Annotated in this window: 50 protein-coding genes and 1 tRNA gene; 38 read left to right on the top strand and 13 right to left on the bottom strand. The window is 43.5% G+C overall.

Going from position 1 to position 57,671, the window contains the following annotated elements:
* The first annotated feature begins 104 nt into the window (after positions 1–104).
* The 19 genes from cydA to ACED42_RS12435 all read left to right on the top strand — a co-directional run bounded on the left by cydA (position 105) and on the right by ACED42_RS12435 (position 19,783).
* A complete protein-coding gene (gene cydA, locus ACED42_RS12525) occupies positions 105–1,691 on the top strand; it encodes a cytochrome ubiquinol oxidase subunit I (RefSeq protein ID WP_009846373.1) in 1,587 nt (528 codons plus the stop codon).
* A 13-nt stretch (positions 1,692–1,704) separates the two neighbouring features.
* Positions 1,705–2,841 (top strand): cytochrome d ubiquinol oxidase subunit II, encoded by a 1,137-nt coding sequence (cydB, locus tag ACED42_RS12520; RefSeq protein ID WP_009846374.1) that lies wholly within the window; start codon positions 1,705–1,707, stop codon positions 2,839–2,841.
* Between the two features lie 31 nt (positions 2,842–2,872).
* A complete protein-coding gene (gene cydX / locus ACED42_RS12515) occupies positions 2,873–2,980 on the top strand; it encodes a cytochrome bd-I oxidase subunit CydX (RefSeq protein WP_000270284.1) in 108 nt (35 codons plus the stop codon).
* A complete protein-coding gene (gene ybgE / locus ACED42_RS12510) occupies positions 2,973–3,275 on the top strand; it encodes a cyd operon protein YbgE (RefSeq protein WP_009846375.1) in 303 nt (100 codons plus the stop codon). Before cydX ends, ybgE begins: the two co-directional genes overlap by 8 nt.
* Positions 3,276–3,447: 172 nt before the next feature.
* Positions 3,448–3,885 carry a tol-pal system-associated acyl-CoA thioesterase gene (gene ybgC, locus ACED42_RS12505; protein WP_017104273.1) on the top strand — a complete coding sequence of 146 codons (438 nt, stop codon included), beginning with the start codon at positions 3,448–3,450 and terminating at the stop codon, positions 3,883–3,885.
* The gene (gene tolQ / locus ACED42_RS12500) at positions 3,875–4,558 is read left to right on the top strand and encodes a protein TolQ (protein WP_009846377.1); all 684 of its coding nucleotides are present in this window, start codon (positions 3,875–3,877) and stop codon (positions 4,556–4,558) included. Before ybgC ends, tolQ begins: the two co-directional genes overlap by 11 nt.
* A 3-nt stretch (positions 4,559–4,561) precedes the next feature.
* Positions 4,562–5,005, top strand: a complete 444-nt coding sequence (gene tolR, locus ACED42_RS12495) for a protein TolR (protein WP_004736481.1) — start codon at positions 4,562–4,564, stop codon at positions 5,003–5,005.
* Positions 5,006–5,018: 13 nt separating this feature from the next.
* Positions 5,019–6,086: a cell envelope integrity protein TolA gene (tolA, locus tag ACED42_RS12490; protein WP_371702752.1), complete on the top strand. Its 1,068-nt coding sequence runs from the start codon at positions 5,019–5,021 to the stop codon at positions 6,084–6,086.
* 17 nt (positions 6,087–6,103) lie between these two features.
* Positions 6,104–7,459 (top strand): Tol-Pal system beta propeller repeat protein TolB, encoded by a 1,356-nt coding sequence (tolB, locus tag ACED42_RS12485; RefSeq protein ID WP_371694393.1) that lies wholly within the window; start codon positions 6,104–6,106, stop codon positions 7,457–7,459.
* Positions 7,460–7,570: 111 nt separating this feature from the next.
* Positions 7,571–8,113 (top strand): peptidoglycan-associated lipoprotein Pal, encoded by a 543-nt coding sequence (gene pal / locus ACED42_RS12480; protein WP_009846381.1) that lies wholly within the window; start codon positions 7,571–7,573, stop codon positions 8,111–8,113.
* A 33-nt stretch (positions 8,114–8,146) separates the two neighbouring features.
* Entirely contained in the window at positions 8,147–8,929 is a 783-nt protein-coding gene (gene ybgF / locus ACED42_RS12475; RefSeq protein ID WP_009846383.1) for a tol-pal system protein YbgF, read from the top strand.
* Between the two features lie 209 nt (positions 8,930–9,138).
* The gene (gene nadA / locus ACED42_RS12470) at positions 9,139–10,200 is read left to right on the top strand and encodes a quinolinate synthase NadA (RefSeq protein WP_009846384.1); all 1,062 of its coding nucleotides are present in this window, start codon (positions 9,139–9,141) and stop codon (positions 10,198–10,200) included.
* A 905-nt stretch (positions 10,201–11,105) separates the two neighbouring features.
* A complete protein-coding gene (locus ACED42_RS12465; protein WP_371702751.1) occupies positions 11,106–13,166 on the top strand; it encodes a TonB-dependent receptor in 2,061 nt (686 codons plus the stop codon).
* Between the two features lie 168 nt (positions 13,167–13,334).
* Positions 13,335–14,150 carry a siderophore-interacting protein gene (locus ACED42_RS12460; protein ID WP_012603634.1) on the top strand — a complete coding sequence of 272 codons (816 nt, stop codon included), beginning with the start codon at positions 13,335–13,337 and terminating at the stop codon, positions 14,148–14,150.
* A gap of 117 nt (positions 14,151–14,267) precedes the next feature.
* Positions 14,268–15,251: a Fe2+-enterobactin ABC transporter substrate-binding protein gene (gene fepB / locus ACED42_RS12455; RefSeq protein ID WP_017104269.1), complete on the top strand. Its 984-nt coding sequence runs from the start codon at positions 14,268–14,270 to the stop codon at positions 15,249–15,251.
* A gap of 39 nt (positions 15,252–15,290) precedes the next feature.
* The gene (locus ACED42_RS12450) at positions 15,291–16,337 is read left to right on the top strand and encodes a FecCD family ABC transporter permease (protein WP_371702748.1); all 1,047 of its coding nucleotides are present in this window, start codon (positions 15,291–15,293) and stop codon (positions 16,335–16,337) included.
* The gene (locus ACED42_RS12445; protein WP_102502583.1) at positions 16,334–17,395 is read left to right on the top strand and encodes an iron chelate uptake ABC transporter family permease subunit; all 1,062 of its coding nucleotides are present in this window, start codon (positions 16,334–16,336) and stop codon (positions 17,393–17,395) included. The genes ACED42_RS12450 and ACED42_RS12445 overlap by 4 nt, the downstream gene beginning before the upstream one ends.
* 354 nt (positions 17,396–17,749) lie before the next feature.
* A complete protein-coding gene (locus ACED42_RS12440; protein ID WP_135383939.1) occupies positions 17,750–18,562 on the top strand; it encodes an ABC transporter ATP-binding protein in 813 nt (270 codons plus the stop codon).
* A 189-nt stretch (positions 18,563–18,751) separates the two neighbouring features.
* The gene (locus tag ACED42_RS12435) at positions 18,752–19,783 is read left to right on the top strand and encodes a potassium channel family protein (RefSeq protein ID WP_009846405.1); all 1,032 of its coding nucleotides are present in this window, start codon (positions 18,752–18,754) and stop codon (positions 19,781–19,783) included.
* Positions 19,784–19,901: 118 nt separating this feature from the next.
* Here ACED42_RS12435 and ACED42_RS12430 read toward each other — a convergent pair whose 3' ends face one another.
* Positions 19,902–20,471, bottom strand: a complete 570-nt coding sequence (locus ACED42_RS12430; RefSeq protein ID WP_009846406.1) for a UPF0149 family protein — start codon at positions 20,469–20,471, stop codon at positions 19,902–19,904.
* A gap of 170 nt (positions 20,472–20,641) precedes the next feature.
* On the opposite strand from ACED42_RS12430, the gene ACED42_RS12425 reads away from it, so the two are divergent.
* From ACED42_RS12425 to ACED42_RS12405, 5 genes are all read left to right on the top strand, one after another.
* A complete protein-coding gene (locus ACED42_RS12425; RefSeq protein WP_371702746.1) occupies positions 20,642–23,098 on the top strand; it encodes an ATP-binding protein in 2,457 nt (818 codons plus the stop codon).
* Positions 23,099–23,346: 248 nt separating this feature from the next.
* The gene (locus ACED42_RS12420; RefSeq protein ID WP_009846408.1) at positions 23,347–23,796 is read left to right on the top strand and encodes an L-alanine exporter AlaE; all 450 of its coding nucleotides are present in this window, start codon (positions 23,347–23,349) and stop codon (positions 23,794–23,796) included.
* Positions 23,797–23,976: 180 nt separating this feature from the next.
* Positions 23,977–24,067 (top strand) — tRNA-Ser (locus ACED42_RS12415).
* Positions 24,068–24,681: 614 nt separating this feature from the next.
* Positions 24,682–25,608 (top strand): LysR family transcriptional regulator, encoded by a 927-nt coding sequence (locus tag ACED42_RS12410; protein ID WP_009846409.1) that lies wholly within the window; start codon positions 24,682–24,684, stop codon positions 25,606–25,608.
* Between the two features lie 225 nt (positions 25,609–25,833).
* Positions 25,834–27,087 carry a D-amino acid dehydrogenase gene (locus ACED42_RS12405; protein WP_371702743.1) on the top strand — a complete coding sequence of 418 codons (1,254 nt, stop codon included), beginning with the start codon at positions 25,834–25,836 and terminating at the stop codon, positions 27,085–27,087.
* A 76-nt stretch (positions 27,088–27,163) separates the two neighbouring features.
* Here the strand turns inward: ACED42_RS12405 and ACED42_RS12400 are convergent, their stop codons facing one another.
* The 4 genes from ACED42_RS12400 to ACED42_RS12385 form a co-directional block, all read right to left on the bottom strand.
* Positions 27,164–27,901, bottom strand: a complete 738-nt coding sequence (locus tag ACED42_RS12400) for a dienelactone hydrolase family protein (protein ID WP_371702741.1) — start codon at positions 27,899–27,901, stop codon at positions 27,164–27,166.
* 117 nt (positions 27,902–28,018) lie between these two features.
* Positions 28,019–28,948 (bottom strand): 1-aminocyclopropane-1-carboxylate deaminase/D-cysteine desulfhydrase, encoded by a 930-nt coding sequence (locus ACED42_RS12395; RefSeq protein WP_371702739.1) that lies wholly within the window; start codon positions 28,946–28,948, stop codon positions 28,019–28,021.
* A gap of 127 nt (positions 28,949–29,075) precedes the next feature.
* Positions 29,076–30,374, bottom strand: coding sequence for a sensor histidine kinase (locus ACED42_RS12390; RefSeq protein WP_371702737.1), 1,299 nt, complete (start codon positions 30,372–30,374; stop codon positions 29,076–29,078).
* Positions 30,371–31,048, bottom strand: a complete 678-nt coding sequence (locus ACED42_RS12385; protein ID WP_009846415.1) for a response regulator transcription factor — start codon at positions 31,046–31,048, stop codon at positions 30,371–30,373. Before ACED42_RS12385 ends, ACED42_RS12390 begins: the two co-directional genes overlap by 4 nt.
* 125 nt (positions 31,049–31,173) lie before the next feature.
* Between ACED42_RS12385 and ACED42_RS12380 the strand changes: the two genes are divergently transcribed.
* Genes ACED42_RS12380 through ACED42_RS12370 form a run of 3 tightly spaced genes read left to right on the top strand, consistent with a single transcriptional unit; the run spans position 31,174 to position 34,128 of the window.
* On the top strand, positions 31,174–32,193 hold the full coding sequence (locus ACED42_RS12380; protein WP_371702735.1) for a glycosyltransferase family 2 protein: 1,020 nt from the start codon (positions 31,174–31,176) through the stop codon (positions 32,191–32,193).
* Positions 32,190–33,677, top strand: a complete 1,488-nt coding sequence (locus ACED42_RS12375; protein WP_371702733.1) for an ArnT family glycosyltransferase — start codon at positions 32,190–32,192, stop codon at positions 33,675–33,677. The genes ACED42_RS12380 and ACED42_RS12375 overlap by 4 nt, the downstream gene beginning before the upstream one ends.
* Complete coding sequence (locus ACED42_RS12370) at positions 33,664–34,128, top strand: GtrA family protein (RefSeq protein WP_012603650.1); 465 nt, start codon at positions 33,664–33,666, stop codon at positions 34,126–34,128. The genes ACED42_RS12375 and ACED42_RS12370 overlap by 14 nt, the downstream gene beginning before the upstream one ends.
* Positions 34,129–34,254: 126 nt before the next feature.
* On the opposite strand, the gene ACED42_RS12365 is transcribed toward ACED42_RS12370, so the two are convergent.
* Entirely contained in the window at positions 34,255–36,567 is a 2,313-nt protein-coding gene (locus tag ACED42_RS12365; RefSeq protein ID WP_371702759.1) for a YgiQ family radical SAM protein, read from the bottom strand.
* A 330-nt stretch (positions 36,568–36,897) separates the two neighbouring features.
* On the opposite strand from ACED42_RS12365, the gene ACED42_RS12360 reads away from it, so the two are divergent.
* Positions 36,898–37,578 carry a hypothetical protein gene (locus tag ACED42_RS12360; RefSeq protein ID WP_009846420.1) on the top strand — a complete coding sequence of 227 codons (681 nt, stop codon included), beginning with the start codon at positions 36,898–36,900 and terminating at the stop codon, positions 37,576–37,578.
* Between the two features lie 121 nt (positions 37,579–37,699).
* Positions 37,700–37,900 carry a DUF4250 domain-containing protein gene (locus tag ACED42_RS12355; RefSeq protein ID WP_009846421.1) on the top strand — a complete coding sequence of 67 codons (201 nt, stop codon included), beginning with the start codon at positions 37,700–37,702 and terminating at the stop codon, positions 37,898–37,900.
* Between the two features lie 156 nt (positions 37,901–38,056).
* Here ACED42_RS12355 and ACED42_RS12350 read toward each other — a convergent pair whose 3' ends face one another.
* A complete protein-coding gene (locus ACED42_RS12350) occupies positions 38,057–38,968 on the bottom strand; it encodes a LysR substrate-binding domain-containing protein (protein WP_086049155.1) in 912 nt (303 codons plus the stop codon).
* Between the two features lie 278 nt (positions 38,969–39,246).
* On the opposite strand from ACED42_RS12350, the gene metE reads away from it, so the two are divergent.
* Positions 39,247–41,595, top strand: coding sequence for a 5-methyltetrahydropteroyltriglutamate--homocysteine S-methyltransferase (gene metE / locus ACED42_RS12345; RefSeq protein ID WP_371702731.1), 2,349 nt, complete (start codon positions 39,247–39,249; stop codon positions 41,593–41,595).
* Between the two features lie 101 nt (positions 41,596–41,696).
* Here the strand turns inward: metE and ACED42_RS12340 are convergent, their stop codons facing one another.
* From ACED42_RS12340 to ACED42_RS12315, 6 genes are all read right to left on the bottom strand, one after another.
* Complete coding sequence (locus ACED42_RS12340) at positions 41,697–42,095, bottom strand: GspS/AspS pilotin family protein (RefSeq protein WP_029223165.1); 399 nt, start codon at positions 42,093–42,095, stop codon at positions 41,697–41,699.
* Position 42,096: 1 nt separating this feature from the next.
* Positions 42,097–42,393, bottom strand: a complete 297-nt coding sequence (locus tag ACED42_RS12335; RefSeq protein ID WP_012603655.1) for a YciI family protein — start codon at positions 42,391–42,393, stop codon at positions 42,097–42,099.
* Between the two features lie 209 nt (positions 42,394–42,602).
* Positions 42,603–43,001 (bottom strand): acyl-CoA thioester hydrolase YciA, encoded by a 399-nt coding sequence (gene yciA / locus ACED42_RS12330; RefSeq protein ID WP_017098521.1) that lies wholly within the window; start codon positions 42,999–43,001, stop codon positions 42,603–42,605.
* 195 nt (positions 43,002–43,196) lie between these two features.
* On the bottom strand, positions 43,197–43,817 hold the full coding sequence (locus tag ACED42_RS12325; RefSeq protein WP_009846427.1) for a septation protein A: 621 nt from the start codon (positions 43,815–43,817) through the stop codon (positions 43,197–43,199).
* A 133-nt stretch (positions 43,818–43,950) separates the two neighbouring features.
* On the bottom strand, positions 43,951–44,199 hold the full coding sequence (locus ACED42_RS12320; protein ID WP_032555183.1) for a hypothetical protein: 249 nt from the start codon (positions 44,197–44,199) through the stop codon (positions 43,951–43,953).
* A gap of 285 nt (positions 44,200–44,484) precedes the next feature.
* Positions 44,485–45,372 (bottom strand): LysR substrate-binding domain-containing protein, encoded by an 888-nt coding sequence (locus ACED42_RS12315; protein WP_009846429.1) that lies wholly within the window; start codon positions 45,370–45,372, stop codon positions 44,485–44,487.
* Between the two features lie 181 nt (positions 45,373–45,553).
* Between ACED42_RS12315 and hisC the strand changes: the two genes are divergently transcribed.
* From hisC to ACED42_RS12275, 8 genes are all read left to right on the top strand, one after another.
* The gene (hisC, locus tag ACED42_RS12310; protein WP_371702729.1) at positions 45,554–46,705 is read left to right on the top strand and encodes a histidinol-phosphate transaminase; all 1,152 of its coding nucleotides are present in this window, start codon (positions 45,554–45,556) and stop codon (positions 46,703–46,705) included.
* A gap of 10 nt (positions 46,706–46,715) precedes the next feature.
* Entirely contained in the window at positions 46,716–47,489 is a 774-nt protein-coding gene (locus ACED42_RS12305) for an ABC transporter substrate-binding protein (protein ID WP_012603661.1), read from the top strand.
* A 372-nt stretch (positions 47,490–47,861) separates the two neighbouring features.
* Positions 47,862–52,004 (top strand): ATP-binding protein, encoded by a 4,143-nt coding sequence (locus tag ACED42_RS12300; protein ID WP_371702726.1) that lies wholly within the window; start codon positions 47,862–47,864, stop codon positions 52,002–52,004.
* Positions 52,001–53,206, top strand: a complete 1,206-nt coding sequence (locus ACED42_RS12295) for an EAL domain-containing protein (protein ID WP_012603664.1) — start codon at positions 52,001–52,003, stop codon at positions 53,204–53,206. Before ACED42_RS12300 ends, ACED42_RS12295 begins: the two co-directional genes overlap by 4 nt.
* Before the next feature lie 103 nt (positions 53,207–53,309).
* Complete coding sequence (locus ACED42_RS12290) at positions 53,310–54,929, top strand: methyl-accepting chemotaxis protein (RefSeq protein ID WP_009846436.1); 1,620 nt, start codon at positions 53,310–53,312, stop codon at positions 54,927–54,929.
* A gap of 12 nt (positions 54,930–54,941) precedes the next feature.
* Positions 54,942–56,207, top strand: a complete 1,266-nt coding sequence (locus ACED42_RS12285; protein ID WP_371702723.1) for a hypothetical protein — start codon at positions 54,942–54,944, stop codon at positions 56,205–56,207.
* An 11-nt stretch (positions 56,208–56,218) separates the two neighbouring features.
* Positions 56,219–56,614, top strand: coding sequence for a phosphate ABC transporter substrate-binding protein (locus ACED42_RS12280; protein WP_009846438.1), 396 nt, complete (start codon positions 56,219–56,221; stop codon positions 56,612–56,614).
* Positions 56,615–56,933: 319 nt separating this feature from the next.
* Positions 56,934–57,515 (top strand): TetR/AcrR family transcriptional regulator, encoded by a 582-nt coding sequence (locus ACED42_RS12275; RefSeq protein ID WP_009846439.1) that lies wholly within the window; start codon positions 56,934–56,936, stop codon positions 57,513–57,515.
* Positions 57,516–57,671 lie beyond the last annotated feature (156 nt).

Here is a 57,671-nt window from a genome sequence, read left to right as displayed (position 1 = left end):
CTACAAATTTCAATTTGTAATAACAATCTCACGAATTGTTTTAACACGGATTTTTGCGGTGAATAATCACACAAGTGTCATTCAGCCGACACAAAGGAGTTACCATGATTGATGTTGTTGATCTGTCGCGATTGCAATTTGCATTTACAGCGATGTATCACTTCCTATTTGTTCCACTGACTTTAGGTATGGCATTTCTACTTGCCATTATGGAGTCAGTTTATGTAATGACTGGCAAGCAAATTTACAAGGACATGACTAAGTTCTGGGGTAAATTGTTTGGTATTAACTTTGCTCTTGGTGTAGCGACAGGCTTAACCATGGAGTTCCAGTTCGGTACTAACTGGTCTTACTATTCTCACTATGTTGGCGACATCTTTGGTGCTCCGCTGGCTATCGAAGCGCTTGTTGCATTCTTCCTAGAGTCTACTTTTGTTGGTCTTTTCTTCTTCGGTTGGGACAGATTGTCGAAGCGTCAGCACTTAGCGGTAACGTGGTTAGTAGCTCTTGGCTCTAACTTCTCAGCGCTTTGGATCTTGGTAGCTAACGGCTGGATGCAAAACCCAGTGGGTGCAGAATTTAACTTTGAAACTATGCGTATGGAAATGGTGAGCTTCGCTGAAGTTGTACTAAACCCAGTAGCACAGGTTAAATTCGTACACACAGTAGCGTCTGGTTACACAACGGGTGCAATGTTCATCCTTGGTATCAGCTCATACTACATTCTTAAAGGTCGTGACCTTGCCTTTGCTCGTCGCTCTTTTGCGATTGCAGCATCTTTCGGTATGGCGGCAATCTTGTCAGTAATCGTGCTAGGTGATGAATCTGGTTACGAGCTTGGTGAAGTTCAAAAAGTGAAGCTAGCAGCTATTGAAGCTGAATGGCACACTGAAGAAGCACCGGCCGCGTTCACTGTATTTGGTGTTCCAAACCAAGAAACCATGCACACAGACTACGCAATTAAGATCCCTTACGTTATGGGTATTATTGCAACACGTTCTTTTGATACAGAAGTAACAGGACTACGTGACTTGCGCGACGATCACGTTGATCGTATTCGTACCGGTATGTATGCGTATGAGTTGCTTGAAAAGCTACGTGGTGGTGACCGTTCAGAAGAGAACAAAGCGGCATTTGATGAAGTAAAAGGTGACCTAGGTTACGGTCTGCTTCTTAAGCGCTACACAGACGATGTTGTTGATGCAACAGAAGACCAAATCCAAATGGCTGCGGATGATTCTATCCCAACAGTTTGGCCTCTATTCTGGTCGTTCCGTCTGATGGTTGCTTGTGGCTTCATCATGCTGTTTGTATTCGGTGCGGCGTTTGTTCAAACGTGTCGTCAGAAGATCGAACAGAAACCATGGGTACTTAAAGCGGCGCTATTCTCAATTCCACTACCTTGGATTGCGATTGAAGCAGGTTGGTTTGTTGCTGAATTTGGTCGTCAACCATGGGCGGTGGGTGAAATCCTGCCGGTTAACGTTGCTGCATCAGCACTGACTATTGAACAGCTTTGGACTTCTCTATTTGCAATTCTTGCACTGTACACAGTGTTCTTAATTGCTGAAGTTTACCTAATGCTGAAATTCGCACGTAAAGGTCCAAGTAGCTTAAAGACAGGCCGTTACCACTTTGAACAAAACGATAACTCTGTTGAAGACAAAGTTAGCCGTTCAGTCGAAGTATAAGTGAGGGAATATTATGTTTGATTACGAAAGCTTACGACTTATTTGGTGGGTATTGATCGGTGTTCTACTGGTTGGTTTCGCCGTAACTGACGGCTTTGATATGGGTGTTGCTGCTCTGTCTCCTGTTATCGGTAAGAGCGACACTGAACGTCGTATTATGCTAAACACGATTGCCCCTCACTGGGATGGCAACCAAGTATGGCTAATTACGGCGGGTGGTGCATTGTTCGCTGCATGGCCATTGGTTTACGCAACGTCGTTTTCTGGTTTCTACTTTGCAATGTACGTTACGCTAGCAGCACTTTGGCTACGTCCACTTGCTCTTGATTACCGTTCAAAGATTGAAGAGCCAAAATGGCGTAAGGCATGGGACTACGCACTTTGCTTTAGTGGCACAGTTCCGCCAATCATCTTTGGTGTAGCATTTGGTAACTTACTGCAAGGTGTTCCATTCGAACTGAACTACCTGATGATGTCTAAGTATCATGGTACGTTTTTCGCTCTGCTAAACCCGTTTGCATTACTATGTGGCGTGTTGGCTCTGATGTTGTTCGTGATGCAAGGTGCAACATGGCTTCAAATGAAGACAACAGAAGAACTGCACAGCCGCGCACGTAACGTTGCTCAGATCACTGGCCTAATTGCTATTGCTCTGTTCGTTATCGGTGGTTTCTGGGTTCAATCTATCGAAGGCTATGTAATTACAAGCACGATAGACACGTTTGCTGATTCAAACCCACTAAATAAAGAAGTATCACTTCAAGTTGGTGCTTGGATGACAAACTTCGAAACGTATCCAGCAATGTGGGCTGCGCCGATTCTTGGTGTAGTAATGCCACTACTTGCTGTGATTGCATCTCGCTTTGAGCGTGGTGGTTTCGCATTCTTGTTCTCAAGCCTATCTAACGCTGGTGTTATTCTAACGGCTGGTTTTGCAATGTTCCCATTCGTAATGCCATCAAGCCTGAACCCTAACCATAGTTTGACTATGTGGGATTCAACAGCAAGTGAGCTAACGCTTGGTCTTATGACTGGAGTTGCGGCGGTAATGGTTCCTGTGATTCTTGGCTACACAACGTGGACATACTACAAAATGTTCGGTCGTCTAGATAAGAAACACATCGAAGATAACGACGTTTCAGCTTACTAAGCTAGAAGTTAAATAACTTAGGAGAAATTTTATGTGGTATTTCGCATGGATTTTGGGTGTACTTCTAGCATGTGCATTCGGCATCATCAATGCTCTATGGTTAGAGCATTCAGAAATGATGGATAAAGACAGTGAGTAATCTCGCAGAGCAAATCGCTAAACTGCATCAACCAATGGATAAGACTCTGTTAAGAGCTTTATCTCTAGTATTGGGGTTCATGCATGTAGGTTTAGTGATGTGGGAACCTGAAGCGTATGCGACAAGCATCGGTGGCTTTAACGCGATCATCGGGCCAATGTTCATTTGGGCAGCATGTTCAAGCATGGTTTACGGTATCGGATTTAAGCCGAGAGCTTGGATGTGGCAACTACTGTTCAGCCCATACGTTTCACTCACAATTTTGCTCTACCTAACGGTGCTGCGCCTTTTATAAAAGGCAAAGGATTTAGGTTCATAACGACGTGAACCTTTATACTTGTTGGGTTTTTAGCCAAAAAGAGGTCATCTTATACAGATGGCCTTTTTTTTCGTCTCTTAAATCAAAAAATTCACAGCGATATACTATTAATGATAAGGAGTTAGGTTATAGTGAGATCTTTATCGTTTTGAATTGTGGTATCAAATTGCAGGGATTATCTAAGCCATTTACGTGGCCAGTGACAGTGTATTACGAAGACACCGATGCAGGTGGTGTTGTATACCATTCAAACTATCTTAAGTTTTTCGAACGCGCTCGAACTGAGATGTTGCGCTCAATTGGCGTCTCTCAGCAAGTCTTGTTAGAACAAAATATCGGTTTTGTAGTCCGACATATGGACATCGATTTTATTCAAGGTGCGCGCCTTGATGATTCTTTACAAGTCATTACAAATATTTACGAGTTGAAGCGAGCTACCTTAGTCTTCTGTCAAGAGATCGTAAATCCTGATGGCAAAGCATTGTGTAAAGCAATGGTTAAGGTAGCATGTATCGACAATCAAAAAATGAAACCCAAAGCAATGCCAACATTTATTCTCACGGAGCTAACGAATAGTGACTGCTGAAATCTCAATCTTAGGCCTAATTTTAGAAGCTAGCTTACTAGTTAAGATGGTCATGCTAATTCTCATGGGCATGTCTGTTGTTTCTTGGGCGATGATCATCAAACGAAGCAAAGTATTATCTCAAGCTACTAAACAAACTGACGTGTTTGAAGATAAGTTCTGGTCTGGTGTTGATCTCGCTAAATTGTATCAGGAGAGTAATAAGCGCAAAGACGAACTCTCTGGTACTGAAGAGATTTTCTACGCCGGCTTCACAGAGTTTGCTCGCCTTCGAAAATCAAATGCAGCGTCTCCAGACTTCATAATGGAAGGCACAGGTCGTGCAATGCGTGTTGCGGTTGCCCGCGAAGTTGATGAACTGGAAACTAACTTACCTTTTTTGGCGACTGTCGGTTCTATCAGCCCATACATCGGCCTATTTGGTACGGTTTGGGGCATCATGCACTCATTCATCGCATTAGGTGAAGTGAAGCAAGCGACATTAGCAATGGTTGCTCCTGGTATTGCAGAAGCACTGATCGCGACAGCAATGGGTCTATTCGCTGCGATTCCAGCAGTAATGGCGTACAACCGCTTCAGCAGCCGAGTAGGCAAGCTAGAGCACAACTACGCGACTTTCTCTGAAGAGTTTCACAGTATTCTTCACCGTCAAGCGATGGCTGGCAGGGAATAATAGATGGCCGGATACCAACCTAAAAAACGCAAAATGACAGCAGAGATTAACGTTGTACCTTACATCGACGTTATGCTTGTTTTGCTGATCATTTTTATGGTGACTTCGCCATTCGTTACTCAAGGCGTAGATGTTGAATTGCCTAAGGCTTCAACGGCTCAGTCTGCACAAGATCTATTGGGTGACGACAATGCGAGCTTTATTATCGTTGAAGTGAACAAAGACGGTGAGCTTGGTTTGAGTGTGAACAACGAAGAAGTACAGCGTGGTTTATCGATGGAAGACATTATCGTCCGAGTGAAAGCTGAGCTGTCTCTTAAGCCAAACTCTCCAGTGGCTGTTGGTGGTGATGCCGCAACGCCTTACGCTGAAGTGGTTTTATTACTTGATGAATTAAGCCGTGCAGGTGTGCCAAAGGTTGGCCTATTAACGGATATAAGGGAATAGCTCCGTAGCATTCATGAAAGCGAATAATAAGAAATCCAATAATTTTAGATCACCGCTTCTTATCTCTCTTGGGCTGCACGTCATCTTATTCGTTGCGCTTATTTGGGGGGCGGATTTCACGATGTCGGAACCAAAGCCTACAGGGCAGATGGTTCAAGCCGTGGTGATTGATCCTCAGTTGGTTCGCCAGCAAGCTCAACAGATTCGTCAACAAAGAGAAGCGGCGAGCAAAAAAGAGCAAGAGCGTTTAGATAAACTAAGACGTGAAAGCGAACGACTTGAAAAAAATCGTAAAGCTGAAGAAGAGAACATTCGAAAGCTGAAAGAAAAGCAAGCCAAAGAAGCCAAAGCGGCTCGCGACGCGGAAAAGCGTCGAGTTGAAAATGAAAAGCAACGTAAAGTTGAAGAGGCTCGCTTAAAACAAGAGAAAAAGAAAGCCGCTAAAGCAGAAGCTGATCGTAAGTTGAAAGAAGCCGCGGTTGTGAAAGCAGAAAAAGAACGCAAGGCAAAAGAAGCGGCCATTGCTAAAGCTGAACAAGAACGCGTGGCGAAAGAAAAAGCCGCGAAAGAGGCCGCTGAAAAAGCTCGTAAAGAAAAAGAAGCCGCTGAGCGTGCTGAGAAACAACGTATAGCGAAAGAAAAAGAAGCGGCAGCCGCAGCAGAAAAAGCCCGTAAAGCGAAAGAAGCTGCAGCAAGAGCGGAGAAAGAGCGTAAACAGCAAGAAGCGGCATTGAACGATATCTTTGCTGGACTGGAGACTGAACAAAGCAATAACAACACTGCTTTGAACCAGCATTTAGAAGATGAAAAGGCTCGATATATATCAATTTATCAACAAACAGTACAACGAAACCTCTTGATGGAAGACTCCTTCCGTGGTCAAGAGTGTGTTCTTAACATTCAATTGACACCAACTGGTGGTAATAAAGCTGTAGTGAGAAGGGTTTCGGTAGTTAGCGGAAATCGCCAGCTTTGCTCAGCAGCACAGGCTGCTACAGTTAAAGCGAGAGAGTTCGATTTTCCACAAGACTCATCATTACAACAAATATTCCGAGATTTTGACTTTCGGTTCATCCCATAATGAGAAATGGATAACTTATGCTTAAAGGTAACTTTTTCAAGAGCCTGTTTGTTATGGCATGTATTTTTTCTAGCTCTGCTTTTGCAAAATTAGAAATTGTTATTACAGACGGTATTAACTCTGCACGACCTATCGCTATTGTCCCTTTCCGTTGGGAAGGCGCAGGACCATTGCCGCACGATGTATCAGCGGTTATCGCTTCTGACTTGCAACGCAGTGGTAAATTCAGCCCAGTTGCGACAAGTAAAATGCCTCAAACGCCTTACAGCGAAACCGAGGTGAATTTTGATGCTTGGACTAACCTAGGTGTTGATTCACTGCTAACCGGTAGCATCACTAAAAATGCCGAAGGGCAGTATGTGGTGAACTACCAACTGATCGACATTGTCCGTGGTCAACTGACTAAAGGGCAAAGCCGTGCACTCAGCGATGAAGGCCAATTAGTACTTTCTAAAGATCATGTGCTGTTCAACAAGAAAGCGACAGTGCCTGGTAAACGCTTGAGAGAGTACGCACACCGAATCTCTGATTTAGTGTATGAAGAGCTAACGGGTGAGAAAGGGGCGTTTCTAACGCGTATTTCTTACGTAGTTGTGAACGACAAAGACAAATACCCGTACCAGCTTCGTGTTGCTGACTACGATGGCTTTAACGAGCGTTTGGTGCTTCGTTCTAAGCAACCTCTTATGTCACCAGCATGGTCGCCAGACGGTAAGAAGCTTGCGTATGTGAGTTTCCAAAATGGCCAAGCTGAAATATTCATAATGAATATTTACACGGGTGAGCGCGAGAAAGTGACGTCATACCCTCGTCATAATGGTGCGCCAAGATTCTCGCCAGATGGTAAAACATTGGCGTTGGTATTGTCGAAAACAGGCAGTCTTCAGGTGTACACACTCGACCTTGCTAGCCGTAAGCTGACTCAAATTACCCGCGGTCGTTCTAACAATACTGAACCATTCTGGCACCCAGATGGCAAGTCTCTAATTTTCACATCTGATCGTGGTGGTAAACCACAGATTTATAATGTAAATTTGTCAAATAATTCGACATCTCGTATTACTTGGCAAGGTAGCCAAAACTTAGGTGGCCAGATCACCCCTGACGGACGATTCCTGATTATGGTTAATCGTAGCAATTCGGGTTTTAACTTGGCTAAACAAGATTTGGAAACCGGTGCGGTTCAGGTGCTAACAAAAACATTGTTAGATGAATCTCCAAGTATTGCACCGAATGGAGGTATGGTTATCTATAGCTCTATTTACAATAAAACAAACGTACTATCGATGGTTTCTATCGACGGTCGTTTTAAGGCTAGATTACCGGCAACGAACGGACGCGTAAGAGCGCCTTCGTGGTCACCGTTTCTCTAGTTGATTTGATACATTCTTTTAGCTATTGATAGTGTTAACTATTGTGGCATTTAACTATCTATAGCACTTAGTCGCTGTAGAAACTAAGTTTGATAACGTAAGGAAAAAAAGATGCAACTTAACAAAGTTCTTAAAGGCTTGATGATTGCACTACCAGTGATGGCAGTAACGGCATGTAGCTCAACTGATGAAGCAACTTCTGCAACATCTGGCACAGAAAGCAACCAAACAACTTCAGGTTCAGAAGGCAACGTAGATACAACTGTTGTAACGCCAATTGACGCTAACGGTCAACTGTCTGAGCAAGAGCTTAAAGAGCAAGCGCTACGCGAAACTCAAACAATCTACTTCGCATTCGATAACTCTACTATCGCTGGCGACTACGAAGAAATGCTTGCAGCTCACGCAGCATACCTAGTTAAGAACGTTGATATGAACGTTACTGTTGAAGGTCATGCTGATGAGCGCGGTACTCCTGAGTACAACATCGCACTTGGTGAGCGTCGTGCACAAGCTGTAGCGAAATACCTACAAGCTCTAGGTGTTCAAGCAGACCAAATCTCTATCGTAAGCTACGGTGAAGAGAAGCCACTTCTTCTAGGTCAATCTGAAGACGTGTACGCTAAAAACCGTCGTGCAGTACTAGTTTACTAATTTCAGTAGGCTATATAATTGAGGAATTGCCTCATGTTCAGTAACACAAAGCGAGTCATTTTGCTTTCGTTACTGGCAAGTGCAGCGAACACTACGTTCGCTGCACCAGCTCCAGTATCCGATCTCAATAGCACCGCAACAAATTCATCATCTTCCTCTCGATCAGCATCTAACGAATCAGATATTGAGCGTTTAGAGCGCTTGCTTCAAAATCGTAATCTCGTTCAGCTTCAAATGCAGCAGCAAATCGACGATATGTCACTGGAGATCAGTGAACTTCGTGGTGAGTTGGAGCGAAACAGCTACGATATGAAACAAATGCTCGAGCGCCAACGTGAATTGTTCATTGAACTGGATCGTGTGAGAGGCGAGGTGAAAGCAGCAGGAACAGCAACGGTAGCAGTAGCAGCGAGCGAAGGCTCTAAGGATGCTTCTGGTACGTTCAGTACTGATGTTGATGAGCAAACCGCTTATCAAAATGCTGTAGATATGATTCTAAAGCAACGAGACTACACGGGTGCGATTGCAGCATTCCAAAAGTTTCAAAAAGACTTCCCAGACTCGACCTTCACGCCTAACACCCATTATTGGTTAGGTCAGCTTTATTTCGCTAAAAAGCAAGATAAGGAAGCTGTGAAGAGCTTTGCCGCTGTTGTGTCATACAAAGACTCTAACAAGCGCTCTGATGCTCTGGTTAAGCTTGGTGACATAGCTACGCGTAACAACAACGCGACGCAAGCTAAGAAATATTACCAGCAAGTTGTAACCGAGTATCCAAACAGTGCTTCGGCTAAAGTGGCTAAAACCCACTTGTAAACAAAATAGGGGTGCTCAGGTACCTCTTTTTTATATCTGATCACTTTCGTTTTGTGTCTACTTCTCTTCTTTGTAATGTCAACGCATCGCTTTGTTTATGCGTTTTAAGCATTAGTTAGTCATCGCTTGAAACCAATCCTTTTTGATCCCAATCGCTGTCCTGTGTAGAATACTCTAATTCTCGGAAGAAGTTGCGTAGAGCAAGAGCAATGAGTCATATACTAGATAAAATCGATACAGTTTACCCGTTTCCGCCTAAGCCAGTTCCACTGAGCGACGCTCAGAAGCAGGCCCACATCGCAAACATCAAAACACTACTTCAAGAAAAAGATGCAGTTCTAATTGCACACTACTACACAGATCCTGAAATTCAGGCCCTGGCTGAAGCAACTGGTGGTTTTGTTGGCGATTCATTAGAAATGGCTAAGTTTGGTAACCGCCATTCTGCAAGCACTTTGATCATCGCTGGCGTTCGTTTTATGGGGGAGTCAGCAAAGATTCTTACACCTGAAAAACGCATTCTAATGCCAACACTAGAAGCTGAATGTTCTCTTGATCTTGGCTGTCCTGCAGACAAATTTACAGAATTTTGTGATGCTCACCCTGACCATACAGTGGTTGTATACGCGAATACCTCTGCGGCTGTTAAGGCTCGTGCAGACTGGGTAGTTACGTCGAGCATCGCTTTAGAAATCGTTGAAAGCCTAGACGCTGAAGGCAAACCCATTATTTGGGGCCCAGATCGTCACCTAGGTTCTTACATCGCAAATCAAACTGGCGCTGACATGTTGCTTTGGCAAGGTGAATGTATTGTTCATGACGAGTTCTCAGCTGATGCTTTGAAGAAAATGAAATCAGTATACCCAGAAGCGGCTATTTTGGTTCACCCAGAATCACCAGCAAGCGTGGTTGAACTGGCTGACGCTGTTGGTTCAACAAGTCAACTGATCAAGAAAGCAAAAGAGCTGCCTCATCCACAGATGATTGTCGCGACAGACAAAGGTATCTTCTTCAAAATGCAGCAACTGGTTCCTGAAAAAGAGCTGATTGAAGCGCCGACAGCAGGTGCCGGTGCAACTTGTCGAAGCTGCGCGCATTGCCCTTGGATGGCAATGAACGGCCTTGAAGCGATTGAAAATGCGCTTGAGAATGGTGGCGAGCAACACGAGATCTTCGTTTCTGACGAACTGCGCGTGAAGTCCCTTATCCCATTGAACCGCATGCTAGATTTTGCTGAGCAGCTTAACGTGCAAGTGAAAGGCAACGCTTAATCTAATGACGTGAGGTTATAAATAATCCAATATTTATAACTCTGCAGTCTTTATAATGTGGTGCATTTGTCATCATTAAAAAACCAGCCGCAGTGCTGGTTTTTTTGTATCTGAATATTAGCCTCTATCTAGTCTGACTAGTAGCTGCTGTTTGCATTAGATATGTACCAATCGTAGCAAATACCACTATTAGTAATAGCTATCAGTTAATAAGTCCTGATTTTTATGGACATGGTAAGTCTGAGACAGAGTGTTCACGAGCCAGTATCAGCGAGATGGTCAGTCCGCACGAGCGCTTTAGCAGGAGAGCAATATTCGATTATTGGTGTCAGTGATAGCGGAATTGCAGGCTACCGCTTAACTATTCAAGAGATGAGTAGGATTACGTACTCAGCCTGCTAATCATTTGCTCAAGTACCTCTCTAAAGCTCTTAACTCTGTCTCAGATTAACTCTACATAAGCTTAATACTGTCTTATTTTTAATTTTTCTTCCCTTCTTCATGAATAGGGCGTCTCGTTAGGTGCTCGAACCATCAAAAATCAGAATTCTCAATTCAAGTTAATTAATGCCAGTGATAATTATTATCAATATTAAATGAGAATGCTTTACATTTAAATGTGCAACCGATAAGGTACGGTTGAAAATTCGTCAGGTCATTGAAAGGGAAATCATTTTTCAATTTATTCGTTGAGTGACTTAGGGCTTGTTCAATGTGACGGTTTTCAGTCGGAATTTTGGCTCATGTATTAAAGCAGTGGTCAATAAGGAGCTAAGGAAGTACAGCTTATACTCATTTTGAGTTGTTGCGTTTTCAACACCTTTTGAATGTCTTCCCTAGTTTTCATTATAAATGCCGTTACATGAGCCCACCTAAAGTTAATGCTTAATCAAGGAGAATTTTAAATGACAGCATTACGCCCCGCGACAGTGAATGAGCTAGGAAATAGCAGATTCAAATTTCGCACCTTATCTGCAATCATCATGGGACTTAGTGTAAGTGGTCAAGCTTTTGCAGCGACAAACAATAATAATGAAACTACCATTAACGAAGACAAAACTACTTTTGAAGTTACCGTGTATGGCGAAAAAATAGAACGTTCGATTTATGATACAGGCTCAAGCGTGCATGTGTATGATGAAGATCGTATCGCGAGTACTCCAGGCGCATCTGAGGTCGACGATCTGCTGCAGTTAACACCAAACATTGTGGATTCAGGGCAGGGTAATAACCTACCATCGATTCGTGGTGTTGATGGTTCTGGACCTTCTATTGGCGGGTTGGCTGCTTTTGGTGGCTCCGTGCCAAGGTTGAACCTTTCAATTGATGGACGTTCACTCAGCTATTCTGAAGTTGCGTTTGGCCCTCGTTCTTTATGGGATATGCAGCAAGCGGAAATTTATCTTGGACCGCAAAGCTACGTTCAAGGCCGAAATGCATCTGCGGGTGCTATCGTTTTAAAATCTAATGACCCGACTTACGATTTTGAGAGCAAAGTAAAGGCTGCTATTGGTCAGCAAGACTATTCTCAAACCGCAGCGGTTATCTCGGCGCCAATACTAGAAGATCAACTGGCCTTCAGATTGAGTGTTGATCAACAAAAACGCAGTAGTTACGCAGACCTTACTGCTTATGAACCAGTCGGTGACCCTAATCGCATTGAAATGACGACAGCTCGTGGTAAATTTTTGCTAGAGCCAGCAGGCCTTCCTGGGTTCAAAACCACGTTAACGATTGCCCATATGGATACTGTGGGACCTCAATCTGAATCTCAACAAACAAAGATCAATAGAGCTGTTTACGAAACTCAGTCAACAAGCGGCATTTGGGATGTATCTTATGACATCTCAGATACGTTAGTGTTTGAAAATAATTTGATCTACACCGATCGCACTTACGACCGAATCACTGACCCTGCAGGCAGAAAGCAGGATTTCAAATCCAAAGGTAATGAGTTCCAAATAGAGCCTTTGGTTCGATTTGATTCCCTTAGCGAAGATCTCTCTGGTTTGTTTGGTTTACGCTACTTCAAATCTGAAGATGACGATGTATTTGAACAGACTGGGTCATCTATACCAATGGAAGGCAAAAACCGTGCTATGTCGGCATTCGCTGAAGTGACGTACTTGGTGATGCCGAGCATCGAAGTTGTAGCGGCAGGGCGATTCGAACGCGAAAGCAAAAAACGCTATGTTGCCCCGGGTCGTTTTGGCTTAGATTATGATGAAACATCAAATGTATTCCTTCCCAAGCTTGAAGTTGCCTATAAGCCTGAATCAGACCAAACCGTGGGTATCCGAGCAGCTAAGGGCTTTAACTCTGGAGGTGGCGGCGTTGGCTTCAATAACAAAACGTGGGCATTTTCTTCATATACGTACGAAGACGAATACGTTTGGAACTATGAATTCTTCACTCGCCATAGTCTGCTAGATAATGAACTTGAGTTAACAACTAACGTCTTCTACAACGACTACGATAATTTCCAAGTTCTGGAGACTTCATCAAAAGGTGATGTGAAAGTTGATAATGTTGATGAAGCATATACCTACGGTGCAGAACTAGGAAGCCGTTGGTTAACGACATCAAACCTAGAACTATTGGCTTCACTTGGTTTGTTGAAAACAAGTTACAAAGATCATGCTAATAGCTCAAAAGAACTCGCTCGAGCCCCTTCTTTGACGGCAAGCTTCGGTGCTTTATACATGTTTGCTGAGAATTTCGAATTGAGTGGTAATGCGAATTACACTGGAGATTACTTCAGTGACGTTGAAAACTCAGCTAACCAGAGTATTGATGCTTACTGGGTTGCAAATGCACAAGTTGCCTATGTGTTTACTAACGGACGTATGTCTTTATTCGCTACAAACTTGTTTGATTCTGAAAAAGAAACATTCAATTTTGGTGGAGACGATATTACGAAGCAAGCACCTCGCCAAATTGGTGGTTCAGTAGAATTGTACTTCTAATCGGTTAGATATAAGAAAACGCCTTGCTCAAAACAAGGCGTTTATTTTGAAATCATTAGCATGGAAAGTGGCGAAGACCCTATGAGTAAAACTCTGAACATTAGGAGAGGCTCCCACCAAAGTCATGCTTTCCCCTCAATACTGTAGATCTCTTTAAGAGGAAAATTGATGAGCGATCAACCAGTGCGTTTACATCCGATGTTGTTGGACTTTGTTCGTAAGGAGAAGATCTCAAAGCATCTACTGCGAGTAACTGTTACGGGCGACTCTTTAAAAGGGTTCCCTGAAGATCAAAATGGTACACACATAAAAGTGTTTTTCCCCAATAGAGCTAGTGGGATATTGCAGTTACCTTACCGAGAAGGTGAAACTGTGATTTGGCCTGAGCATAAACCCGTGCCCCGAGCCTATACCGTAAGAAAGTATCGAGCTGATGTGAATGAGCTTGATATCGATTTCGTGATCCACGGAACCGATTCTCCCGGCGGCGGGTGGGCAATTAAAGCAGAACAAGGTTTCCAAATTGGCCTTGTAGGTCCTGCTGGGCCTGACCCATTACTTGAACCCGCAGATTGGCATATTATAGCGGGAGACTTAACAGCAGTACCAGCCATTAGTGCGATTTTGGAGAGCCTTCCCTCTGACACTCAAGGCTATGTATTTATCGAGATAGAGGATGCCGCAGATAAGCATGATATTCAGCATCCGCAAGGTCTGGTTCTGAAGTGGCTAATTAGAGACGAAAATAGCGATCAATCTCTATTGAGCGAAGCTATTTCCGGCTTAATTGCACCGAATGGATCTCACTCGCTTTCGGCTTTCATTGCGGGTGAAAATGAAAGCGTGATTGCGTGTCGTAAAGCGCTTAAACAAGAGTACAAGCTGTCTAAAAAAGATATGTATGCGATTCCTTACTGGAAACGAGGTAAGGATGAAGAAGCGTACCATGATGAACGTCATGAAGTTATGGATGAAGAGTACTAATCAGCTTTATTGAAGTTATTCGATAGATGTTTCAGCCATGATTTTTCTGATTTAGTAGTCACCACAGCAAGTCCATCTTAATAATTAAACTCAGACTAAATGAAGTGCAAGTAGTAAATGAGAATCAATGTAATTTTTAAAATCAATATTGTGTTTAAGTTCGTTGTTGTTTTTTTGATTTCAGCTTCGGCTTCTGTTTTCGCAGAAACCGAAATGACATATCAAAATACTTATCCCAAGACTTTCGTCAATGCGGATGGCTCACAGACAGTGATCCCATCTAAACCGACTCGAATCCTTTCTACCTCGGTGACGATTAGCGGGACGCTACTGGCGATTGATGCTCCTTTAGCCGCAACAGCACTCACTTATGAAGGGAAGTTTTTTAGTCAATGGGCAGATATTGCTGAACAGAGAAGCGTCGAAAAGGCATGGCCTGCTGGCAGCGTTGATTTAGAGTCTGCCTATATCTATGAACCTGATTTGATTGTTGTAGCATGGCGCGGTGGTGATTCGGCGAGAGATCAAATAGCTGAATTTAAGCAAATAGCACCAACCATTATTTTGGATTACACCGCACAATCATGGCAAGACTTGGCTTTGAGGCTTGGACAGGCGACAGGGTTAGAAGAACAAGCCCAACAAAAAATTAGCCAGTTTGAGTTGTTCGTTAACCAGAGTAAAAACAAACTACAGATACCAGAAGGCGAAACCAATATTGTGGCGTATTTTGGACCTGGAGCTACCAATGCTATCGCATTAGAGGACGGCGTTCATGCGGACTTGCTCATTGACCTCGGTTTCAAAATGGAAGTGCAAAATCGTCAATGGCATGACAACACCGTGCCTTTATCAGATTTTATGCGAGTCCACTTTGAACTGCTGACTCAACTTAAAGCTGATACAACATTTTTGCTAGAAGCGAGTGATGATAGCGCTAATCGATTTATGCACGACCCAATCCTGATCAACCTTCCGTCCGTCCGGAATAAACAAGTCTTTGGTTTAGGTGAAAATTCATTTCGTATCGATATGTATAGTGCTACTGAAATCGTTAACGACATTGTTCAGCTTTTTGAACGAGATACAAATGCAGGTTAATGGCTAATGCCGATGGGAAATGGGTAAAGGATGTCCGTGATGACAAGTATTGCTAGTCCTGCAGAAGCATTTGAACAGATAAGAAATGGACAACGACAACGACGACGATGGCTGATAGCGGGAGTCGTGTTGTTATTTTTTGCCTCGTGTTTTAGCCTTTTTATCGGCACGCATTACATATCGCCGGTAGTGACTTTGGATGCGATTTTTTCTTTTGATCCAACCAACAGTGATCATCTATTGGTTGTCCACCTTCGAATTCCACGCACCTTGTTAGCTTTAGTTGTTGGCGGTGCGCTTGGTGTTGCTGGCGTTATCATGCAAAGCTTAACTCGTAACCCATTAGCAGATCCTGGGATACTCGGTGTCAATGCGGGGGCGACAGTTGCCATAGTATCAGCGATAGCCTTTCTGGGCATCCATGATATGGCCTATGTGATGTGGTTTGGTTTACTTGGGGCGGCTGTTTCCGGAGCGGGTGTTTTGGCCCTTGCTGGGGTAAATAAAGGGGTTAACCCTGTAAGAGTTGTATTGGCGGGAACTGCTTTGTCGGTTGTGTTGCTTGCGCTGACTCATATGATCACAATAAACAGCAATGAAATGGTGTTTGAACAATATAGACATTGGGCTGTGGGGTCATTTCAAGGGCGAGGTTACGATGTCTTGATCCCGGCTGCCATGTTAATAGCCATTGGATTAGCAATCGCGTTTTCATTAAGTAAAGCCTTAGATACTGTCTCGTTAGGGGACGATATTGGTCACGCCTTAGGTGTTAACCCGATCAAAATATGGTGTTTTGCTTCTATTGCTATTGTGGTTTTAGCGGGGACCTCTACTGCGGCGGCTGGTCCTATCAGCTTTGTTGGTCTTACTGCCCCTCATATTGCAAGGATGGCGGCGGGGCCTGATCATAAATGGTTGATGCCTTTCTCTTTACTGATTGCATCCATTCTGGCAGTTGTCGCCGATGTACTAGGCCGGATCGTCGGGTATCCCAATGAGATCAGTGTAGGCATTATGATTGCTCTAATCGGCGGGCCATTCTTTGTATTCTTAGTGAAACGTTGGAAGATATCTCTCCTATGATGATTGAGCCTTACACTCTTCAACATTCTGGCTCGGGAAGTGTTGTACGCTTCGGTCAGTTTTCTTTCTGTTATCAACCGTCTCATATACTTGTCGCTTTGATTTTGTTGATATCAGTTTGCGCTATTGCAACTTATTCCATGACATTGGGTAAGTTTAATATCTCGTTGCCTCAAGTGGCCGATATCATTCTTGGGGTTGGAGAGGGGGGCGTAAAAGAGCGAATAATTCTTAACATAAGACTACCGAAGGTTCTTACTGCGGTCTTTGTTGGGGCTGCGTTAGGCATTTCTGGTGCGGTATTTCAATCGGTATCAAGAAATGCTCTTGGTTCTCCAGATGTCATTGGCTTCACTACGGGGGCTGCGACTGGTGCAATTGCTCAAATAGTTTTGTTTGAGCAAGGGGCTATCGAAGTGGCAATCGCGGCGATAGTCGGCGGAGTAATCACGGCTGTTATCGTTTACTTACTTGCGGTAAAAACAGGAGTGGTTGGAGGGTATCGCCTAATACTCACTGGTATTGGGATCGGGTCCATTTTGAGTGCGCTGAACAGCCTGATGTTAGTTAAGGGTAATTTAGACAATGCCATTTTGGCCAATCTATGGCTTGCAGGATCACTGCATGCTAGGACATGGACACATGTTTATCCTGTACTTATAGGGGTATGTCTCCTCCTCCCTTTTATGATGATGCTAAAGCGTGCGCTTGCCATGATAGAGATGGGGGATGACATCGCAACTCAGCTGGGTATCCGAGTAGAGCGAGTCCGTCTTTCTATGATTTTCTTTGCTGTGGTCTTAGCCGCATTCGCGACAGGAGCTGCTGGGCCTATTGCCTTTATTGCCCTTGCTGCTCCTCAATTAGTTGGTCGATTGAGAAAGTCGCGAGCATTATCCTTGTTCTCCTCAGCTCTTATGGGCGCGTTGTTGGTCTTAACCGCGGATGTTTTAATTCAATGGTTGCCTTTTCAAGCAAGCGTGCCGATAGGCAGGATGACGGGTATTGTAGGTGGCATATATTTAATTTGGCTATTGACTCGATCTCGCCAGTTTTAAGCATAGGTACTCATATGATTAATGAGAGCGATACTTCTTAAGTTTACCGATTATTTGTCAAGTATATGAGTGTTAGAGCAAGACTCGTTTTACCGAGTTAGATCAGTACTCAAAAATGACAAGTTGGTCCAATGGGTTATGGTGTACCCAACTGAACTTGAAATTGTGTAACGCTGCCTGTTTTAGCCCCGAAGAAACCAAGCGTAACCTTAAGCAGCAACAAGTCTATTCTTGATGCTACGCTTTCCCAAGCAACTGAATAGCTAGAGCTAATTAGTTAAGTAATTAGCTAAATAAGCAAATAGCTAAAAGTTACTTGGGGATATTGTTTAACATAAATTAAATCAGAAACTTATGAGCCTATCGACACCGGTTAAATCTAAAATCACCTCTCGACTAAATGGAAGTAACCTTAAACTTGCATACGAGAATCGCGTTATTTGTGAAAATCTCGAACTTCATATTCCTGAAGGTAAATTTACGGTCATTGTCGGACCCAACGGGTGCGGAAAGTCGACCTTATTGAGAAGCTTATGCCGTTTATTGAAACCTTCTAAAGGCCAAATTTGTCTAGATGGTCAGAATATCCAAAAAGTACCAGCTAAAGAGTTGGCGAGAGAGTTGGGGTTACTGCCGCAAAGCTCACAAGCTCCTGAAGGGATTCGAGTCGTTGATTTGGTAGCAAGAGGCCGTTATCCGCATCAAAAACTGTTTAAGCAGTGGAGCTTAGATGATCAAGAGGCGGTCTTTCAAGCGCTGGAAGATACTGGTGTCACCGATTTGGCCGAGAGGCAGGTTGATGAACTATCAGGAGGTCAGAAACAACGAGTTTGGATTGCAATGGTATTAGCACAAAAGACACCGATAGTATTACTTGATGAGCCGACAACTTATTTGGACGTCGCACACCAGATCGATTTGTTGGAGTTGTTCCGCAGCCTCAATAGAGAGAAAAAACACACTATCGTCGCCGTGCTGCATGATTTGAATCAAGCCTGTCGTTATGCGGATCATCTGATTGCATTTGCTGGTGGAGAAATTGTCGCACAAGGGGAACCTAAGTCTTTAATTGACGCCAAACTCGTTAAGCAAGTATTTGGCTTAGATAGCGTTATTATTGATGATCCCGTAAGTCATACTCCATTGATTGTGCCTTTGGGGAAGTAACTCATATGACTTTTTGCTCAGTTTTGATTAACTCCAGAAATTGTTTGTAGATATTTCTAAGTCTTTTTGTACCTAAATGTGGACTATTGGCATTATTTTGGGCTCATGTGCCTTTTTCTTAAGATACATCTTGTTGATATCATTTATTTTTTCTAGCATGTAACTAAGAGAAATGGATTAGAGGCTCTAATGATAATCTGGTTACAACTCAAACGTTGGGTCAAAGCGAATATCTTTGTTTTGAATGGTAAAAACCTACTGTTTACTTTCCTCGGCTACGTGTTTTTATCGTGGTCGACATTGTATTTAGCGGGTGAAACGGACTTAACCAACTCGTTTACTACATTTGCATACTATTTAGTCGTGACGGCTTCTACAGTTGGTTATGGCGATTTGTCACCGACGACGGAAGCGGGGCGATGGATTGTTATTTTGTTTGTTATCCCTGGAGGGCTCAGCCTTTTCGCTGCTTTACTGGGTAAGGTGGCAACAGAAGGTGTTGAATATTGGCGAGCGGGCTTGTTAGGTAAAAGGAGAGTTAGAGTGGAAAACCACATTTTGATGTTGGGGTGGAATGAACAAAGAACCATTCATCTCATCCGTATGCTGCAACATGAAGAAACGGGCAAGCGACCAATCGTATTATGTACGCGTTCAGATATCGAAAATCCGTTACCCGGTGAGATCAATTTCGTTAAGGTAAACAGCTACACCGATGGTAAAGAGATGGAGAAAACGGGCATTGAGTCAGCCAGCTGTATTCTTATTGATAACCCCGAAGACGACATCACGCTGTCTGCAGCGCTTTATTGTGCGAACCGAAACCCTAAGGCTCATCTTCTGGTTTACTTTAAAGATGAGGCGTTGAGCGATTTACTGCATCAACATTGCCCAAACTCTGAATGTATTCCGGCAGTGGGTGCCGAAATGCTGGCTAAAGCTGCGGTTGATCCCGGTTCAAGTGCACTTCATCAAGAGCTTTTAAGTTCAACCAGGGGTATGACACAGTATTCGACGTATTACCCTAAAGATGCCGAACCTGTAACCGTCGCGCCTATTTTCTCTGTATTCAAAGAGAAGTATAAAGCAACGCTGATCGCAATTGATACGGGGAGTGGTATAGAGCTTAATCCGGAGTTAGACCAAGTTGTCAGCAGCGGCACTAAGTTGTTTTACATTGCCGATGAGCGAATTGATCATTTCGATTGGAAAGGCTTTTAGACGGCTATTTAGTCTCTCCTGAAGCGAAAGAAGGCCTCATTATGAGGCCTTCTTACTATCGTTCGAATATAGCGCAGCTTATTTCTTTTATATCTCTCGCTTTAGAGAGAATGGAAAATTATTGAGCTTCGGCTAATGCGATACCGCGTTGCGTTAACCCGCAAAGCATCACTGGCACAGCATTAAAGATCTCTTCAAATTGCTCAAGGCCTTCGATGCCTTGTTCTGCAAGCGTAGCAATGGAAGTTTCTGGATCGTAAAGCATGCTTAGTGAAAGCAACACGCCGCCGACCAATGCGTTGTCTTCGCTGTCTTCGGGCATCAGTGTTTCCCAATCATCACGGGCTATCTGCCAACCTTGAAGTAAGCCTTCACAAAAATCGCGAGCTGCTGTATTTACAACTTCTGCATCATCTAATTGACAAGCTTCAGGCCATACCCAAGTACCTTCGATCAGTTCTGGTCGGGTTTTGTTCCAAAGCGCGATGATAACTTCAATGTAGCTTTCCAGCTGTTCACCGTCGGTAAAAGGCGCGACTTCTTCGCCACCCCAAAGGAATGGTAGCCATTCATGAGGAGTTAACACATTTGGAGCTGCTGCCATTGCAGTGACAAAGCCCATGGTTTTGTGTTCTGTGATTAGCTTTCCTTCCAACTCTGGAAGCGCAAGAATATCTTGTAAAGTCAAAGTGAGGTACCGTAAAAGGGAACATATTTGTGCTTATAGTACCAATGAACTTGCGCCAATCAAGCTTCATCTAAAAACGCTTGATGTCATTAGTGATAAACACTAGGTTAAACAGAAAAGAAAATAACAAGATAATTATGCAAATACGCTCGTCTCTCAAGAAAAAAAGTATGGTAGCGCTTGGTGTATACCTCGCAATGTTCATTGCTATTGTCGGTAGTGTGACGTATTACGTCGTAGAATCTCCTGTACGCGCTAAGTTGCAACAAAACCTCGACTTACGTACACAACTGTTATCGGAATTGATTACAGCACCCCTCGGCAGCTCTCAAGGTTTTGTTGATAGTTTGGTTGGTTTCGCTCAGGCGCAGCGCAGTGATACTGATGTTATACCGTTATTTATTAAGTCAATGTTGGCGGCGAGCGATGACACGATCGTCAGCGCAGGCATTTGGCCAGAACCGCATGCATTGGATTCTGATAAAATCCTTAACAGTTATTTTTTCAACAAAGCCGACGATGGTGATATTGACCAGCTCTTTTCTTATAACAACCCCAAAAATGCGCCTTATCAAAACGAATATTGGTATACATCTGTAGTAAACAAAGCGCAGGGAACCATTGCATGGAGCAATGTGTATATTGACCCATATACACATGTTCAAATGATCACAGCATCTTCACCTTACTATTACGATGGAACTTTTGCAGGTGTCGCGACGGTGGATCTCTCACTCGAAGAGTTACTCGGCTTTATCAAGAACCATGCGGAAGAATACAACCTTGGTATTACTCTAAGAGACAAACTCAACCAAGTGTTGGTTTCTCATAACTTCAATCTCGTTGATGGGATTTATATTAGTAGTAACCAATTTGGAGAGTTTGGATGGCAAGTGGATGTCGTCAACTCAAAATCACGAGTAGCAGACGAAGTGTTTCGTCAGGTAATGAGCGTTGAAGGCGGTATTGTGCCGCTGTTATTATTGTGTGTCATGGCAGGTTATTACTTACTGAACCGCTATTTGATAAGCCCAATCACAACGATTGCCGCCCAAGTTGATAGTTCTAAAGCGGGCGAGATCATCGATGTTGACTACTCAAGTGATGATGAAATCGGACATTTGATCAAAACCTTCAACGAAAAAACCATCTATCTCGAAGCTGAGAAGGTTAAAGCTCAAGCATCAACCAATGCCAAAACGGCCTTTCTTGCGACCTTGTCACACGAAATTCGTACACCGATGAATGGTGTATTAGGAACGGCTCAGATCTTACTGAAAACCCCTTTGAGCACAGAGCAAGAGAAGCATCTTAAGAGCCTGTATGATTCGGGTGATCATATGATGACGTTACTCAATGAAATTTTGGATTTTTCAAAGATAGAGCAGGGTCGGTTAGATCTGGATGAAACACGATTCCCGCTTGATTCAATCATAGGTAGTATCAACAGTGTCTATTACACATTGTCTTCCGAGAAAGGGCTTCAATTCAAAGTGTACTCCGAAGTGCCTTCTGGCCGTTGGTACTTCTCAGACAAAGCACGCCTTCGCCAAATTTTATTTAACCTCTTAAACAACGCAGTCAAGTTTACCTCTCGAGGCTTTGTCGAGGTATATCTTAAAGAAGTAGTAGAGGGAAGTGACACCTACCTTAGTATTCGAGTTCGCGACACCGGTATTGGTATATCTAAAGAAGCACAAAAACGTATTTTTAAACCGTTTGAACAAGCTGAGTCTTCGACTACAAGACGCTTTGGCGGTACTGGTCTCGGGTTAGCGATTGTGAAGAAAATTGCCCAATTGATGGAGGGCAGTATTAGCGTCACCAGTGAAGAAGGGATAGGCACCAGCTTCGATGTTCGCTTGAAGATTAAGCCTTGCCAGCCTGGCGAAATAGAGAGTTTGCCACATAAGAAGTTAGATTACTCTGGCTTGAAGGTACTGATTGTCGAAGATAACCGAACCAATACCGTCATTATTGAAACCTTCATGAGCAGTAAAGGCTTCACTTGTAAGAGCGTCGAAAATGGTGAACTTGCGATACAAGCCGTGGTGGCTGAGCGCTTTGATCTGGTATTAATGGATAACCATATGCCAGTGATGGACGGCGTTGAATCAACCACTGCAATTCGAGCTTTGATAGGCGAGATATCATCGGTACTGGTGTTTGGTTGTACGGCTGATGTCTTTAAAGAGACTCGCGAACGTATGCTTGGTGCGGGTGTGGATTATATTATTGCCAAGCCGATTGATGAGCGTGAGTTGGATGATGCGTTATTCCGCTATTCAAACAAGCTTTACCAATACCATGAAGTTAAAGTTCATGATCTTGATAGCCTAGATGTAGAAAAAAACGATTCGCAAAGTAACAGCGAGTCACTACCTAAACCTGATCTACGAAACAAAGATAACACCGAAGAGCTACTCGTCACGCTGTACGTTGCGCTCGAAGATAATAACTTAGCGCTGATTAAGTCTGCATTAGAGAGCTTGCGTGTTCATGCTGAACCTATGAATAATGCAAAGCTCACAGATCACGTCGATAAAGCTTTAGAGCAGGTTTCTCTCGGTTTCACTCCTGAACAAGAAATCATCAATAGCATTACGGTAAATCTTCCTATGGCATAGTTGTTGTTTAATTACGGAAATATAATAACAAATCGCTCGTTATTTGACCTTTGTGGGTTTTGTTGGTGGAAGTGACTGCTTTTAAAGTGGTTTTTGGTTGTTAATTTACAACTTTATTTTTAATTTGGAATGTATGACTGCTTATATTGTGATTTAATAGTGACATTATCTGGCTAGGTGTAATCTAGCCTTGTTTATGTGTTGTTAAATCACTAATTAAGTAGTGATATATTTTAGGTTTATCGTCAATGAAGTCTCGTGGTCCATTCTGTATTCGAAACGCAGCTGCGGATACATTCGCTATGGTCGTTTTCTGTTTTATTTCTGGAATGATTGTTGAAGTGTTTATTTCTGGTATGACGTTTGAGCAGTCTCTTGCTTCTCGAACGTTATCTATTCCGGTAAACATAGCTATCGCTTGGCCTTATGGAGTCTTTCGTGATTGGTTCTTGCGTAACGGCGCAAAGCTTTCACAAAGCTCATTGATGAAAAATTTGTCTGACTTGGTGGCGTACGTGTTATTCCAGTCACCTGTGTATGCCGGTATTTTATTGGCAGTAGGTGCTTCGAGCGACCAGATTGTTACGGCTGTCACCAGTAACGCTGTTATCTCATGTGGTATGGGCGTGCTGTACGGTTATTTCTTAGATATGTGCCGTAAATGGTTTAGAGTTCCGGGCTACTATCAACAAGCTTAAGAAAAGCAACAAGCGTAAGTACAACGATAGAATGAAATTTGGTTTGTTTTTGATCTAATGAGTTAATTTGTAATCGAACAAACTGAAAAAGGCACTTTTTTTGATAATGCCTCTTGACCAAAGCAAGCAGAATCAATAAAGTAGCGCCTCGTTGAGTGACAAGCTCAACACACAATTTGTGGAAGGATGGCTGAGTGGCTTAAGGCGCTCGCCTGGAAAGCGAGTATACGTTTATAGCGTATCTGGGGTTCAAATCCCCATCCTTCCACCACTATTCAAAACCCTAGCAGAAATGCTGGGGTTTTCTCGTTTTAGAGCACCTATATTTTATCTCTATCTCTATCTCTATCTCTATCTCTATCTCTATCTCTATCTCTATCTCTATCTCTAGCCCAAAGTCCTTTGCCTAGTTATCACGCCTTCCAACGCTATTTATGACCACTTGCTTACTGTGATTGGTATTATACCAATCGTAGTAAATAACTGGTCACCCTAGCTTGTTAAAAACCTCGATAACTTCGTTAGAATTTTTGATTGTAGAATAACTACTTATCGAAAAATTCTGCCTTGTTCTCAAGCTTTTTTCCTACGCTATGTTTGATCACTTATTTACTGTGATTGGTATTACTCAAGTGAAAGCCGAACTTCAAAGGTGCCATGTCATCGAAAATGTTTCGTTAAGCGGTTTAAAACAGGTTCTTTAAGCTCTTTCCATCTGTCTATCAAGAGTAGATCGAATAAACGAGCATGAGCCTTTAGCTGCCTTGAAGTGACTCGGTGCACAAGTTAGTAAGTGTAAATACGTTCTTGATAAAATGGGATACATGTTCGCAGCCAATTTGTGAGACGCTTGATCTAGTGTCAGTCGAATCACAAGGAAGTTGAATGCATCACTTTAATATCCGCGCTCTTGAGTATTTAAACGCGTTGTCTAAGTATGGCTCATTGCGTAAGGCATCCAAGATGATGAATGTTGACCCTGCTGCGATGAGCAGAATGCTGACCCAGCTCGAAGCGCAAGCGGAAATGAAAGTTTGGGAACGCAACAACCGCCAATCACTGTTAACTGAGGCGGGTAATGAGCTGCTGCATTACTATCGTTCCATTGTTCGTGGAGAGGCTGCAGTGCTTACTCGACTAGCCAAGCTTAAAAACCTCAAAGGAGGCAGTGTCAGTATTGCCATCGGTGAAGGGTTTATTACCAACTTGGTGTCAAAGCCGATGCAAACCTTTATGACCCGTTATCCTGATATCAACCTTTCTATTGAAATTGCTGGGGCATTGGACGCGGTCAAGATGTTGGAAGATCAACAGATAGATTTCGCAATAACCTATGCTTCTGCTCCACATCCTAAGCTGCACTCCCACGTTGAACGTAGCCATCCGCTCGAATTGATTGCTCCGAAGGGGCACTTCCTTACGATGAAAGAAGCGCCAGTGGTAATGCAAGATATTCAAGACGCTTCTCTTGCCTTGATCGATAACTCGACCGGTATGGGGAGGCTGGTAAAGCAGGCTGAACAAATTTCCCACCTTACCTTGCAGCCAAAGCTTCAAACCAATTCGGTGACCGCACTGACTAACTTTGTATCAGCAGGATTGGGCGTCACCTTTATGCCTAAGCTCACTGTGATCGATGAAATAAAGTCAGGACAGATTGAAGTGGTTGCGACCGAGTTGGAGATGCTATCGAAGGCGACGGTTAAGGTTCAATCTTTAAAAGGCCGCGCACTCACGCTACAGGCCGAAACCTTGTTAGATTTCTTACTTGAAAACGCCACTTTCTTGAGTCATGACGCTTACAATATCTAAGAATAGTAGATTTACTTAGCGACTCCTTCTAAGCGTCCAAATACCGCCAATATCACAGTTCCAAACTGCCGAATTCGTTTTTAAGTTGAATTGAGTTTTTGTCAACGCACACTCTATTGATAAGTCAACATACGCGGAATAAGTTACAAATTATTAACGAAACGAGTTTTAGACTGACAGCTGTGTTCGACAGATTTTGGCTTTGTCGGGCATTAGGGGAAGAGAATGGAAGTTATTGTAATTGGTAGCGGTGTTATTGGGTTAACCAGTGCTTGGTACCTGGCGAAAGAAGGTCATACAGTGACGGTTATTGATCGTCAAGATAGCAGTGGCAAGGAAACCAGCTTTGCGAATGCAGGGCAAATTTCTTACGGATATTCTTCACCATGGGCGGCACCGGGGATTCCGTTGAAAGCAATGAAATGGCTTACCCAAGAGCATGCGCCTCTAAAAGTGAAGCCGTCACTTTCTCCTGAATTAGTTGCTTGGGCGACTAAGATGTTGGCCAACTGTAATGAAGCCAAGTACGCCATGAATAAGTCACGCATGTTAAGAGTGGCAAACTTCAGTCGAGAGTGTCTTACTCATCTAAGAACCAGTGAAGATTTAGCTTATGAGGGCAGGCAGAAAGGCACCTTGCAAGTATTCAGAAGCGAGAAGCAACTCGATGCTATTCAGCAGGATATGAAGCTATTAACAGAGAGTGGGATCGAACACTCGCTGTTTGATGTTGACCAGTGTCTGTCAGTGGAGTCGGGTTTAGCGGACGTCAAAGACAAGCTGGTGGGCGGCTTATACTTACCTCATGATGAAACCGGTGATTGCCATCAGTTCTGTTTAACCTTGACTGAGAAAGCCAAGCAACTCGGTGTTAGGTTCGTGTTTGATACTGAAGTGGTAAGTTTGAATCATCAGAATCAAACCATTGAGAGTATTACAACGACTCAAGGCGAGTTCAAAGCGGACGCTTACGTGGTCGCTTCAGGAAGCTATTCTCGAGAACTGTTGAAACAAGTCGACTTGTCTATCCCGGTTTACCCAGTGAAAGGGTATTCGTTAACACTACCGATCGTGAATGTAGATAAGTCACCAACTTCGACTGTGATGGATGAAACCTACAAGGTAGCGATGACGCGATTTGATGATCGTATTCGCATTGCAGGGACGGCAGAACTTGCGGGGTTTAATTACCTGATTCCAGAAAAACGCAAAGCTACCATTGATATGGTGATTAAAGATCTTTTCCCACAGGCGGGGGATTTCTCTAAGGCTGAATATTGGACTGGGTTAAGACCAATGACACCAGATGGTACGCCTATTATCGGCAAGACGCCTATCAAGAACCTATTTACCAATACAGGTCATGGAACATTAGGTTGGACAATGGCATGTGGCTCAGGAAAGATCTTAGCAAGCATAGTCAGTGGCTCTGCCTGTGATATTAAATCTGATGACTTAAGTATCCATCGTTATTTGTAGCGGCATGACACCGTGTTAACTTAAGTCACCCCATTCTTAAACTGTAGAATGGGGTTATGGGTTCTCAAGGAGAAGATTATCTGGTGGTGGTTTCTAGTACATGGGTAAATCTATCCCACGATTTCTGGTCAGCTTCTTGTTGATAGTTGTTTGAGCCGAATACGGTAAAGGCATGTGGCGCACCACTGTAGGTGATCATTTCATGCGGAACCTTGCTTGATTCAAGTTGAGCTGCGAGGCTTCCAAAGTCGTGCATTGAGATCATGGCGTCTGCTGTACCATGGAACACGACAACTGGAGCTTTTGTCTCAGAGTAGTCTTGTCCTTTAGGTGTCGATAAACCGCCATGGAAGGTGACATAAGCTTTCGATGGGATGCCAGCACGAGCGGCTTCTAAAACGGCTGCGCCACCAAAACAGTAACCCATCATCACGTTGTTATCTAAGTTACCACCAAGCCTTTTCGCTTCCTTCGCTCCCGCATTAAGCAGTGCACGCATTTTTTCTCTGTCTTTATACAACTCGCCTGTGTGTTGTTTTTTGTCTTTCACTTCGGTAGGGCGAATGCCTTTACCAAATAGGTCGATGGCGAACACGTTGTAACCGAGTTCGTTGAGCATCTCAGAACGTTTCTTTTCGTAATTAGTTAAACCATCCCAATCGTGTACTAATAGCACTAAAGGCGCTTGGTCACTGGCTTCACTCCAATAACCTTCGTAATCCATACCATCGACTTGGTAAGTGATGTTTTCTCCTGAAATCGCAGAGAAGGGCAGTAAAACTGAAAACAGGCCGAGCGTAGTGATTGTTCGCATGCGTGATTCCTTTCGATGACAATTGATGTTCCAATCGAAAGTATAGATAACGCGATGATTCTCGCCAGATTTCAGTTTATAACTTGAATAGCTAAACTGGAGAATAAAGGAAAAAAATTACCAAGATGTGTTGGTTTTGCTAATGCTCATCTCCGGATACTTCCGCTGATAGCGCGGCAACATCGATTCATTGCCTAAGATGCCGCCTTGATGAATATAGATGATGGTCTTAGTTGGGTTGTCTTGTTGCCACTGTACTAAGCATTGCCACATCAAAGGGTCATAGAGCAGGTCAAACTCAATGTCAGTTTGCTCTTGCAGGTCTAACCAAGTTTGATAATCCTGCTGATACAACTTACCAAAATGGTGTTTGGTTTTGAGCGGTAAAATCTGTGGGTGATCGGATTCGCCAAGTTCATCGAATTGCTGAGTTAAATAGTCATTACCACCTACACACGCACAGGTTAACACCGGGATATTGTGTACTTTTAAATGCTTATGTAGATACAGAGCCGTACTGCCTGTACCAGCGGGTAGTGCCACCACAAAATCGTGTTTGTTTTCGAAGCGCGTCCAGCTGAGTATTTCCATCGCCAGTTGCTTCACGCCATATTCTGAAAGCTGAGAACGTCCACCTTCAGGTAACACAATACAATCGGAACCTGGTTGCCTTATTTGTCCAATATACGCTTGTGGATGAAGCTCAGAGCCTGTTTCTTTGACTGAAATAACCTTAGCCCCAAGATCGATAGCGCCACGGTAGTTGCCGAGTGGGCGTTCTTGTAGCCATTGAGGAAGGTGGTCGACGTAAAACTCAAGCGTCCAGCCTTTGATTTTTGCAAGTGCGGCTAGCGAGAACAAGGAGTTAGCTTGAGCGGACCCATAGCTTATTAGAGTGGTGGTGTTTGGGTGATCGTCTTCCAGTAGCTTCATGAACTTTCTGGCTTTGTTGCCGCAAAAGTGGGAGTGAAGCTTATCGTCTCGCTTTAAGAAAAAGGTGTGATCGTTGTATTGATGCTGAGTTACAGGGCTATTATTTAGTTTCATCGCACTTAGATAAAATGCTGACTCAAGAGCCAGCATTTTTAAATCAAAAAGGACTACTGAGTATCTAGTAGCTAGCGAGTGCTGTAAACCAACTAAATCAAGTTTTCATAGAGTATTGAGCTTCGTATTACGAGTTTGCTTGCTTTAATGTGGATAAGGAGGAATCTGTCTGAAAGGCGATTCTTGCAGTACACCCTCCAGAGTTGCGATTGACCAACTCAAAGTCCCAATGGAAGCGCTGGCACAAGTCGTCGACAATCAATAAACCTAATCCATGACCATTCGGATTGTACTGTTCCTGAAGGCCTTCTCCTTGGTCTTCAATTACCAGATTGTCTTGTGAGAGAGTGATGCTCACTGTGCCACTATTGGTCGCTGCAATCGCATTTCTCAACAAGTTGCCAACCAACATGTTCATGATCGCACTGGTGGCTTGAATTATAGGCTCAGATTGAATGAGTAGGGATATTTCGACTGCTTTCTCATTTGCTTGTAACGTATTTTTGGAAACGATGGTCTCTAATTCTTGCTGGCTAAACAAGCGCAGCGGTGCATCGTCACTATTTCTTTCGTAACGAACTAGGCCAAGCAAAGCATCGACCATCTCAGACATCTGAACAATGGCTTCATCAATGCGTTCAACCTGCCGAGATTGAAACTCGGTGGTTTCGCTTCTTAATAGCAATTTATTCGCACCACGAGCAACGGTTAGTGGTGTTCTTAACTCATGGCTTGAGTATCGAGCAAAGGCTTGTTCACGCTTGACCAAGGAATTGATTTCTCGACGATACTGATTCAGTTGATCGGTTAGCTGACGAAATTCAACTGCCGCATCATCGCTCACACCGAACTCTTCGTTGAGATTGAGTTTATTCGACTCAAGTTGCTCAGACAGAGAGTTGAATGGTTCAATCAGTCGTTTTGAGAGTCGATAGAGCAGAGCACCAAAACTAAAAATTAAGATAGAAAGTAACGTGAGCACAAAGGCGGTCGCGTACACAAGTTCAGAAATAGCAAATTCAACACGGTCTATTTCGGAAAGTAGGATTATTGGGTGGGTTTTTCCTTTGTCAGAATACTCGCCAACATAGACCATTCTTGACTCTGGCTCTTCGCCGATCTCTCCGAGAAAGCTCTCTTTATTTGCAATGAGCTTATAATATTCGGGAGGTACGAATGACGGGTCGTTATAGGCGACTGTCAGATCATCAATTCTTAACTCACCACTTTCTCCGGCTTGAAATAGCTCGACGGCGTAATTGCGGTCAATCAAGATGCGTCTTTCACCGACCCGGTCTTCAGACATGTAGAGCGCGACAATAAAAACGACATAGACGAACGCAGACACAATCACGGCCATTAGCCCAAAGAAAACAGCTAAGCGGCCGGTGAGGGTTTTAGTGCTTGTCAGAAAGTTGGAAATCAATTCGATGACTCCAAGCGGAATCCTATTTTAGGAACCGTAATCAACATTTGACTGTCAAAAGGCTTGTCGAGTTGATTTCGTAATTGATAGATATGACTGCGCAGCACATCATTATTGGGTTCATCTTCTTCCCATAATTTGTAGGAGATATCTTCACGAGTCACCACTTCTGGTGCGTTTTGGCAGAGCATCTCAAGTATGGTGTAAGTGGTTGGGTTTAGCGCAAGAAGCTTATCTTGGCGGTAAGCTTTACGGGTTTTTTGGTCGATGGTGAGTTCACCGAACTGAAGTTTTGAAGAGGCTACTTTTCCGCGGTAACGACGAACTAGTGCGTTCATTCTTGCTTCTAAAATATCCAAATCAAAAGGCTTGGTTAGATAGTCATCGGCACCATGCTCAAACCCTTTCAACATATCATCGCGGCTATCTAGCGCGGTCAGCATCAAAATAGGTGTCGCGTTGCCTTGGTCTCGCAATTTATTACAAACCGTGAGGCCGTCCATTCTTGGCAACATCAGATCCAATATGATGATATCAAATGAGTTTTCCAACGCGAGTTGCAGGCCGAGTTCGCCGTTGTCCGCATAATCGAGTTCCATACCAATACACTCAAAATAATCAAACAAGACACCTGCGATTTCACGGTTATCTTCGACTAATAGAACTCGTTTCATTTTGATTCTCATACAGAAATAGACGGTAACATTATCCTGAGTGAGCGTGAAAAATATGTCAATAACATAACTTTCACTTATGGGAGGGTAGATTGGGTTCAGATTAAAAAATAGAAGAACGTATTATGTCTGAACTTCATATAAGCCGCCCTAAGATATCTACATCGCAGATCAACCCTGCGGTTTCTCTGTCTATCATTGTGCCTTTTTACGATGAACAAGAGGTATTGGAAGAGTTCCACTCTCGCCTTACCAAGGTGCTTGATAGCTTGCCCATCAAGAGTGAAATCGTTTATGTCGACGACGGTAGCAAAGACAGCAGCTTGGAGTTGGTGAGTTCATTCACTTCAATCAATAGCTCAATTTCTGTTATCGGTTTAAGCCGTAATTTTGGCAAAGAATCAGCGATGAGCGCAGGCCTTGAGCACTGTCGTGGACAAGCGGTGATTTTGCTAGACGCTGACTTACAAGATCCACCTGAGCTTATCCCGCAAATGATTGCCAAGTGGCGCGAAGGTTATGACGTCGTCAATATGCAGCGCAGGCAGCGTGATGGTGAAACATGGTTTAAGAAGTTTTCAGCAGCGAGCTTTTACAAAGTCATGAACGTGGCTGCGAAGATTGATGTTCCTGAGAATGTGGGTGATTTTCGACTGTTAAGCCGAGAGGTTGTCGACCATATCAATCAGCTTCCAGAACGTAACCGCTACATGAAAGGCATTTTTTCATGGCCGGGTTTCCGACAAGCGACACTCCAATTTAAGCGTGATGCTCGCTTCTGTGGCGAGACCAAGTGGAACTATCTGAAACTCATCGGATTGGCGATGGATGGCATCACATCATTCTCTATCCGCCCACTGCGTATTGCGACGGCAGTTGGTGGATTAGTGGCGCTTACTGCTTTCGTGTATGGCGTCTTCATCGTGTTCAAAACCATGATGTTTGGTGAGCCAATTACGGGTTATCCGTCAATGATGGTCGTGCAACTTGGACTTGGCGGAATCCAACTGTTGAGTATTGGTTTAATGGGGGAGTACATAGGTCGTATTTTCATCGAAACCAAGAATCGCCCTCTTTATCTGATCCAATCGGTCGTTGATACACCCGCATTGAAAACACATTTTAAATTAGAGGAATCAGCATGAGTCTGAACAGAACGCATCTATGGTATTTGTTGGCTTTTGCACTAGTTTTAAGGCTTTTATCTTTGGCGACTTATCCGTTAATGGACACCACTGAAGCGCGCTATGGAGAAATGGCTCGCTTGATGGTAGAAACTGGCAATTGGTTAACCCCTCAGTTTGATTACGGTATTCCTTTTTGGGGTAAGCCACCGTTGTTCACATGGATGAGTGCTGCTGGTATTGAGTTGTTCGGCTTGAGTGAGTTTGCTGTGCGTGCTCCGCATTGGTTAGCTGGTTTCGCGACGATTCTATTGGTCGCGTATCTGGCGAAGCGTACGGGACAAAGTGCCTTAGTGGCGGCTGTTGTATTGGCAACATGTGGGATTTTCTCTATCGCCGCGGGTGCTGTGATGACCGACATGGCGTTAACGTTAGCCATGACCATCGCGATGCTGGGCTTTTACTTATGTTGGCTCGGTGGAGAAGACTGTAAAGGCGAAGGAAGTGAGAGAACCAACAAAACCTGGGGTTACGTTGGATTTGTAGGCTTGGCGTTGGGCTTGCTTGCAAAAGGTCCTGTTGCGATTGTGATCATGGGTATCGCAGTATTCCCTTGGTTGCTATTACAACATGGTATCTTTGGGGCTTTTAAAGTGTTGTGGCAACGCTTTCCACTGTTGTCTGGTTTAGGTGTCATGCTGGCGATTGCCTTGCCTTGGTACATTATGGCTGAAATGGCTACTCCGGGCTTTATTGATTATTTTATTGTTGGCGAACACTTTAAGCGTTTTGTTGTGAGTGGTTGGGAGGGCGATTTATACGGTTCTGCTCATGATGAAACCAGAGGCATGATCTGGGTGTTTTGGATTCAGGCCGCTGCGCCGTGGTCGATTGTATTACCTATTTTAACTTTCGCTCGTCGCAAGAAAATTGCAGAAATTAATACTGAAAATCGCGGCTTGTTTTCATTTCTTGTCTGTTGGTTGATTTCGCCACTGCTTCTTTTCACCATGGCGGGCAATATTCTCCCTGCGTACGTACTGCCGGGGATTCCAGCCCTTGGGATGCTGGTTGCTATACTTGTGGTGGAAAAAGATAAGAAGTGGTTTTCGAGTGTGGCTTTGGTGCTACCTGTGCTGTTAATGATTGCGATGGTTTACCTGAACTTAGGGAAGGCGAACGAGAAAAGTGACCGTATTATTTTTGAACAGATTACGGATTCTGCGCCAAGTTTTTATGTGGGTAAAAGACCATTCTCAGGGCAATTTTACAGTCATGGGCAAGCGAAAAAGCTTCTTGATATCGAGCAACTAAATGGCATCGATAAATTCTATTTGATCGGCCATAAAGCGGAAGTGGAAATTAAGATCAAAGAGAACGCATTAACGTGTATTTTGGAACCGACGGTCAAGATCAAGCGTGCTCTGTTCAGCTGCCATCACCAGAGCAACACACCAAATTTTTCGTTGAATCATATTGAAAGTGAAAATGATGTTCAGCGTTAACTCAAGGCTACGAATGTTCAATGACAAGCTTCAATCACATAGCCAAAGACTACAGTCCCACCACAAGATGGTTCGATTTGCTGTGGTTGGTGTTGGTGGGTTTGTTGTTGATTGTTTGGTTTTTGCATTGCTGCATTATGTTGTTGGGCTGCCTTTAATGATGGCGCGAATTAGCTCCTTTATTGCTGCTGCAACGACGACATGGTTGGGTAATCGTATACTGACTTTTGAATATAAAGGGCGAGGTCATTGGTCTGAGAAGCTGATTCAGTGGCAAAAGTTTATGTTTACCGCATCAATATCAGCGGTACCTAATTTGCTGTGCTTTAAGCTGATGACGGAATTGCTTCCTACCTTTATCGGAGCTGTTTTTATCGCAATGGCAGTGGGGACTCTTGTCGGAATGGTCACCAATTACCTATTTAGCCAGTATTGGGTGTTTACGCGTTAGATAAGTAGGTAACCCCCTTGGTATCTACGTGGCTAAGGAGCTAGCCATTGGCAACGGGCACAAAAAAGCGCAGCTAAAAAGCTGCGCTTTGTGTTTTTACCATAGCGAAGTCAATGGGTTGCTGTCTTAACGTTGTGCTGCGCGTTGGCGATTCTTGCCGTTACTCACAGGTTTACCACCTTGACCATTACCCGCTTTGTTACGGTTTGGCTTGCCATTCCCGCCGCCATTGCCTTGAGATTGCTGACTAGCAGGGGCTTTTTTGATAAAGCCCGTCGCTGGTTTATGCGCGTTACCATTGCCGTTCTGCTTTCCGTTGCCCTGATTGCCATTACCTTGGCTACCCGTTGGCTTCTTACCGCCCGGTTTTGGCTTATTGCCACCTGGCTTAGAATGGTTACGTGGGCTTTCGCCACCAAGACCTGGTTGAGACTTACTGTGCTTAGTCGCAAAGCGCTGTGAGCCGTGACGACCAGACTTACGACGCTGCGCCGGTGTCTGAGCTTCAAAATCTTCTTCTGGTACTAGACAGTTTGCTTTGTCACCAATTAGGTGTTTTTTACCCATGCTGATCAGCGCTTCACGGATGATCTTCCAGTTTTCAGGATCGTGGTAACGAAGCAGCGCTTTATGCAGACGACGTTGACGATCACCTTTCGGTACAGGAACATCTTCACGCTTCTTATATTTCACGCGTTTCAGAGGGTTGGTCTCTGAGTAGTACATCGACGTTGCATTACACATTGGCGATGGATAGAAGTTCTGTACTTGGTCACACTCGTAGTTGTGCTTTTTCAGCCACATTGCAAGGTTAAGCATGTCTTCATCTTCTGTGCCCGGGTGAGCAGAGATGAAGTAAGGAATTAGGTACTGTTTCTTACCGGCTTCAGCGCTGTATTTCTCGAACATCTCTTTGAAACGATCGTAAGTGCCCATACCCGGCTTCATCATCAGATCCAGTGGGCCTTTTTCAGTATGCTCTGGAGCAATCTTCAAGTAACCACCAACGTGGTGAGTCACAAGCTCACGAACGTATTCTGGAGATTCAATCGCTAAGTCGTAACGTACACCAGAAGCGATCATGATCTTCTTAACGCCCGGTACTTTTCTCGCAGAGCGGTACAGGTCGATGGTGTGTTGATGGTCTGTGTTTAGCTTTTCACAGATTTTCGGGAACACGCATGATGGACGACGACAGTTAATTTCTGCTTTAGGATCTGAACAACCTAAACGGTACATGTTCGCCGTTGGGCCGCCCAAATCAGAAATAGTACCGGTGAAGCCCGGCACTTTATCTTTAATGTCTTCGATTTCATCCAAGATAGATTCTTTCGAACGGTTCTGGATGATGCGACCTTCGTGCTCTGTGATTGAACAGAAAGAACAGCCACCAAAACAACCACGCATGATGTTAACCGAGGTTTTGATCATGTCGTATGCAGGGATTTTCGCTTTGCCGTACATAGGGTGCGGAACACGCTTATAAGCAAGGCCAAACACGTAGTCCATCTCTTCTGTGGTCAATGGAATCGGCGCTTGGTTAACCCAAAGTTCGCGATCACCGTGACGTTGAATCAGAGCACGACCTGAGTACGGGTTTGTCTCAAGGTGCAGAATACGGCTAGCGTGAGCGTAAAGAATACGATCATTGTTTAGCTTTTCGTAACCTGGGATACGAACCGCGGTTGTTTTTGCGTCGTGACGAGAAGGACGAATAGTAATAGGTTGCGCTTTTATTTCTTCTTTTTCGTCTTTCTTAGTATCACACTGGGTTTCAACTTCGTAAGGGTTAACCGGAACGTACGCTTTGTTCGGCTTTTCGATACGAGAAGAGTCAATGATCTTGAAGCCTTCTGGGGCAGCAGGAAGATTGATAGCAGTACCGCGGATATTGGTCAGCGTAGACATGTCTTCGCCATCGGCAATGCGGTGTGCCACTTCAACCAGTGCACGCTCAGCGTTACCAAAAAGAAGAATATCTGCTTTTGCGTCAAACAATACAGAGCGACGAACTTTATCTGACCAGTAGTCGTAGTGAGCAACACGGCGCAAACTTGCTTCGATACCACCAAGAACGATTGGCGTGCCTTTGTAGGCTTCGCGACAACGTTGGGAATAAACTAGAGTTGCACGGTCAGGACGCTTGCCACCTTCGTTGTTTGGCGTATAAGCATCATCGTGACGTAATTTGCGATCAGAGGTGTAGCGGTTGATCATGGAGTCCATGTTACCCGCTGTAATGCCGAAGAATAGGTTAGGTTTACCTAGCTTTATGAAGGCGTCTTTATTGTCCCACTTTGGTTGCGCAATAATGCCCACGCGGAATCCTTGAGCTTCAAGAAGGCGACCAATGATAGCCATGCCAAAGCTCGGGTGATCGACATAAGCGTCACCAGTTACAATAATAATGTCACAGCTATCCCATCCAAGAGCATCCATCTCCTTTCTACTGGTAGGCAAAAAAGGTGCAGTTCCGTAGCACTCGGCCCAGTATTTTTTGTGTTCGTGAATAGGAGTGATATCGCTGTACATATTTCAACCTCTGATTTTTGAGGCGGGAATTATAGCGGCATGAGCCTAGACTAGCCAGTAGAACATGCCCCTGTTAGTTTTGATGTCTTTCGTATTTTTACGGTAAATGGCGACAGAAGAGCCATACATCAGCATAGTTGAAGCCTTGAATCTCGTCTCTAATTTATGATTTTGATTAGTGTTCGCACCAGTTTTTGATATTATTCGCGAAAATAAGTTTGAAGAAGTAGATCCACAATGGTCGAAACGTTATTAGTACAATTTGCTCCGATGCTATTAGGAGCCCAACTGATCTTAACCCTCATCTTAGTGAAAGGGGATATTTGCCCGGGACAACGTGGCCGCATTCACAAGATGTTGCCTGCAATTGGCGTGCTTTGGCTTGCCGTTGCCTCATTAAGAATTGAAGCATTTCTTGTCGTGTTCGCGATCTTTTATTTCTATTCTCAAGTTCAAACCAAGAAGACTCGAGATTCTGGCCCTATTTGGGTGATGTATTTAGCTTGTGGTTTAGCACTGTCATACGTTGCTATACAAGCGACGGAGCAAGCAACCACAGTCGGTATTATTAGCACTTTATTACTCGTGGTTTTATTGGGGGCAGCGTTTGGTCATTTACTGCTGACGATTGCAAGAACACGCTTACAGGCTTTTCACCGTGTTCTGCCCGTTGTTGGTGTGCTGACGGGGATGTTGGTGGTTTTGGCGACGGTCATCAATGTTTACTCTCTGTCTGAAGCTCAATTAGAGCCAATGATTTCAACTCTGCTGTTTAGCTTTGCTTTGCTAATCTCTGCTATCGTGGTGTGGTGTTGGCATTTATTGTTCGTTAAAACCCCTGAAAAGCTTCAGCTGACTATTTCATTGTTGATGTTATTGGCGGCGGCTGTTGGTTTAACGCCAGTTTGGGCGATGTAGGCGGTTACTGATCTCACAAGCCTTTCGGTGTTGAATCGAAAAAGTGTGATCTGTTTTTTAGCGTGGTGTTGGTAAGCGTTCTAAACTCAAATCTAGTCGGTGTGTTCGTTAGGAGTACGGGATGGATTTAAGCAACGTCAAAGGTTTCGATAGCATTATTTTGCTGGGAATCGTGAATGAAAAACTTCGCTTAGAATGCGATAGCTTTGAAGAGCTGATCAGTATGTATGAAATGGATATAGAAAGTGTCGTGGGCAAGCTTGATATGTTGGGCTATCAATACGACCCACTGACTAATCAGTTCAAGTCTTACTCAAGATAAGCTCACAATGAGAGTTTCTTCTATCGTGGATTAACACTCATTACCTGTTGTCGGTATTGGCAATAAAAAAGTCACAGATAATCTGTGACTTTTTTTGTTTCTGGCGCATATCTATCAGGTTCAACGCAGGCATAAACTAACCCAACAACGAGTCTCTTAAACGACCTCAATGCCATCTAGGTGACTCTTACTTTGCTGTCTTGCCGTGCTAAAGAAAGCTTGTAGGTAACGTTTGTCTTTTTCTGAGTTTCTTACCGCTGCGAACAACCTTCTTGAAAGTCCTTTGCCCAATGGTTTACTGGCGATTAACCCTTGTCTTGAAAACTCACTGATTGCCCAATTAGGTAAGGCCGCAACACCTAAACCTGCCGATACCATTTGCACTAACATCAATGTGTTGTCTGCCTGTTTCCATTTCTTTGGTTCAACGCCTGCAGGTTGCAAAAAGTGTTTCACTACATCGAGACGCTGCTTTTGAACCGGATAAGAGAGCATGGTTATATCGCTAAGATCTTGCGGTTCAATACTCGGCTTTTCGGCTAAAGGAGAGTTGATCGCGGTGATCAAACGCATCTCAAAATCGAAAAGCGGTTCGTAGTGGACTTCAGAACGGGGCTGTATATCAGAGGTGATCACCAAATCGAGTTCTCCAGCCATCAAGGCCGGTAGAGGCTCGAACCCAAACCCTGACGAGAAATCTAAGGTCACGCTTGGCCAAGCAACTTGGTATTCCTTCAAAGCGGGCATTAGCCATTGGAAGCATGAGTGACACTCGATCGCCATGTGCAATCGGCCATTCACATCCTCTTTTAGGCTTGCGAGTTCGTTTTCAGCTTTGGCGATTTGTGGCTGTATCTCATCAGCCAGTTTTAACAAAATTTCGCCTTCCGAGGTAAATTTAACCGGCCTTGTTTTACGCAAAAAGAGCTGACCGCCAATACGGGCCTCAAGGTCTTTCAACTGGTGAGAAAGTGCCGACTGAGTCAGATGAAGAGAAGTTGCAGTCGCGGTTAGCGAGCCGCTGTCTCTCAAGGTGGTCAATGTTCGAAGGTGTTTAAGCTCTATCATGAGTATTCCTCATATTCCCTAAGCTAATTCAATATTTCTTAATAATCACCCTACGGTGTTTTCTTTCATTTGTAAACGTCTGGATGTCCAGATGGATTTAATAAATTAGCGGTTAGATTATTAAAGATGAAAATTATTAATAAACAAGATGAATATTTGGACCTTGTTCATCGTTCAGATTAGGGAGATAGTTTAGCCATCCAGACGCCTTTGTTAAAAATATAATCATTACAGGCAGTCTGACCGGAAATTAAAATTATCGAATAAGGAACACACACATGACGACAACAACGCATATTCTTGGCTACCCACGTATCGGTGAAAAACGCGAACTCAAATTCACTCTCGAGAAGTACTGGCGCGGTGAGATCGATCAATCTGAGCTTAAGCAGATCGGCAGTGAATTAAGAAATCGTAACTGGAATGTACAAGCTGACGCGAATCTAAGCTTTGCAACTGCGGGTGACTTCGCATGGTATGACCATGTACTAACTACGACTCTACTTCTAGGTCACGTTCCCAAGCGCCATGCTGGCGGATCAGAAGATGAAAAATCCTTCCCAGATTTAGATACCTTGTTCCGTGTAGGTCGCGGTCAGTCTCAAGTTCAATCTACTTGCTGCGGTGGTTCGCATACGTCGAATGATGTCACTAAAGACAGTTCAGCTGCTTCTGACATGACCAAGTGGTTCAACACTAACTACCACTACATTGTTCCTGAGTTCAGCAAAGATGACTCTTTTGAAGTAAGTTGGCCTCAACTGTTTGATGAAGTGAATGAAGCGATTAAAGCAGGACACAAAGTTAAGCCTGTACTCCTTGGGCCACTCTCTTACTTATACCTAGGCAAAGAAGTGGAAGAAGGGTTTGACCGCTTATCTCTACTTCCTCGCCTTCTTACCGCGTATCAAGCCATTTTGGCAAAGCTCTCAAAGCTTGGCGTAGAGTGGGTCCAAATTGATGAGCCAATCCTGGCTTTGGAGCTTGATAATCAGTGGGTAGATTCATTCAAGCTGGCTTACCAAGTGATTCAAGGCGATGTAAAACTACTACTTACCACTTACTTTGATTCGGTCACAGATACATTAGATAAAATCGTAGATCTGCCTATCAACGGCTTACATATCGACTTAGCAGCAGCACCGCAGCAACTCGATGAAGTGGTTAATAAACTACCGGAAGATTGGGTACTTTCTGCGGGTGCAATCAATGGACGCAATGTGTGGCGAGCTGACTTAGCCGCGCAGCTTGAGTTACTGCAACCTGTGAAAGACAAACTAGGAGATAAGCTTTGGATCGCAAGTTCATGTTCATTGCTGCATAGTCCTGTTGATTTGGAGTTAGAAGAAACGCTCAGCGAAGAAGTGAAGAGTTGGTTTGCCTTTGCAAAACAGAAAGTGACCGAGGTGAGCTTGTTGGGTGCGGCGTTAGACGGCGATCAAAAGGCCATTTTGGCGTGTGAGACTTACAGCCAACCAATTGTTGCCCGTAAGAGCGCGATTCATGTGAACAAGCCACAAGTTCAGGCTCGTATCAATACCATTACCAAAGCACTGGCAGAACGCAGTGCTCCATACGCAGAGCGTGCAGCGCATCAGTCTGAAGTTCTCGGCTTACCGCTGTTACCAACCACAACCATTGGTTCGTTCCCACAGACAGGAGAGATTCGTCTTCAGCGTAGTGCTTACCGAACTGGCAAACTGAATGAAGCGGAATACACAACCGCATTGAAAGGTCATATTGCTGATGCGGTTAAACGCCAAGAAGCCTTAGATTTGGATGTGCTTGTGCATGGCGAGGCGGAACGCAATGACATGGTGGAGTACTTTGCAGAAAACCTAGCAGGCTTCCAAACCACTAAGTTTGGTTGGGTACAAAGCTATGGCTCTCGCTGCGTGAAACCGGCGATTGTGGTTGCGGATATCGAGCGTGAAAAACCAATGACGGTCGAGTGGTCGACTTATGCGCAATCTCTGACCTCGAAACAGATGAAAGGCATGCTGACCGGACCCGTCACTATTCTATGTTGGACATTCCCTCGTGAAGACATCTCACGCAAAGAGATCACTAACCAACTGGCGTTTGCTCTACGTGATGAAGTGTCTGATTTACAAGACGCAGGTATTAACATTATCCAAATCGATGAGCCTGCTATTCGCGAAGGTTTGCCTTTGAAAAAACGCGACCATGCAGAGTACTTAGAATGGGCAGTGGATGCCTTTAAGATCTCAGCGGCGAGTGCTAAACCAGAAACTCAGATTCATACCCATATGTGTTACAGCGAGTTCAACGAGATCATTGATTCAGTGGCCGCGCTAGATGCCGATGTGATTACCATTGAGACCTCTCGCTCGAACATGGAATTGCTGAAAGCGTTTGAAGAGTTTAACTATCCGAATGCGATTGGACCTGGCGTTTATGATATTCACTCGCCAAACATCCCTTCAGAAGAGTGGATTGTAGATTTACTTAAGAAAGCGGCAGAAAAAATACCTGCAGAACGTTTGTGGGCAAACCCTGATTGCGGATTAAAGACTCGTAACTGGGCAGAGACAGAAGCGGCACTTACTAACTTAGTTTCGGCGACGAAGACACTGCGTAAAGAGTGGGGATCCGCTGAGGCATAATTTAGTCTAAGATTTGATTGACCCTCTAATCCACGATGAACCACAAAAAAGGCCTCGCATTTGCGAGGCCTTCTGGTTTTATGCTTGTTCGAATATCGAATCTAGCTGCTGCTCTGGCAAGTCTCTTTGCTGATCAGCTTTTCAACCATCAGTTGTCCGCGCGTATTGCGAATCTTGATGTTGTAAGCTAAGCCCATGTCGAGGTTAGCTCTTACTTCAGAGTTGGTGCAGTAGCTATTCACACTCATATCTACAACTTGGTTTAAAGGCTTAGCACCTTTTGCATCTTGGTTGTAGATCATCATGATTTCGACGACAGTATTTTTTGCTAGCACACGCATGATAGAGAGTGGACCATACTCAATAGGCAGGCCGGCAGATAAAACCCCCGCACGATGGTGAGCCATCATCTCTAACTGTCTTTGTTTGTCTTGTTCACTTGATGAGCTACAGCCTGCGAGTAGGGCAATAGCCAGTGACCCAATAATCCATTTTTTCACGTTAAAATACTTTCTTGAATGGTTTAACAATCACATTCTGGTAGACACCAGCAGCGATGTACGGGTCTGCATCAGCCCATGCTTGTGCGTCTTCCAAAGAGTTGAATTCAGCAATCACAGTAGAACCAGTGAAGCCTGCTTCGCCAGGGTTATCGGAGTCAATTGCTGGCATTGGACCTGCTGTTAATAGTCGGCCTTCATCGTGAAGTGTTTGAAGGCGTTCTAGATGTTGTGGGCGAACACTTAGGCGTTTTTCTAATGAGTTTTCGACGTCTTGAGAAAAAATTACGTACCACATGTTGAGATATCCTTATGTTACTTCACTGAAGTAGAGCGATTAAATTAGTTATCTGGCTAATTTACGCGAACTAATAGGTATTGGAAGAGCTAATGATAAGAAATTGTGAATTGGTGCGAGGTGAATTGGTACGAGAGAGTTGTATGGTCTCTAGTAATTTCATTTATAAAAACTAAAGACCATCGACATCATGAGCTCAACGAAAATTGCTATTTTTTGATTGGGCGAGGTTTACCGCTTTCGTCTACAGCAACGTAGTTGAATGTCGCGCCACATACCTTGTAACGATCGCCAATACCGTGATCAAGTACCGGCTTAACCCACACTTCTAGGTCGATATTCATCGAGCTACGGCCAATCTTGGTGCAGTCGCCATAAACACAGACCACATCGCCAACCGACACTGGCTGTTTGAATTCGATGCTTGATACTGACACGGTGACTATCTTGCCGTTAGAGATCTCTTTCGCCAGTATCCCGCCAGCAAGGTCGAGCTGAGACATTATCCAACCACCGAAAATCTGGCCTGCTGCATTGGTATCAGAAGGCATCGCCAAAGTGCGAAGAAGTAAAGAACCAATCGGGTTCAAAGTTGATTGAATAGTCATTGTTGTACTCTTAATGGTATTGATTGTTTTAAATTTAAATAGATGTGTTTGCGGGGTTCGCGGTGGTCGTATTTTTAACGTATTCACCGAACACAAACAATCAGTGGCCAATGATCACGAGTATCATTGGCCACTGTTAAATCGCATATTGATAATAATTGTATCAAAAAGGGGATGGGGACTCATCCCTAAGGGTTATTTCTCCTCGGTATTTTTACCTGAGAGCTCTTGTTGCGTATCGTTTTGTGTTTCTTGGTCTCTTTGCTGATGCTTATCTTTTGGCAAATGTTGGTCTTTTGGTAAATGTTTATAGATATAAACGCCCGTTAGTAAGGTAAATGCAAAAGTAGCGATCAGTAAGCCAAACACTTTGAAGTTGACCCACACATCCAATGGCAGGTTGAAAGCAACGTAAACATTGAGGATCGCACACAATGTGAAGAACAGAGTCCAAGCCCAGTTGATCTTGCCCCATACTGCTTCAGGAAGAGAGATCTCTTTACCCAACATGCCTTTAATCGCTGATTTGCCCATTAGGTGACTGACTGTAAGGCCGATAGCAAATAGCGCATAAACGATGGTCACTTTCCATTTTATGAAGTTGTCATCATGCAAAAAGATGGTCATGCCACCAAATACGGCAACCATTAGAAAGGTGATGATCTGCATTTTTTCGACTTTCTTGTAGATGATGTACGTCAAAATGATTTGTACTGCGGAAGCAACAATCAATGCACCTGTAGCCGTGTAGATGTCGTACATCTTGTAAAGCGCAAAGAAAATAATGAGAGGAATGAAATCAAGAATTTGCTTCATGTGGCACTGACTATCCAGTTAGTTGAGTTGCAGACAGTCTAACCAAAACTGTCTCGATGCTAAATAGCTCGAGACAATTGGGTGCTAATTAATTCAATCTAACCGATTATCGTGTTTAGCGAGCTCTAACAGGTTAACGCATTGACGAGGTTTGATAGCGAGGTATTAGCTTCTTGATGTCTTCAAGGTAACCTTCACTTTTCAAACTGTCTAATGTGTTTTCGAGTTCTTGTTCGCTCATGGTAAAACACGTCGATTTGCCGGTCGTTAGGTCAAGGTATTCGTGATATTCACGCTCTGTGAAGTGGCCAATTCTGTCCATCAATAGGGTTTTAATTCCATGGTGAATTAAGCCGTAATATGTATGTCTTTGTAAGGTCATAGCCTATCCTCCGTGACAAGCTGCAATGTTATTGGTGCAACCTGCTGTATATTGGTTGGGTTATCTATGACAAAGCAATTCGAATGCCATTTAATCCATTGGGGTAGAATTTCTGACGTAAAAAGTTGAATTAATTTTCTTTTCAACTAGTTAAAGAAACGTTCGTTCTATTCTATAGATACCAATACGCAGCGAGCGTAAAATAGTTTCATTTTGAGAATGGTAAAATTCTCATTATGACGATCTATTAAAGCTACAGTGGGGGCTTACCCAAGATGATTGCCGCTAATCGACGAGCCAATCAACCAGCGTAGATAAGGATGTATTTTGTCGATTCTTGGGTTGCAGTAAGAAGTAACCATTTCCAGAGAAGACACTGCCTTCACTCACTTTCACCAATCTACCCAAATCAATATCTTGCTTGGCCAGCGTTATGTCGCCTATGGCAATACCAAACCCTTGAATGGCGGCGTTCATCGCTTGATCGAGCGTCGCGAATTGTTGGTTGTTCTTGCTTGAAAGGTCATGACTTCCTATGTGCTCTAACCAAAGTCGCCAATCACTCTGCTCATTGTTGGCGTGTAACCAAGTGTATTGAGCGAGCTTGTGTGGCTTGATGATAGTAGAAGCGCTACTTACAAGATGGCTTTGCGTAATGCTTTGCGCTTGGCAGACCGGAGCCAGTTGCTCGTTGAACAATAACTGGCTCACTATCGATTGTTGGCTTGGCTTCTTACCATAGGTGATTACGGCATCAAATGGGTCAAAGCTTGGTTCAAAAACGTGCTTGATGGTCGACGTGAGTTCGACATCAATTTCAGGATAGGCTTGCTGAAAAGACATCAACTTGGGTAGCAGCCAAGAGGTAATACAACTTGGTGCGTTGAGCTTGATCTTCGATGGAGAGCTGGCAACTTGATTTAACGCCGATTGCAGTTGTTGGATGGTATCTTGAATCAGCGGAACCAGTTCTTCTCCCTTAGGTGTTAATGACAACCCGCGAGCATGTCGGTAGAAAAGATCGCACCCGAGACTTTCTTCAAACGACAATACCTGACGACTCACTGCACCTTGCGTAACATTGAGCTCATGTGCCGCGCGCGTAAAGTTGAGATGCCTTGCCGTCGACAAGAACGCGAGCAAGGTTTTAGTTGAAGGAAGTGTGCGATTCATATCTTTACCTATGATTTTTTATCATGGCTATTATGTGATTATTTCGATTCATTTATCAATAGTGTTCTGTTTGAATGTAAATACTTAATCATCATTTGTGATTCAATATGTGTATAAGTCACATTTTTTGAATATGAAGGCAGTGGTGAAGACATTGTGATTTTGTGAAAGGGATAGCTTCTTGACATCTTTTATTGATAGCTTAGTGCCTCAGGCTGTAAAAAAATTAATACCTTACCAATCGGCAAGAAGAATTGGTGGTGATGGACGAGTCTGGCTAAACGCCAATGAATTGGAAAGCTCGCTGTTTCCAGGAGAAGCAAGCCACAATAGATACCCAGATTTTTTACCGCAAGATATTGCTAAGGCTTATCAAGCGTATTGCGGAACTGCTGCTGTAACGGTTGCCGTTCGTGGTGCAGATGAAGCGATAGATTTACTGATCAGAACATTCTGTAAGCCAGCGAGTGACAATATACTTATTTGTTCACCAACGTATGCAATGTATGAGTTTTGCGCCGATGCATTGGCGATTAATACTTTAGACTCTCCATTGCAGGAAGACTTCAGCCTGAACGTCGCTGATATCGTGAATAAAGCGGAATTGGCTAATATCGTGTTTCTTTGCTCACCAAACAACCCTACGGGCAATGTGATCCCTAAATTGGATTTGATTCAGGTACTGGAAGGCACGATTGGCAAGTCGCTAGTGGTGGTCGATGAAGCGTATATCGAATTTGAACCACAAACGTCAGCGGTGAGCCTTATTGAGCGTTATCCGCATTTGGTTGTGATTCGCACCTTGTCTAAGGCGTTTGGACTCGCAGCCGTACGTTGTGGCTTTATCTTAGCGAGTCAAAATGTGATGCAGTATGTAGCTAAATTAATTCCACCGTATCCAATGCCAGATTGCTCATCTCAAATCGTGCTAGACGCATTGTCTGATGAACGAATTGCGTTGATGGAAAGCGCGACGTTAAAGTTGGTTGAATTGCGTAATCGGTTTGCTTGTGAGCTAACGCGGTTTGAATTTATAGAACAGGTTTACCCTTCATCGACTAACTTCGTTTTGCTGCGTCAAAAACCTGGGCATCAAGTGTTCAGTGTATTGGCGAAGGATGGCATTGTGACAAGGAATCAAAACCACGAACCTGCTTTGCGTAACTGTGTTCGAATCAGTATTGGTAGCCAAGAGAGCATGCTAGAAGTGATAACGTCACTAACACGCTACCAAATCGAGCTACAACAGACTCAACAAGATCAGCAAAAACGACAGCGTCAACAAGATCAATATATAGAAACTCAATCTCAACTCGATAAAGATCATATCTAGGATGGCAATGATGAAAAAGATAATACTAGGACTCGCTTGTGCGGCCGCTTTACTTGGTACAACGGTACAGGCGAAAGAAATCCGTTTGGCGTCGGACTTTACGTATCCGCCATTCAACTATAAAAACAGTGACGGTGTGCCTGTCGGGTTTGATATTGAGATAGCTGACGCCTTGTGTGAGCAAGCTAAACTCGATTGCACGTGGGTATCGCAAAGCTGGGATTCGTTGATTCCAAGTCTATTGGCGAGAAAATCAGATGTGATCATGGCTTCGATGCGTATTACCGAAGAGCGTAAGCGCAAAATCTTGTTCACCGATAAGTACTACCAAACTCCAGCCGTGTTTGTTGCTGCTAAGAGCGCCGAGTTCAGCATTGATGAGGCCGGCTTAGCGGGTAAAACCATCGGTGTTCAGCAAGGTACGATTCACGATCGCTACGTAACCGACAAGTTTGGTGATGTGGCAAACATTAAACGCTATACCGGCCAAGATGAAGTTTATCTGGATATGCAGAATGGGCGTCTAGATTTAACGTTTGGTAACTCTGATCAACTTTCATTGGCTTTCTTAGATAAGAAAGAAGGAGAGGGCTTTGAATTCAAGGGTAAAGCGGTAACAGACAAAGCCTACATTGGTGAAGGTACGGCTTTAGCACTAAGAAAGCAGGATTCAAAACTGGCGAAACAATTCAATGCCGCGATTGAAGAGATCAGAGCAAATGGCACCTATGATAAGATCGCAGCGAAGTACTTCACATTTGATATCTATGGCGCTGATTTGTAATTCGCCTAGCATCTGAAAGTTGGATGGCAAAACCAAAAATCCGAGGGCTATGAGGCTCTCGGATTTTTTGTTTCTTAAAACTGTCATTATGGGTTTTGAGGTGTTTAAACTTGGGTGAACGATTGCGTTAAACAGAAGTTCCATATTGTTCAGTGCAAATTGGTGAGTCGAGACTGTGAATAAGATATAAGGTGCACTAATTAATAAAACTCTAGGTTATTCATGTTCCGCGCTTTTAATCTACTTTCTCTAATTATCCTGGCTTCTTCCGTATCTTTTTACGTTAAGGCTAGTGGTTCGATTACAATCGGAGTTCAAACCTCAGGATTTTCTCCGTACGTTGTTGTCCAAGAGGGGGAGGTTTCGGGATTATTGCCTGAATTGACCGGTTTCTATGCAGAGCGTGAGTTGAATGGCTTGGAGTTTGTCGGTTTTCATTCTCCGTCGGATCTAAATAACGTACTTAAAACTGAACAAGTTGATGCCATTATTACGGCTGAACAAAATGTTTCTAGTAGCGGTGTTATTTACTCTAAACCTATCTTATCTAGTCGAATGGTTAGCCTAAGTAGTGAGCCTATTGAAAGCCACTTATTAATGAAGGGGCGAAACCTGGCTTATTTTGAAGACTCGAGTAACGCGTCTTCTGTGAAATCGCTTCTCCCATTTTCTTCTTTTAAGTCATATTCATCCTATCAAACCGCGATTGCTGCTGTAGCTCGAGAGAACGCGTTAGCCATTGTTGATGATGGAGTGTTACTGCACAACAAGTTAATGAATAGCCCCTATGAGTTATTTTTGTCGGTCAACTTACATGATGGTTTACCCTTAAATAATTATGTTATTGCCTTGCTGGATACGCCTGAAAATAGGAAGTTGCTGGGTATTATCAATAACGCTATAAACCAAGATAACTCAAGCAAGCTTGTTAATATTCGCAAAAAGTGGTTGAACGAAATACAAAGGCGTCTTCTGTTAGTCGTTAGTAAAAACAAGCTGCTATTAACTGAAAAAGAACAGCAGTTCCTTCTTCTTAATCCGAACATATATGTATCATCGACGGCAGACTCTAAGCCTATATCTTTCATGAATAGTGAAGGTAAGCCTGATGGTATTTCGATTGATATATTGAGTGAAATATCCCGACTTACGGGGTTAAACTTTATTTACGACAACGACCTCGTTTTACAGGGTAACCAAGCTCATCCAGTTTCTCTTCCAGTAATTCATACTAAGGCGACACCTTCTACTGGTGACGATGAGCATCACCTCTATTCTAAGCCTTTCATGGTTGAGCCGTGGGCACTGGTTGGTAAAAGTGATACGAGTAAATTGGCGGTATTCGGTGAGTTAACGAAGAGCTCCGTTATTGGAACTATAAACGACAGTGTCGGAATAGAGCTTGTGAAACGCTATTGTGAGGCTTGCCCAATTAAGACCTATAGCTCTGAGTTGCTTTTGCTCGATGCCGTGGATACAGGAGAGGTGGACTCAGCGATGCTTTCGCTCTATTTAGCGTCTCCTCTATTACAGGGCCAGTATTCAGGGTACTTACGCGTAACAAGCCTGCTATCTAAAGACAACGATATTCCAGTCGCCTACAGTGTCGAAGCCGACCAAGAAGTCCTGAACAATATTATTAACAAAGCGCTGTTCGCCATACCTCATCACAAGTATCAGCAGATCAAGAAGCATTGGTTGGATGTGTCTTATGAATCAGGCGTGGATACGGCAGATGTTATCTTGGGTGCTGCCATTTTAATCTCTGTAGCATCGGTGCTCATTATGCTTGTAATGGCATGGAGTTGGAAACTAAGACGTGAAGTTGAAGATCGAAAGCGAACTGAATCCGCTCTCAAACATCAAGTGGAGTTCGAGCGTTCATTGTTGGACGCAATGCCGTTTCCTATTGTTGTGCGTAACTTGGATAACCAGATAATCAGTCTGAACAGTGCCGCGCATCAGCTTACTGGTTTTGAGTTAATCGAAGGAACCATCGTTAATAACTCCGATGAAGACACAATGATCCATCACGGGGTTGTTTTACCTCGCTTAGAAAAAGAAGTCGTTTTGCCGCAAGGCAGTAAACACTACGCGTATTGGAAGTGCCCTTATATCTCCAACGGGAATATCGAAGGCTCAGTGACCATTCTTGATGATCTTACTGAGCTTTACGAAGCGAAAAAAATTGCAAAAAGTGCCGATGACCGAGTACAGAAACTGGCGAACAATTTGCATGGCGCGGTTATACAGCATATTCAGCCCAAACGAAGTCTTCACGATATTGAATTCGTCTTTATTAGTAATGGGGTAGAGGAGCTTTTAGGGCTTACTCCTGCTCAATTGCGCCGCTCTCCAATTAGTTTTTTCGCACCGCTTAATGCTCAGGATCGTCGAACCTTAATTAAGAAGGTACGTAGTGGAAATAAAGAGGGAAAACTAAGCCTCGATATTGGAGTGAATATTGATAACCAAAACCGATGGCTCAATTTGCAGAGCAAGATTTCTGATCTTGGCGATTATTATGAATGGGACTCTGTTCTTACTGATATCACTGAGCTTAAACAACAGCAAGAAGAGCTAACACAAGCAAGGCAAAGTGCTATCGCCGCAACTGAGGCCAAGTCTCGATTTTTGGCAAACATGAGTCATGAAATCCGCACTCCATTGGGAGGGATTGTTAGCTTGTTGGAATTGTCAGAGCAATATGAAGTTGGTTATGAAGTTCAGAAAATCCATACAACGCTGAGTCAATCGGCGAATAACCTACTGCATATTGTTAACGATATACTCGATTTCTCGAAAATTGAAGCCGGTAAGCTGACCCTAGATTATCAGCCTGCAAGTCTAGATACATTGACCCTTAGAGTGACTCAGTTGCAGGCGAGGCAAGCTCACGCCAAAGGGTTACAGTTCAAATTTTGGTTAGACCCTGAGTTGAATGATTTAGTCTTAATGGATGATATTCGTATTGGACAGGTTTTAAATAACTTGTTGAGCAATGCCATTAAATTTACAGAATATGGAACCGTAGGTTTAGCGGCAAAGTTACTCGACCTGGATGGTGAACAGCAACAAATTTGTTTCGAGGTGTTTGACAGTGGCATCGGTATCAGTGAAGAACACATTCGAAACCTATTCCAACCTTTTGTTCAAGCCGATGAAGGAACCACGAGGAAATATGGTGGTTCAGGCCTTGGTTTGACTATCTCGAAGCAACTTATTGAACAAATGGGTGGCAGTCTTAACGTTACGAGTAAGATCAACATTGGTTCAACGTTCTCTATTACGCTGCCGCTTAAAACGCTCGCTGAAAATAACAGGGCGGACATGAATGGCAAGGTGGCGCTACTTACCAAAACGTTCATGCAGCAATCTGAATTAGAGAACTATCTAACATCTTGGGGTATTAAGGTTATCTCAAAGAATGTTCAGGTGACTAAAGAGCTCGCACACTGGGTCGATACCATTGAGCCTGATTTTGTGTTTATTCCTCATGAGCTAGATCAGAGCATTGATACGTTCGCCGAAAGCGTGCAGTTTATTTGTGTCAGTGAACAAGGAATGCTTTCGCCTGCGCCATGCAAATTGGGCTGGAATCTGTCAGCAAACCCATTGTTGCCTTCGCAGTTGATGCACTGTTTGCACAACTGTCCTGCGTTTGTGGAAGATGTTGTCCAAGATGATAATAATCTGAAATTGAGTACTGAGTCGCGCGAGTCTGCCAAACAGAATCAAAGACTTATCTTAATAGCGGAAGATCACCCAATCAATCAACAGATAATTCTTCAACAAATTGAGCAATTAGGTTTCCATGCCGACATGGTAGATAACGGCAAGGAAGCACTTGTTGCCTTAGATAATGAAGATTATGGGCTGCTAATTACTGATTGCCACATGCCAGAGATGGATGGGTATGAGTTAACAAGGCAGATCCGAGTAAAAGAGCAGAGCCAAAACCAACCTCGTCTTCCGATCATTGCGCTAACCGCAAACGCTGTGCAAGGTGAAAATGATAAGTGCTTTGAGATTGGTATGGATGACTTCTTATCAAAACCAACCAAATTAAGGGTGATTGGCGACACCATAATCAAACATCTTGATAAGGTGCAATCTGTTGTCGATAAGCCGTGTATTAGTTCCTCGGAGCCTAAAAGTGAGCCGAGCTCTGCTCCGATTGATCTCGCCAACTTAACCGAATTGTTTGGTGACCAAGATCTCGTCATGCAGATCATCACTGACTTTATCAAGAGCCATCAAGCTGACATGCCTCTGCTTCAAGCTGCGTGTGAACAGCGAGATCTCGAAGCTATTAAACAGGTAGCTCATAAGATGAAGGGAGCTGCAAAAATGGTAGGCACAGAGGACATTGCCAATCAATTGCAAACAATGGAATTGGTCTCCTTAAGTGACTTAGATGGTATTCAAGCACATTACGATAACCTCGAACAGCTGACGAACCAATTGAAGACTTATTGTTCAGAATCAATCAAACCATTTAAGAAGCTACCATGAACCAGCATGTTGTAGTGATAGAAGATCACCCTTTTCAATTGAATGTAATGGGGATGGTTTTAAAGAGTTTGGGTATGGAAAATGTCCAACCTTTTGAATGTGGATATAAGGCTCTAGAGTTTATTGAAGCCTCTTCTGTCGATTTGATCTTATGTGATCTGAATATGCCGATGATCGATGGTATCGAACTCCTAAAACGCCTTGCTGAGGCCGATTTTCAAGGCAATATCATCATCACAAGTGCGGAAAGCAAAACAGTGCTCGATGCCGCAAGGAAGATGTGTAAAGCGTTTAACCTGAATTTGCTTGGTGTTCTTGAGAAGCCAATAGCAAAAGAGTCGCTGTCAAAGTTAATTAACCTTAACTCTACAAAAGAAGCGGCTGCTTCTAATTCTAATAGCGACATCGTTATTACGGATGAAGACATAGCAAAAGCGGTAAGCAACCAAGAGTTTATGTTCTATTACCAACCGATAGTGTGTATCCATAGTGGTGAATGGCGAGAAAGTGAATCGCTAATTCGATGGCAGCACCCTCGTTATGGCGTACTCAGCCCTTTTTTCTTTTTGTCTCGGTTACTTGAGTCAGGAAAAATGGGAGAGGTGATGAAGTATTTAATCAATCAAGCGATCAATGAGAAGTCATTTCTCGGAGAGCGGAGATTTGCAATAAACCTGACAGCTAAAGATATTATTGACGGTGATATTGTTGATTATATCTTCGCTTTGATCGACCAAGGTGAACTTGAGACAGAGCAGATAAAATTGGAATTAACAGAATCTGATTTAGTTGAAAGTGTCGCTCTTGCTTTAGCGTCCACCACGAGGATATGCATGCGTGGTATTCCCCTGGCGATTGACGACTTTGGAACAGGTTACTCTTCACTCAAGCAATTAGATGACCTGCCATTTTCAGCACTGAAACTGGATATCGACTTTGTGAAAAACATTCAGAGCAGTCGTTCAAGCCATGCCATTGTTCGCGCTACTCTCTACTTGGCTCACTTATTAGAACTGAGTACGGTTGCTGAAGGGGTTGAGGATCATTCTCTTTGGATGGACATTCGTGAAATCAGTAATGTCGACACATTGGTTCAGGGCTATTTTATCGCTCGTCCAATGCCTGCTCGTAAACTATTAGAGTGGAAAGAAGACTGGGACAGCAAAATTAAAGAGCTGAACTTAATTAAAGAAATTAAATAAGCGGGCTTTGAACATAACGGTAAATTTGTTTAGTGAATGTGTTCGCTATTAAATATGAACAAACGTTACCATCAGCCACAACCAGCGCTAATGAAAAAACCTTATGCTATTGTCTCGCTATATCAACATTAAAGTACAGTTTATTGTACTGCTCTCAATAATATCTCTTAGCCTAGCTGCCATTATCTCAATAAATGTCTTTATTCATAATGATAATAGTCAGCGCCTAAAGCAGTTAGAGTCAAGTTACTACCCTGCACTTGAGCATGCGACGAAAATATATTCTCTTTTACCTAATGTGAAGCAACAGTTCGAAGCTGCTGTCGTGATGGAAGATGAGCAAGCTCTCGATTTTGCACGTCAAATTTCTTCTGAACTGCAAGTTGAAGCGAGTCGTGGTGCCGATGTTTTACCTTCACAAGCGACAGCTTTTAATAAACTGTCACAACAACTAGCAAGGTACACGGATTCTGCGTACGCGCTGAGCGAAGATTTTATTAATCTCAATGACTCTTTCGAGAGCCTGACCTCCAGAGCGAACCAACTTAGCACTGAATATGATTCATTAGTTGCGTTAAGCGAGACGTTACGTGCATCCGCGAGTCAGAAGGTCGTAGACACTATCTTGCACTCTGAAAAAGCCGCAAACGACGCTGCGAATCAATCTATTTGGTTAGGTGTGTTCTTTTTGATCTCTGTGATTTCGGTTGGTTACGCAATATTTAAATCGGTTATTAGCTCAATATTGCTTGTGACAGAAAAGATGAAGGCGATTGCGACTGGGGATGGTGACTTAACGGTACGCATCGACTACGCAGGAAAAGATGAGATATCAACGCTTGTTGAGAGTTTCAATCAATTCATTGAAAAGCTACAAGGCATTATCGCGAGTACGTTAAGCATTGGACACGAGCTTGAGGTTGTCAGCGACAAGATTCGTAGCGAGTCGAATCAAACCTTGGCTCTAAATAGCACTCAACGTGATCACATCGAAGAGGTTACCGAGGCGGTCAATAACATCATCGACCTCATAGAACAAGTTGTTAACTTTGCATCGCATGCAGATTCTCAAGCTCAAAAAGCCAATTCTAGTGCTCAAACAGGAACACAAGTGGTTCTTAAAACGAGTAAAGAAATTGAAGAGCTTGCGACAAACATCCGTGATACGGCCTGTAAGTTGAAAGAACTCGATCAGAATGCAAGCAATGTTGGCTCAATACTAAACACAATACAAAGTGTCGCTGAGCAAACGAATTTATTAGCACTAAATGCTGCAATTGAAGCTGCGCGAGCTGGTGAACATGGCCGAGGCTTTGCTGTTGTTTCCGACGAAGTGCGCGTGTTAGCGAACAATACTCAACAATCCGCAACAGAAATTAATGCCTTGTTGGTCGATCTTAAGTCCGGCTCGAACGCTGCTGTTGGCGCTATGGACCAAGGCTTAGCGAGCTCGTCACAGGCGGTTGGAGACGCGCAAAACGCGGGTGACTATCTATTAGAAATTAGTGGCCAGGTAGAAGAAATTACCGAGCTCAACAAACAAATTGCAAGTACTACAGAGCACCAAGCTCGTGCTTCAAAACAAATCCACACCCATATGGATGATTTTAGACAGTGCTCTCATCAAGTGTCTCAGTCGACAGATCAACTCGAAGCTCTAAGTCACCAACTGAGTGGCATCGTTACAGAGCTGAGTAAATCAACATCACAATTTAAAGTATAACGGAGAACAACAATGACTAACTCCTCTTTTCGCTTATTGCCGTTAGCGGTAGCACTTGCGACTTCATTCGCTGCACACGCTACAGATGAGCAAAAATTGGCTGAGCTTGAGAACAAGGTCGCTATTCTTGAAGCAAAAGAACTAAATTCAGTCGCTGATAAATTTAACTTCAACGGTTTTGCGGCTTTGAACATGCAACTTGGCAACCATAGCCATGGTTTCATGAAGTCAGAAAACAAAGTACGCTTTGAAGAAGGTTCTCTAATTGGTTTGCAGGGTGAGTTTGAAGTTAACGAATCTACTTCAGCTGTAGTGCAAATGGTTGCTCGAGGCACTAAGAAAGAAAACTGGACACCGGATGTTGAGTGGGCATTTCTAAGCCATAAAGTAACACCAAACCTGACACTTCGTGGCGGTAAGCTGCGTCTTCCTCTTTTCATGTACTCTGACTACCTAGAGGTGGGTTACGCTCAAACAAGCGTTCGCGTACCTAGCGAAGTATACGGCCCAGTCGTTCTTACATCACTGACTGGTGGGGATTTCATTTACGATATTGAGTTGGAAGATAGCACAGCATCATTCCAAGGGTTTGTAGGAGCACAAAAGCTTTCAGCTTCTAAGCATACCTATAGTGCCGATACTCAGTTCGATGATATCGTTGGTGGGGTGATCAACTGGACCGACGACACTTGGACATTACGTGCGGTTTACGCTCAAGCAACAGTTAGCTCAAGCACTAATTGGATCTTAGATAATGACCCACTAAATCCGGGGAATTCGTATGAAATGCAGAATACTAAATTCAATGATGAAAAAGCGAAATTTTACGGTATTGGTGGTCGATACGACAACGGTAACCTAGCGCTTGTTTCAGAAGTGACTCGCACTACAGTAGAAGGTTTTTACCAAGATGTAGATGCAGCTTACCTGACAGTATCTTACCGTGTGAACGAATTCACACCTTACGTGACTGCTGCGCATATGGAGACAACAGACGATGCTGAGCGCAATGGCCAAGTGAAAAGTACAGGTATGAAAGCGCTATTAGGCACCGGAAGCCCGAATGATTACAAGTCAGCAAAATACGTTGCAAGTGGCTTAAATGTTCAACGCACAACTTACAGCATCGGTACTCGTTGGGACTTTATGCCTAATATCGCGCTGAAAGGTGATGTTAGCTACCTAACCAACTTCGGTTCAACTAATGGTGGTGTTAACGCATCTTACAAGAACGAAGACAACATCTTGTACACAGTTAAAGTTGACGCGGTATTTTAAGGAAGAGAATTATGTTTAAAAAAGCATTGGTAGCCGCTGCTCTTCTTAGCAGCATGAACGCTTTCGCTGGTTTGGTTGTTGTTGGCAACCCATCAATGAATGAGCTTGACGCTTCAACAGTTAAAAAACTGTATCTAGGTAAAGCAAAGTCTCTACAGATTGAAGCGGTAGACTTGGAAGACGGTCACCCACTTAAGGGTACTTTTCACCAAGCAATTACAAAGAAGACAGAAGCACAGCTTCAAGCTTACTGGGCAAAGCGAGTATTTACGGGTAAAGGTCAACCACCTAAAGCTGTAGGTCAAGAAAGCTTAGCGAAAGACATGGTCGCTAGCTCTTCAAACAAAATTGCTTATATCGATGACTCTTTAGTTGATAGTTCAGTTAAGGTTCTTCTAAAGCTTTAATCTTGAGCTTTAAAATAAAAGCTTGAGCTGCAAAGTAAAGGCTTTTCGTGTGGCGCTCTAATAGGGCGCCACTCTTACATTGGCTTACATACTGCTCGAACTCTCTTACTTACCGCTTACACTCGCTTGTTAATTTCCTATCCTATTGTTTTATAAGGCAATCTTACCGGTTGTTTTTTGTTCTATTTTCTAAAAAATCCAAATTTTTTATATTTTTATTCATTTAGTTTGTTTGATATAAAAATGGGCATGTTGAGATTATTTGGTTGAGTTATAGAATGCGCGGGTAATATAAACAAATAGGTGAGGATACAATCTGATGCTAAATGACAAAAGAACAAAAATCTTGAGCTCAGCAGAAAAGCTATTTATTTCTCAGCCTTATAGTAAAGTTTCAATTCGGTCTATTGCTAAGTCTGCGGGTGTAAGCCCCGCGTTAATTCTTTATTACTTTAATAACAAAGAGCAATTGTTTGATCAGCTCATCGAAGAGCATACAAGTCGTTTTCAAGAGCAGTTCTCAAAGTATCAGAGAGTGGATGGAATACAACTACAACACTTACTTTCTGAACTTATCGAGTTTTGGGAAGCTTCGCCTAACATCTTTTTACTATTCACTTTTGGCGGAAGTTCATACAATTACGAAAATGTTCAACGCCTTAAAGAGTCTAAGTTTGGTTACACCTACAATAAGACTCTTGAAAATCTTCTTTATTTAGTTGATGGCTGTAACGAGTCAAACTTTCATTATTACCAGATGCTAGTTACGTCGTTAGTGTCTCAACCATATTTAGCAAACAAGCAACAAAAATATAACAATGACAACTCTACGTTTAACCTTATGCAATACCAAGAGGTTATAGCTAGCTTATTTAAAGAAGAGACTCGCTTTGCTTATTAAATAACTGCTTATTAAATGAATTATTCGTAAGTTACATTTTGGGTTTTTAAGTCTTAACTCCTAATTCCTCAAAAACTGACACGAAAAAACGCCGCTCATTTGAGCCAACACCTATCATTTAAGGTGTTTAGATCGCACAGTGTAGCGAGTCTTACT

The sequence above is a fragment of the Vibrio sp. FF145 genome (assembly GCF_041439075.1).
GTDB lineage: Bacteria > Pseudomonadota > Gammaproteobacteria > Enterobacterales > Vibrionaceae > Vibrio > Vibrio tasmaniensis_A.
The sequence above is the reverse complement of the archived record's forward strand: the minus strand, read 5'-3'. Positions and strand labels throughout refer to the sequence as shown.

Excerpts from the sequence above, each read along its gene's own strand:
- ACED42_RS12360 (WP_009846420.1), top strand. The coding sequence starts at position 36,898 with ATGGTCGAAACGTTATTAGTACAATTTGCTCCGATGCTATTAGGAGCC.
- ACED42_RS12405 (WP_371702743.1), top strand. The coding sequence starts at position 25,834 with ATGGAAGTTATTGTAATTGGTAGCGGTGTTATTGGGTTAACCAGTGCT.
- ACED42_RS12445 (WP_102502583.1), top strand. The coding sequence starts at position 16,334 with ATGATGATTGAGCCTTACACTCTTCAACATTCTGGCTCGGGAAGTGTT.
- ACED42_RS12325 (WP_009846427.1), bottom strand. The coding sequence starts at position 43,817 with ATGAAGCAAATTCTTGATTTCATTCCTCTCATTATTTTCTTTGCGCTT.
- nadA (WP_009846384.1), top strand. The coding sequence starts at position 9,139 with ATGAGTCATATACTAGATAAAATCGATACAGTTTACCCGTTTCCGCCT.
- ACED42_RS12275 (WP_009846439.1), top strand. The coding sequence starts at position 56,934 with ATGCTAAATGACAAAAGAACAAAAATCTTGAGCTCAGCAGAAAAGCTA.
- ACED42_RS12400 (WP_371702741.1), bottom strand. The coding sequence starts at position 27,901 with ATGCGAACAATCACTACGCTCGGCCTGTTTTCAGTTTTACTGCCCTTC.
- ybgF (WP_009846383.1), top strand. The coding sequence starts at position 8,147 with ATGTTCAGTAACACAAAGCGAGTCATTTTGCTTTCGTTACTGGCAAGT.
- ACED42_RS12305 (WP_012603661.1), top strand. The coding sequence starts at position 46,716 with ATGAAAAAGATAATACTAGGACTCGCTTGTGCGGCCGCTTTACTTGGT.
- ACED42_RS12460 (WP_012603634.1), top strand. The coding sequence starts at position 13,335 with ATGAGCGATCAACCAGTGCGTTTACATCCGATGTTGTTGGACTTTGTT.
- ACED42_RS12420 (WP_009846408.1), top strand. The coding sequence starts at position 23,347 with ATGAAGTCTCGTGGTCCATTCTGTATTCGAAACGCAGCTGCGGATACA.
- yciA (WP_017098521.1), bottom strand. The coding sequence starts at position 43,001 with ATGACTATTCAATCAACTTTGAACCCGATTGGTTCTTTACTTCTTCGC.
- metE (WP_371702731.1), top strand. The coding sequence starts at position 39,247 with ATGACGACAACAACGCATATTCTTGGCTACCCACGTATCGGTGAAAAA.
- ACED42_RS12365 (WP_371702759.1), bottom strand. The coding sequence starts at position 36,567 with ATGGATGCTCTTGGATGGGATAGCTGTGACATTATTATTGTAACTGGT.
- cydB (WP_009846374.1), top strand. The coding sequence starts at position 1,705 with ATGTTTGATTACGAAAGCTTACGACTTATTTGGTGGGTATTGATCGGT.
- ACED42_RS12385 (WP_009846415.1), bottom strand. The coding sequence starts at position 31,048 with ATGAAACGAGTTCTATTAGTCGAAGATAACCGTGAAATCGCAGGTGTC.
- ACED42_RS12465 (WP_371702751.1), top strand. The coding sequence starts at position 11,106 with ATGACAGCATTACGCCCCGCGACAGTGAATGAGCTAGGAAATAGCAGA.
- ACED42_RS12440 (WP_135383939.1), top strand. The coding sequence starts at position 17,750 with ATGAGCCTATCGACACCGGTTAAATCTAAAATCACCTCTCGACTAAAT.
- ACED42_RS12295 (WP_012603664.1), top strand. The coding sequence starts at position 52,001 with ATGAACCAGCATGTTGTAGTGATAGAAGATCACCCTTTTCAATTGAAT.
- ACED42_RS12350 (WP_086049155.1), bottom strand. The coding sequence starts at position 38,968 with ATGATAGAGCTTAAACACCTTCGAACATTGACCACCTTGAGAGACAGC.
- pal (WP_009846381.1), top strand. The coding sequence starts at position 7,571 with ATGCAACTTAACAAAGTTCTTAAAGGCTTGATGATTGCACTACCAGTG.
- fepB (WP_017104269.1), top strand. The coding sequence starts at position 14,268 with ATGAGAATCAATGTAATTTTTAAAATCAATATTGTGTTTAAGTTCGTT.
- ACED42_RS12425 (WP_371702746.1), top strand. The coding sequence starts at position 20,642 with ATGGTAGCGCTTGGTGTATACCTCGCAATGTTCATTGCTATTGTCGGT.
- tolB (WP_371694393.1), top strand. The coding sequence starts at position 6,104 with ATGCTTAAAGGTAACTTTTTCAAGAGCCTGTTTGTTATGGCATGTATT.
- ACED42_RS12285 (WP_371702723.1), top strand. The coding sequence starts at position 54,942 with ATGACTAACTCCTCTTTTCGCTTATTGCCGTTAGCGGTAGCACTTGCG.
- ACED42_RS12380 (WP_371702735.1), top strand. The coding sequence starts at position 31,174 with ATGTCTGAACTTCATATAAGCCGCCCTAAGATATCTACATCGCAGATC.
- ACED42_RS12280 (WP_009846438.1), top strand. The coding sequence starts at position 56,219 with ATGTTTAAAAAAGCATTGGTAGCCGCTGCTCTTCTTAGCAGCATGAAC.
- ACED42_RS12290 (WP_009846436.1), top strand. The coding sequence starts at position 53,310 with ATGCTATTGTCTCGCTATATCAACATTAAAGTACAGTTTATTGTACTG.
- tolR (WP_004736481.1), top strand. The coding sequence starts at position 4,562 with ATGGCCGGATACCAACCTAAAAAACGCAAAATGACAGCAGAGATTAAC.
- ACED42_RS12375 (WP_371702733.1), top strand. The coding sequence starts at position 32,190 with ATGAGTCTGAACAGAACGCATCTATGGTATTTGTTGGCTTTTGCACTA.
- ACED42_RS12315 (WP_009846429.1), bottom strand. The coding sequence starts at position 45,372 with ATGAATCGCACACTTCCTTCAACTAAAACCTTGCTCGCGTTCTTGTCG.
- ACED42_RS12335 (WP_012603655.1), bottom strand. The coding sequence starts at position 42,393 with ATGTGGTACGTAATTTTTTCTCAAGACGTCGAAAACTCATTAGAAAAA.
- tolA (WP_371702752.1), top strand. The coding sequence starts at position 5,019 with ATGAAAGCGAATAATAAGAAATCCAATAATTTTAGATCACCGCTTCTT.
- ACED42_RS12320 (WP_032555183.1), bottom strand. The coding sequence starts at position 44,199 with ATGACCTTACAAAGACATACATATTACGGCTTAATTCACCATGGAATT.
- ACED42_RS12370 (WP_012603650.1), top strand. The coding sequence starts at position 33,664 with ATGTTCAGCGTTAACTCAAGGCTACGAATGTTCAATGACAAGCTTCAA.
- ACED42_RS12450 (WP_371702748.1), top strand. The coding sequence starts at position 15,291 with ATGACAAGTATTGCTAGTCCTGCAGAAGCATTTGAACAGATAAGAAAT.
- ACED42_RS12435 (WP_009846405.1), top strand. The coding sequence starts at position 18,752 with ATGATAATCTGGTTACAACTCAAACGTTGGGTCAAAGCGAATATCTTT.
- ACED42_RS12410 (WP_009846409.1), top strand. The coding sequence starts at position 24,682 with ATGCATCACTTTAATATCCGCGCTCTTGAGTATTTAAACGCGTTGTCT.
- ACED42_RS12395 (WP_371702739.1), bottom strand. The coding sequence starts at position 28,948 with ATGAAACTAAATAATAGCCCTGTAACTCAGCATCAATACAACGATCAC.
- ACED42_RS12355 (WP_009846421.1), top strand. The coding sequence starts at position 37,700 with ATGGATTTAAGCAACGTCAAAGGTTTCGATAGCATTATTTTGCTGGGA.
- cydX (WP_000270284.1), top strand. The coding sequence starts at position 2,873 with ATGTGGTATTTCGCATGGATTTTGGGTGTACTTCTAGCATGTGCATTC.
- cydA (WP_009846373.1), top strand. The coding sequence starts at position 105 with ATGATTGATGTTGTTGATCTGTCGCGATTGCAATTTGCATTTACAGCG.